The organism is Xanthomonas bonasiae (genome assembly GCF_017163705.1).
GTDB classification, from domain to species: Bacteria; Pseudomonadota; Gammaproteobacteria; order Xanthomonadales; family Xanthomonadaceae; genus Xanthomonas_A; species Xanthomonas_A bonasiae.
The window spans coordinates 1-56442 of record NZ_JAFIWB010000025.1 but is presented as its reverse complement, the minus strand read 5'-3'; the positions used below and the strand labels follow the sequence as shown (position 1 = coordinate 56442).

The following is a 56442-nucleotide window of genomic DNA, read 5'->3' as shown; positions in this document are numbered from 1 at the left end:
TGCGCTCCAGCGCCGTGCTGGCGAGCACCATCTTCAGCGCCGGCGCCACGTCGGTTTCCTGTTGCGCCTTGTCCACGCGCTCGGCGAGCGCCGCCGCCTGCGGCGCGGCCTGGGCCGGCTGCAGTGCGGTCGCCAACGCGTAGGTGGGGCTGGGATCGTCGATCAGCTCGGCATCGCAGCCGGCGGCCTGCGGCGTCGGCAGCGCTGCGAACAGTGCGGCCGCCTGTGCGGGAGACGTCGCCAGGATGCGCGCAGCGCGCGTTTGCAGCGACAGCCGGTCCAGGCCGGCGGTGCGGGTATCGCGCAATTCGTCGCCGTGCTCTTCGCTGACATAGCCGGCGCTGGCCAGGCCGGGCATGCGCCGCATCGCGCGTTCCGCCAGGACCGACGCCTGTTGCGCCAGGCGCAGCGCGGCGTCGCGGCGATCGCTGCCGGCCGGCGACGGCAGGTCTTTGGCGTCGGCGATGCGCAGCAGCGCGTCGGCCTGGAAATCGGCCGGTAGCGCCTGCGCCGCGGCGATGACCTCGCGCGCCGATGGGCCGGGCACGGTGTCGGTGGAAGACGGTGATGCGGACGGCATGTCGGTCGCGGCGACAGCGCGATGCGCGGATGCCGGCGCGGCGACTGGCGCCGTGGCGGCGCGTGCGCCTTGCGCAGTCGCTGCGCGTTGCAACAGGAGCCAGCTCACGCCGGCGACGAGAAGCAGGACAAGCAGGTGACGGGGACGTGGACGGGGAACGGGACGCATAGCGGATGCTTCCTGGGTGGAGAGTGCAGCGGGAAGCCGGGGAGCGAACTCCCCGGCCGGATCATGCCGCGATCACTCGTAGCGCGAGGTATTCCGGAAAATGTGCGAACGGGTAATGCTGAGCGGGTCGTCGCTGATGATGCTGGTGAAGCCGGCCAACGCCTGCACGCCGAAGTCGGAGCGGTCGTCGGCGACTTCGTTGCCGAAGTACTTGGTGCGCGTCAGGTAGTCGCTCAGCGCCGCGCAGCAGGTCCCGTTGCTGCGCACGAAGTGCTGGCCGTCGTGGCTGCCGATGCGGTACTCGGGCACCGGCGAGAACGCGCCGAGCGCGCGGTGATTGGCCTGTTCGCCGGCCAGCAGTTCGCCGGTCGGATCGCTGCGGCGCGGTTGTTTGTTGCCGATTTCCAGCCAGGCGAAGCCTTTCTCGCCGCGGGCCTGTTCGATCCACGCATTGACGCGGCAGAACGGCGTGTTGGGGCTGATCGTCCCGCACAGGCCGGTATAGCCGCCGTCGGCGAGCCGGTCCATGTCGCCAGCGTAGACGGTCGGTGCGAACGCGACGCCCTTGGTGTAACGGGTGATGTCGCTTGGCGTGCGCGGCAGCAGCGAGGCGCTGAACTTCAGTACCACCTGGTTCTGCATGCCCAGGTAGAGGGCCAGGTCGGCGGCGCGCGACACCGCGTCCAGGGTCTTCAGGTCCAGCACCACGACCATGTGATTGGCGTTGCGGTGCACGGCATCCAACGCGTTGGCCAGCGGCACCGGGCGGTAGTTGGTCTTGGCGAAGTTCTTGTCGCGCAGGAACGAATTGACCAGCTCGTGGCTGGTCATGGTGCGGATGTCCGGATTCCAGCCGGACGGATTGTTGGCCGGCTGGAAGATGTTGAAGTCCGGCGAATGGGCGATCACGCGGCCGGCGTTCTGGTCGTGGAACAACCACGGCTGCCCGTCGGAGGACTGCTTGACGTCCAGTTCGATCGCTTCGATGTTGTTGTTGTAGGTGTTGAGGATGGAGCAGGTGGAATTTTCCGGGCAGCCGTTGCCGACCAGGCCGCGATGCGCGATCACCGCGACGCTGGCGCGGCTGCCCTGGTAGGGGCTTTTCATGGCGTTGAGGATGTGCTCTGGATTCCAGTTGTTGGCCGCCGAGGCGAGGCCGGACAACACGGTCAGCGAGGCGCAGGCCAGTACGAGCGATAAGGTCTTGAAGCGTTTCTTGGACGAGTTCATGTGCTCTCCTGTTGGGAGTGGATGGATGGACGTGACACAGGCGCAATGACGCCGATGGCGGCCGACCGTGTTGGCTCGACCGTCGCGGCGAATCGCTCGGAACGACGGCTGCGCCATCCATGGGCGCGATCTGGCTCCATGCCGACCGTCTGGGGCTTGGCTCCCCGCGACGCGTCGCGACTGTCGCCGCGTCGCGAGGATTGAGATCGACGACGGCTACCGGCGCATGTCCGATGCGCGCAAATAGCGTTGCAATGCCGCTGGTTCGTCGGTCTGGATCATGCTCACCCCATGCGCGCGCAGCGCGCCCCAGACGCTGGCCGGATCGCGCAGCGCGCGCTGGTCGGTGTAGTCCGCCGACAGCCGCATCGGCCGGCCGCTGGCGATGTCGTTGGTCATCGTGTTGACGAACAGGCGCGTGCGCGGCGCCAGTTCGCGTTGGGCGATGTCCAGCACCGCCGGGTCGTCGAACATCACCTGCACCACCGCCGGATGCAGCGCGGCGGCGCGGCGCAGCGCCTGTTGCGGCGAAAGCGCGGTGTCGCGTTGCAGGTACAGCACCTGCAGCGCGATGCCGGCCGCGTGCGCGCGCTGCAACGCCGCCTGCGGCACGTCCAGCGGGATGTTCAACAGCACGTCGCGTTGCGCGCCGGCCGCCTCGACCACGTCCATGATCTGGTCCAGCGCGGCGGCCTTGACGTCCAGGTTCACCAGTACCTTGCCGCGCGCCGTTGCCAGCGCCTGCGCCAGCGTCGGCGGGTGGCGCTCGGTCAGGGTGCTGGTGCGGCCGCCGCCGCGGCTGCGCACGCGCAACGCGGCGATCTGCGCCGCGTCCAGGTCGGCTACCGCGCCATGTCCGTCGGTGGTGCGGTCCACGGTGTCGTCGTGCATCAACACCAGCGTCCCGTCGCGCGTGGTGCGCACATCCACTTCGACCATGTCCACGCCGTGCGCGATGCACGCGGCGATGCCGTCGAGGGTGTTCTCCGAGGCGAACTTCCAGCATGCGCGGTGCGACACCACCAGCGCATCGCCATGCGGATCGCGCAGGCGCTCCGGCAAGTCCGTCGCCGTCGCCGTCATCAGCGGCAGCCAGATCGCCGCGCCCATCAGCAGTTTGCGGCAGCGCATGCTCACCACCGCCAGGTCAGCGATGCGTTGTAGTTGCGGCCGAAGATCGGACGCGCGTAGATCGCCTCGGCGGTGCCTTGCCCGGACAGCGTATCCACCCGCGCGTTGCCTTCGGTCAGGCCGATGCTGTTGTCGACGTTGGCCGCATGCAGCTGCAGTTCCAGGTTGTCGCTGAGGTGGGCGAACAGGCCCAGGTCGTAGGTGGTGTAGGCGGGCAGCGCGGTGGCGTTGGTGTAGTCGACGTAGCGCTGGCCCATGCGGTAGGCGGTGGCCGAGAGTTCGAGCGGACGCCCGGCGATGTCGAAGTACAGGGTCGGGCTGAGCGAGGCGATGAACTTGGGGATGCGCGAGATCTGCTTGCCGTCCAGATCGCCGTAGCTGGCGCCGGTGGTGGCATTGCTCAGGCTGCGGGTTTGCGGATCCTGCAGCGTGGCCGAGCCGGTCACGCCGAAGTACGCCGACGGGCGCCAGGTGAATTCCGATTCCAGGCCGAAGGTCTGGGTCTGGCCTACCAGGGCCAGTGTCTGCACCGCACCGGTCGCGTCGAGCACGATCGCGCTGATCGACAGATCGTTGAAGCGGCTCCAGAAACCGACGGTGGAGAACGAGAAGGTATCGCCGAAGGCGCCGCGCAGGCCTGCCTCGGCCTGGTCGATGTCGGTGACTGCCGCGTTCTGCGTCTGGTAGACGTTCTGCAGCCGCGGCAGGCGCTGCGAGGTGGTGTAGCGGGCGAAGGTCTGCAACTGCGGGGTCAGCGCGAACTCGGCGCCGAGCGTCCACTGCGTGGCATGGCGACGATCCTCGCGCGCGCTGAACGCGCCGCTGAGGCCGCCGGCGTTGTCGTCGGCCAGGGTGGTGGAATCGCCGAGGTTGCGCGTGGTGTTGGCGTACACGCCGCCGTCGGCGCTGTAGCGGGTGTAGCGCACGCCGGCATCCACGCCGAAGCGGCCGAAGCGCACCGAGTCCCACAGGTACGGCGACAGGTAGGTGCCGTTGGCGAAACCGCGGGTGACGCCGTTGCCGTAGCGCACGAAGCCGTTCTGGGTGACCGCGCCGACGACGTTGCCGGCCGCGTCGTAGGCCAGCACGTCCAGGCGCTGCGCATTGTTCTGCAGCGTGGTCAGCACGGTGTTCTGCAGGCGGTCCTGGGCATATTCGAAGTGCTGCACGTTCACGCCGGCGGTGAGCGTGTGCTGGCCGAGCGCCGATTCGCCGAATGCCTTGCTCAGGCGCAGATCGTCGGACAGCGTGCGCAGGTGGGTGCGTGCGTTCCACAGGCCGCTTTCCAGCACCAGGCCGTCGGCGCCAGCCGGGTCGTAGACGGCGCCGTCGCCGCTGCTGACGTAGCCGACGCGGGCCACGCGGTTGCCGAAGCCGGTGCGCGCGCGGCCGAGCTGGGTGGACAGATAGGCGGCAGCGTCGGACGGCGCGGCGCCGGAGAACAGCGCGGTGTAGTCCACCTCGGCATCGACGAAGCGCATGCGATTGTTCAGAGTCAGGCCGTCGTCCAGGTTCCACTCCAGGTGGGTGCCGAGTTGCTTGACCTTGTTGTGGATGCCGTCGGCCAGGTCCAGGTTGCGGGACACGAGGCGGTTGCCGTCGAAGGTCGGCACCGTGGTCCGGCGCAGGTCGTTGGACAGCAGGGTGCCGTCCAGCGGGTCGAGCAGCGCAGACAGCGACTGCGAGGGCGTGCGCGGATCGTCCAGCGGGATCGGGTTGTAGAACGCGGTGCGGTCGTCGAGGTACTTGGCGTCCACGTCGAGGATCGCATCGCCCATCAGGAAGGTCAGGTTGCCGCGCAACTGGCCGCCCTTGTCGGCGGTGTAGCCGGTCTCGCGCAGGCCGTCGTCGCTGCGGTGGTAGCCGCCGATGCTGTACAGCACGTTCTCGCTCAGCGGACCGGAGCTGTAGGCGTCCTCGCGGCGCAGGCCGTCGCTGCCGACGGTCATGCGCACCGCGCCCTCGGGCGTGGCGGTGCCGTGGCGGGTGATGGCGTTGACCGTGCCGCCCGGCGCGTTGGTCGCGAACAGCGGCGAGGTGCCGCCGCGCACCACTTCCAGGCGCTCGGTCATCATGTCCAGCGAAAACAGCGTATCGACGTTGAAGAAGCTTTCCTGCGGTTCGTCGAACAGGGTCATGCCGTCTTCCTGGTACTGCACGTAGTACCAGCCGCCGGCGGGCAGGCCGCGCACGTACAGGTTCTGGCCGCCGCCCTGGCCGCCGGAGGGCTCGGCCGAGAAACCGGGCACGGCGCGCAGCATGTCGACGCTGCTGCTCGGCGCCGCGCGATCCAGGCGTTGCTTCGACACCACGCTGATCGCGAACGGCGCGTCCTTCTGCGACTGGCCCTGCGGGGTGCCGGTGACGACGATCTGATCCAGGGTGGTGGTGGCGTCGGCGGCGGGCGCCTGCGGCGGCTCCTCGGCATGGGCGCCGGCGGCGAGAACGGAAGCCAGCGCCAGCGCGAGCAGGCTCAGGTGTGGATGGTTGGTGCGCATGTGGAACTCCCCCACTAAAAGTATGTGGGAGTAATAGTATTTGCAATGTATGAAACTTTCGTGTCCACATGCTAGCGTTGCCGCACATCCACTGCGGGGTCCGCGTCGTCCCATGCTCCATGCCGATTTCCCGCCGCGCGTCAGCGCCGGCGGCCGCCAGTTGCTCGACCGTGTGTTCAAGGCAGGGGTGCAGACCCAGGCGGCGCTGAGTCGCGACCTGGGCCTGTCGCAGCCCACGGTTGCACGCCTGCTGCAGGGCTTCGTCCAGGACAGGATGGTGCAGCTCGGCGCGCGCGCCGCCGAAGGCCGTGGCAACCCCAGCGTCGATGTGCGTCTGGCCCCGGACTACGCCTACGCGTTCGGCATCGGCCTGATGGGCGACGTAGTGGCGCTGGCCCTGGTCGATTTCGCCGGCGCGGTGCGCGGCCAGCGTCGCATCGGCCTGGCCGACATGCGGCGCGCCCCGGTGCTGGCGCAGCTGCTGCGGTTCCGCGAGGAACTGTTCGCCGAAACCGGTGTGGATCCGGCGCGGGTAGTCGGCACGGGCATGGCGGTCTCGGCCTTCTTCACCGGACAGGGCCAGCAGATGGCGGGGCCACCGGCGCTGGAGGACTGGACCCAGGTCGAGCTGGGGCCGATCCTGGAAGACGCGCTGGGCTGCGCGGTCACGGTGGAGAACGACGGCGCGGCGGCGGCGGTGGCCGAGAGCCTGTACGGGGTCGGCCGCGACTGTCGCGACTTCGCCTACCTGCACCTGACTAACGGCTTCGGCGGCGGCATCATCGCCGACGGCCGTCTGTTCCGCGGCCATCGCGGCAACGCCGGCGAGTTCGGCGGCATCTGGACCGTCGGCGGCATGGCCTACCCGAACCTGGATGCATTGCTGGCGCTGGCGCGCGCGGCCGGGCAGGACTACGCCGGCGTGGAGCAGATGCTGGGCGACATCGGCCCGCACAGCCCGGGCGTGGACGCCTGGCTGACGCTGGCCGAAGCGCCGTTCTCGCAGCTGTGCGCGTACCTGGCCTACACCCTGGATCCGCAGGCGATCGTCATCGGCGGGCGCCTGCCGGCGCCGATCGGCGAGCGCCTCATCGAACGCATCCGTATTCCTCGTGCGCCCAACCGGCATGGGCTGGCGCCGCCGCTGCCGGAACTGCGCATCGCGCGTACCGCTGGCGACGCGGTGACCCTGGGCGCGGCGCTCATGCCATTGCAGCGAGCCTTCTTCGCCTGAGCGGGCGGCGCCCCGACAGCAACGCCAACAGCAGGCACAGCGCGCCGCAGGCCAGCGGACCGGCAGCCATCGCCCAGCGCAACAGCAGGCAATGGCTCTCGCGGTAGTCCACCGCGCCCAGCAGCAGTCCGATCACGGCGATGCCGGCCGCCAGCGCAACCTGCGCGCTGGCGACCAATGCGGCGAAGCACAGCGCGTGCTGGGCAACCGCGCGCTTGGCGGTCAATTGCGCATGCCACGCCCAGACCAATTGGCCGCTGCTGCCGCCGATCGCGCCGATGCATGCGGCCGCCAGCAGACTCAGCTGCGGCTGCGCCGGCAGCGCCAGCGCGAACAGTGGCGCGCTCAGCAGCAGCGCCACGCCGAGCCAGGCCAGCCGTTGCCGCGGCGGATGGTGCCGGCCCAGCCGAGCGGCCAGCGGCTGCACCAGCACCGACCCCAGCGCATAGGCGATCAGCACCGCGCTGCCCCAGCCTGGCGAGAGCAGGCCGTAGGCGGCCACGTACGGCGCCAGTTTGGTGAAGGCGGGCAGGGTCAGCGAGATCGCGACGATCAGCAGCAGCGGCTGCCAGGGAATCGCGCGCCAGCACGGCGCCGGCTCGGTGCGCGTCGGTGCGTCGGCGATGGCGCCCGCGAGCGATGCGCCCTCACGCAGTAGCGCGCGCCGCAGATGCCAGGCGCACAGCGCCGCCACCGCGGCCAACAGGGCACTGGCCTGCAGTGCGAAGGCCGCGCCCTCGGCACCGCGCGCCAGCATCGCGCCAACGATCACGCTGATCAGCAGCGCCGCAACGCCGCTGCCGGCCAGGCGCAATGCGCTGGCGCCGTCGTGGCCGCGCCACGGCCAACGCACCAGGCTCAGCAAGGTGTTCTGCGCCACGTCGCAGACCGCGTAGGCGATGCGGAACAGCAGGCTGAGCACCAGCACGTAGCCCAGCCGCAGCGGCGCCGGCAGCAGCGGCGCGGCGAACACCAGCAGCAGCGCCAGCGCCGCCGCGCTCAGGCCCAGCCATTGCAGGCGCCCGATGCTTGCCACCCCGCGCAGCTGCCGGCGCAGGCTCCAGCCGGCGCCGAGGCCGATCGCCGCGCTGACCAGCAGGCCCAGCGCCAATACCAGCCCGGCGGCGGTTGCCTCCAGTCCGGCGTGTTCGGTCAGCGAATAGATCAGCAGCAGTTCGCCGGCGTACCACAGCAGGCTCTTGCCGAAATGCGCGCAGGCATACGCCGCCAGCGCCGCGTGCGGCAGCGAGGGCAGTGCGGGCGAGGTCCGATGCATCTGCGCGTTATAGCGGCGCGATGCGACAGCACCGAGTCCGGGCCAGCAGATCGGTGCCTGCTAGGATCGGCGGCATCGGCCCGAGCGATCCGAGGAGGTGTCCATGTCCCTGCGCATCCCGTTCCTGTTCGCGCTTTGCGTGTCGGCTGGCGGCGCGACGCCTGTGCTGGCAGCGCCTGCGCAGACATCGAACGCCGATGTCTATCAACTCTCCGGGACGCACTTGCTGCAACTGCTCAAGGGCGATCCGGATGCCGTTGCCGGGCTGGAACCGCACCTGGCCGAACGCCATCGCCAGCAGGCCAGCGAAGCGGCGAAGTTCTACATCGCCGGCGTCGCCGACGGCGCCGAAGGCGTGCAGTGGTGCGCCGGTGCCGGCGTGCTGCGGCACGAACTGGCCGATCGCGTGTACACCGCGCTGAGCGCGTTGCCGCCGGCCCAGTTGCAGCAGCGCGCCTCGATCGCGGTGATCCAGGCGTTGCGCGCGTCGTTTCCCTGCTCCCGGTAAGCGCCCCTACAGCTGCGCCGCCAGGCGGCTGCCCTGGGCGATGGCGCGCTTGGCATCCAGTTCCGCGGCGACGTCGGCGCCGCCGATCAGGTGCGGCTTGCGGCCGGCGGCCAGCAGCGCATCGTGCAGGTCGCGGCGCGGCTCCTGGCCGGCGCAGACCACCACGGTGCCCACCGGCAGCACCTGCTCGGTGCCGTCCACGCGGATGCGCAGGCCGGTGTCGTCCATGCCCAGGTACTCGACCCCGCCGAGCATGGTGACGCCCTTGGCCTTCAGCGTGGCGCGGTGGATCCAGCCGGTGGTCTTGCCCAGGCGCGCGCCGGGACGGCCGGCACTGCGCTGCAGCAGCCACACCTTGCGCGCCGGTGCTTCCGGCTGCGGCTTGCGCAACGCGCCGCGCGCCTCGAACTGCGGATCCACGCCCCATTCGGCCATCCAGCGCGCCGGGTCCAGCGCGGTCGAGACGCCGGCGTGCACCAGGAACTCGCCGACGTCGAACCCGATGCCGCCGGCGCCGATGATCGCGACCTTGTCCGCCGCTTGCACCCGGCCCTGCAGCACATCGAGATAGCTGACCACGTTGGGATGATCGGCGCCGGGGAAATCCACCGCGCGCGGCAGAATGCCGGTGGCCAGCACCACTTCGTCGAAACCCGCCAGCAGCGCCGCATCGGCGATGGTGTGCAGGCGCACGTCCACGCCGGTGGCCTCGAGCTGGTGGCGGAAATAGCGCAGCGTCTCGTGGAACTCTTCCTTGCCGGGAATGCGCTTGGCCACGTTGAACTGGCCGCCGATCTCCGCGGCGCTGTCGAACAGGGTGACGCGGTGGCCGCGTTCGGCCGCCACCGTGGCGCAGGCCAGTCCGGCCGGGCCGGCGCCGACCACGGCCACGCGCCGGGGCGCCGTCGTGGGCAGGTAGTTCAGTTCGGTTTCGGCCGCGGCGCGCGGATTGACCAGGCAACTGGCGGTCTTGTTCTCGAACACGTGGTCCAGGCATGCCTGGTTGCAGGCGATGCAGGTGTTGATCGCCTGCGCCTGGCCGCGCCGCGCCTTGTTCGGCCATTGCGGATCGGCCAGCAGCGGCCGCGCCAGCGACACCATGTCGGCGCCGCCGCCGGCGAGGATGCGCTCGGCCACGTCGGGCATGTTGATGCGGTTGGTGGCGATCAGCGGCACCCGCACGTGCGGCTTGAGCTTGGCGGTGACGCCGGCGAACGCGGCGCGCGGCACCGAGGTGGCGATGGTCGGCACGCGCGCCTCGTGCCAGCCGATGCCGGAGTTGATCAGCGTCGCGCCGGCCGCCTCGATCGCCTGCGCCTGCGCCACGATCTCCTGCCAGTCGCTGCCGTCCTCGACCAGGTCCACCAGCGACAGCCGGTAGATGATGATGAAGTCCGGCCCGCAGGCCTCGCGGATCTGGCGCACGATCTCCACCGCGAAGCGCATGCGCCTGGTCGCGTCGCCGCCCCAGGCGTCGTCGCGGCGATTGCTGCGCGGGGCCACGAACTCGTTGATCAGATAGCCTTCCGAGCCCATCACTTCGACGCCGTCGTAGCCGGCCTCGCGCGCCAGACGCGCGGCGCGCGCATAGGCGCCGATCTGGCGCTCGACCCCGCGGGCGGACAAGGCGCGCGGCGTGAACGGATTGATCGGCGCCTTCAGCTTCGACGGCGCCACCGACAGCGGGTGGTAGGCATAGCGTCCGGCATGCAGCAGCTGCAGGCAGATCTTGGCGCCGTGGTCGTGCACCGCGCGCGTCACCTGCCGGTGCGGGCGCACTTCCCACGGCCACGACAGCTTGCCGCCGAACGGCTTCAGCCAGCCGACCACGTTCGGCGCGAAGCCGCCGGTGACGATCAGCCCGGCGCCGCCGGCGGCGCGCTCGGCGAAATACGCGGCCAGCTTGGGGAAGTCGCGCGCGCGATCCTCCAGGCCGGTGTGCATCGAGCCCATCAGCACCCGGTTGCGCAGCTGGGTGAAGCCCAGGTCGAGCGGGGCGAACAGGTGCGGATAGGCGGAGGAGGACGGGTCGGGCTGGCCGGAGGCGGGCGACATGGCTTTGGATACGCTGGCGTACGGAAGCGCGCAGGTTGCCCCGAATCCCGCGCTACGGCAAGAGGCGCGCGCGGACCGGCCGCCGACCGAGCGGCGCACCCGCGCCCGGCGCGGACGCCGGGCAGCAAGACCGCAATCCCAGAAACGGGTTTTGTCCAGCTGCGTCGGAGGGGGGAATCCATCGCCGTTCGTCATCGTCGGTGGTCCGGATGCGGCAGGACCCCGGACCGTCGCCAACCTGTCCCCTAAAAGGAGTTTCCCATGCGCCATCCGATCCGAAACATGGGCTTTGCGCTGTGCATGGCCGCAGCCGCGGCCGCACCCTCCCAGGTCTTCGCACAGTCGTGCAGCACGTCCACCGCCTATTACGGGGAACTGATTCAGGCCGCCGACCTGGACGGCAACGGCAGTCTGGAAGCGGTCTGCAACGGCTACAGCGAAATCAATGTCGTCAGCGGCAGCGCCGCCACCCGCTATCCGCTGAGCAACACCCCCCTGGACGCTGGCCTCGGTCATCGACGTGGACGGATCGCCCGGCGCGGAGGTGGTGCTCAAGCAGGGCAACCAGCTCACCATCGTCAAGCACTACGCGCGCACCACGGCCGCCATCTATATCGGCACCACCAGTTGGGACATCGGCGCATTCGCCGACGTGGACGCCATCGCCGGCAACGAGATCGCGATCACCACGCCGACCTTGCTGCGCATCGTCTATCCCAGGAACGGCAGCATCACCGACCACTACATCGGCACCGCCTCGCGCGTCGTCGCCGGCGCCGTCGCCGACATGGACGGCCTGCCCGGCGCCGAAATTCCGCTGGAAGCCGGCAGCAACCTGGTGGTCTACGGCCGCAATACAGGGCTGCGCACGACCTGGGTCACCAACGGCACCAACTGGAAGATCTGCGCCGACATCGCCAACTGCGCCAGCGACATGAATGGCGTCGCCGGCGCCGAACTGCTGCTCGCGTTGCCCAGCGAAGTGAAGATCTACTCGCTGAAGTCGGGCGCATTGAACAGCTACTGGATCGGCAGCCAGTACGCGACCCTGGACAACGGCGTGCGCGACCTGGACGGTGTGGCCGGCAACGACGTCGCGATGGCGCAGGGCGGCAACGGCAACCTGCTGATCCTGCGCCCGGCCAGCGGCACCCTGCAGACCATCAACGGCGCCGGCAGCTTCGGCAGTTCGTGGACGCTGGTCGGTTACGCCAATCTCGACGGCGTGGCCGGGGACGAGATCCGGGTCCGCTCCAACAGCAACAACCGTATCTACCGCGTCTACCCGCGCTCGGGCACCGTGTCGGTCGAATGAGCGCGGACCCCGGCGGCGATGCGATCGCCGCCGGCGACCTGCGCAGGTAGATCCACCGTCGATCCTTTTACGGCTGGCGCGGACGCCGTTCCGACGCCAGCCATCGCCGCCGCGGCGCTCGCGGCGGCGCAGTTCAGCCCCAGCCGGCCAGTGCCAGCTTGCCGATGGTGCTGCCCGACTCCAGCCGCCGGTGCGCTTCGCGCAGATTGGCCGCATCGATCGGCGCCAGCGTCTCGGTCAGCGTGGTGCGCAACGCGCCGGCGTCGATCAGGCTGGCGGTGCGCGCCAGGATCCGGTGCTGCTCGATCATGTCGGCGGTCTTGAAGCGCGCCCGCGCGAACATCATTTCCCAGTGGATGCCGATGCACTTGGCCTTGTACGGATCGCCGATGCGCAGCGCGCCGGCCGGTTCCACTATCAGGCCGACATGGCCCTGCGGCGCGATCAGTTCGCCCAGCGCGTCCCAGTAACGATCGGTGTCGGCCAGGTTCAGCGCCGCATCCACCTGTTCGATGCCCAGCGCCTGCAGCTGCGGCGCCAACGGCTGGCGGTGGTCGATCACGTGCTGCGCGCCCAGTTGCAGGCACCAGTCGCGGGTCTGCTGACGCGAGGCGGTGGCGATGACCTCGAAGCCGGCGTGCCGCGCCAGCTGGATCGCGATCGAGCCGACGCCGCCGGCGCCGCCGATCACCAGCAGCCGGCGGCCGCGGTTGCGCTCGTCGTCGAAGTCGAACGGCATGCGCTGGAACAGCAGTTCCCAGGCGGTCAGCGTGGTCAGCGGCAACGCCGCGGCCTGCGCGAAGTCCAGCGTCGCCGGCTTGCGGGCGACGATGCGCGCGTCGACCAACTGGTATTGCGCATTGCTGCCGGAACGGGTGATGTCGCCGGCGTAGTAGACCTCGTCGCCGGGTTCGAAACCCTCGACATCGGCGCCGACCGCCTCGACCACGCCGGCAGCGTCGTAGCCCAGCACCTTGGGCTGCGCTTCCACCTGCGGCTTGGGGGCGCGCACCTTGGTGTCGACCGGGTTGACCGACACCGCTTCGACCCGCACCAGCAGGTCGAAGCCGGTGGGAGCGGGCGGGGTGGGCAGGTCTGTATCGAACAGCGACTGCGGATCGTCGATCGGCAGGTAACGGGTCAGGGCGACGGCTTTCATGGTGTCTCCAGGAGTGGGGAGGCGGTTGTTTCGGCGCGCGGCGTATTCGACTCAGACCGGGCGCGGATTGCGCTCGGCGAAGCCGCGCTGATGCCAGTACGGATACGGCGGCACCACCGCGCTGGCCGCGTCCAGCCGTTGCACCTGTGCGGCGTCGAGATTCCAGCCGACCGCGCCCAGGTTCTGCCGCAACTGCTCCTCGTTGCGCGCGCCGATGATGACGCTGCTCACCGTGGGCCGCTGCAGCAGCCAGTTCAGCGCGATCTGCGGCACGCTCTTGCCGGTCTCGGCGGCGATCGCCTCAAGCGCGTCGATCACCCGGTACAGGCGTTCGTCCTCGACCGGCGGGCCGGCTTCGGTGACCTTCTTGTCGTGCAGGCGGCTGCTTTCCGGCAGCGGCTGGCCGCGGCGGAGCTTGCCGGTCAGCCGGCCCCAGCCCAGCGGGCTCCACACCACCGCGCCGACGCCCTGGTCCAGCCCCAGCGGCATCAGTTCTTCCTCGTAGTCGCGGCCGATCAGCGAGTAGTAGGTCTGATTGGCGACGTAGCGCGACCAGCCATGGCGGTCGGCCACCGCCAGCGACTTCATCAGGTGCCAGCCGGAGAAATTGGACACGCCCAGATAGCGGATCTTGCCGGCACGGACCAGGTCGTCGAGCGTGGACAGGGTTTCTTCCACCGGCGTCTTCGCATCGAAGCCGTGCAACTGGAACAGGTCGATGTAGTCGGTGTCCAGGCGCTTGAGCGCGGCATCGACCGCGCGCAGCAGGTGGAAGCGCGAGGAGCCGACGCTGTTCGGATCGTCGGGGTCGAAGCGGAAGGTGGCCTTGGTCGAGATCAGCACCTGGTCGCGGCGGCCCTTGATCGCCGCGCCCAGCACCGATTCGGCGGCACCGCCGGAATAGATGTCGGCGCTGTCGAACAGGTTGACCCCGGCCTCCAGGCAGATGTCGATCAGGCGTCGCGCCTGGTCCACGTCCGAATTGCCCCAGGCGGCGAAGAAATCGTTCGAGCCGGCGAAGGTACCGGTGCCGAAGCTGAGGACGGGGACCTTGAAGCCGGAGGCGCCGAGATGACGGTATTCCATGGTGAGGATTCCTTTGCGGGGGAACGGAAGGGAGGTGCGATCAGCGTGGCGAGGCCGCGGCGGGATAGGCGTTGGCGTTGGCGTTGGCGCCGAGCACGCGCGCGGCGGCCTCGGCCATGGCGGCATAGCCGGCATCGCCGGGGTGCAGGTGGTCGCCGGAATCGAACGCGGGCAGCATGCGGGTGGGGTGCGCGGGGTCGCGGAGCAGGGCGTCGAAATCGATGATCGCATCGAAACCGTTGCCATCGCGTATCCACGCATTGACCTGCTGGCGCACGCGCTCCTTGTCCGCGCTGTAGTAGCCGCGGATCGGGGTGTCCGGCAACGCGCCCTCGAACGGGGTCAGCGTGGCGCCGATCACGCGCAGGCCGCGCGCCTGCGCACGCTGCAGCAGTTGCCGGTAGCCGGCGATCAACTCCTGCGCGGCGACCGGCGCATCGTCCGGCGCGAACGGCGTGGCATACCAGCTGATGTCGTTGATGCCGATCAGCAAGACCAGCGTGCGCACCCCGGGTTGCGCCAGCACGTCGCGGTCCAGCCGCGCCAGCGCATTGCTGCCCATGCGGTCGCGCAGCACGCGGCCGCCGGAGATGCCGGCGTTGAGCACCGCCACGCGCTGCGCCGCCAGCCGCGTGGCCAACTGGTCCGGCCAGCGCCGGTCGCTGCCCGGGGTGGATGCGGCGCCGTCGGTGATCGAATCGCCCAGCGCCACCACCGCGCCGGCGGCGTCGGCGCGGCGCACCTGGATGCCGCTGACGAACAGTCGCACCGGCAGCGCCGTGGCGTCGTCCAGCGCCGCATCCGCGGTGCGCTCGCCGGCGGCCAGCCAGGCGCTCTGCAGGCCTTCCCAGTGGAAGGTGGACGGCGCGGTCGGCTGCGGCAGGTACAGGCTGACGCTGAGCCGGGCCAGGTCCGGCACGTTCAGTGCGACCGGATCGCTGAGCACCGGTGCGCCGGGCGGGATGGTCACCGCGCGCTGTCCGCCGAAGCGCAGCTCGCGGTCCGAGCCGGGCACGATCGCCGCGCCGTCGCCGGCCAGCGCCAGGTGCGTGGCGCCGATCTGCAACGGCGCGCGGCCGTAGGCGTTGGACAGTTCCACCCGCACCGTCTCGCCGCCCAGGCTGACCCGCGCCACCTGGCGCACGGTCTGCCGCCACAGGTTGAACGGGGTCTGGGTCGGGAACGGGAAGTCGGCGGCCCACAGCGGCTGCGGACTCGCCTGCCAGGTCGCGACCCAGTCGCGCTCGGCGGCGCCGGCCGGTAACGCAACAGCGCCGAGCAAGGCCGTGGCCAGCGCGGCCTGGTGCAGGCGCCGGCTCATGCCGCACCGCCCGCGGCGCAGGCCGCCGCCGGCGCAGGTTCGGATGCGGGCGACAGCCGCAGCGCCAGCAGCGCCACCGCCAGGCCGGCCGCAGTGACCAGCGCCGCCGCCCAGGGCAAGTGCGCCAGGCTGCCGCCGTGGCCGATCACCAGTCCGCCGAGCCAGGCGCCCAGCGCATTGCCCAGGTTGAACGCGCCGATGTTCAGGCTCGACGCCAGATGCCGTCCGGCGTCGCCGGCCTTGCCCAGCACCCACAGCTGCAGCGGCGCCACCGTGGCGAACGCCGCCACCCCGAGCAGGCCGACCAACAGCACCATCGCCGGCGCCGAGCGCAGCGCGAATGCCAGCGCCGCCAGCACCAGCGCCAGCAGGCCCAGGGTCAGCGGCAAGGCCTGCCGCGGATGGCGGTCGGCCAGGCGCCCGCCGAGCACGTTGCCGACGATCATGCCCACCCCGAACACCAGCAGCAGCGGCGACACCGCGCCGTCGGCCAGGCCGGTGACCCGGGTCAGGATCGGCTGGATGTAGGTGTAGACGGTGAACACGCCGGCATAGCCGAGCACCGTCGTCGCCAACCCGAGCAGTACCGGCGCGCGACCGACTGCGTGCAGTTCGGCGCGCAGCGGCGGCGCGGGCGTGGCGTCGTCGCTGGCCGGGACCAGCGCGGCGATCACCACGGTGGCCAGCAGGCCGATCGCGGCCACCGCCCAGAACGTCGCGCGCCAGCCGAACTGCAGGCCCAGCCAGGCGCCGGCCGGCACCCCCAGCAGGGTGGCGACGGTGAGTCCGGTGAACATGGTGGCGATCGCCGAGGCCTTGCGCTGCGGCGCCACCAGGCCGGTGGCGACCACCGCGCCGACGCCGAAGAAGGTGCCGTGCGCCAGCGAGGTGACCACCCGCGCCGCCATCAGTGTGGCGTAGTCCGGCGCCAGCGCGCAGGCCAGGTTGCCGGCGGTGAACACCAGCATCAGCGCCACCAGCACGCGCTTGCGCGGCCAGCGCCGGCTGGCCACGGTCAGCAGCGGCGCGCCGACGAACACACCCAGCGCATAGCCGGAAATCAGCAGCCCGGCCGCGGGCACGCTGACCTGCAGGTCGGCCGCGACCTGCAGCAGCAGGCCCATGATCACGAACTCGGTGGTGCCGATGCCGAACGCGCCGGCGGTCAGCGCGAACAAGGCGAGCGGCAGCCGCGGCGTGGCGGCAGGCGAAGGGGAGGGGGGCATGGTGGTTCCGGAAGGCGGGAGGACCACAGCCTATGACCGCGCTTTATCAGCACAAACTGGCAATATGTTGAGTGACTTTCAACGGAATCGAGAGAATGGACCGGATCGGCGATATCGCGCTGTTCCTGCGCGTGCTCGACCTGGGGTCGATCAGCGCCGCCGCACGCAGCCTGGACCTGTCGGTGGCGGTCGCCAGCCAGCGGCTGAAGCGGCTCGAGCGCGATCTCGGCGTGCGCCTGCTGCACCGGACCACACGGCGCCTGCATCCCACGCCCGAAGGCCTGCAGCTGGCCGAACAGGGCCGTGCGCTGGTCGAGGACCTGGAGTCCTTGGCCGGCGGCCTGCGCGAAGCCGGCCGCAGCGCCGCCGGCACCTTGCGGGTGACCATGTCGGCCTCGTTCGGGCGCCAGTACGTGTCGCCGCTGCTGCCGCAGTTCATGGCCCTGTATCCGCACATCCGGCTGAGCGTGCACCTGAGCGACAACGTGGTGGATCTGGTCAGCGAGGGCTTCGACCTGGCGATCCGGATCGGCGCGCTGCGCGATTCCAGCCTGGTGGCGCGGCGCCTGGCCGGCAACCGCCGGGTGTTGTGCGCCGCTCCCGACTACCTGCGCCGCCGCGGCGAACCGGCCACCCCGGCGGACCTAGCCGCGCACGCCTGCCTGCTGCTGACCGGCGCCGAAGGCCGCCAGGACACCTGGCACCTGCACGGCGCCGAGGGCGAGGTGGCGGTCAAGGTCGGTGGGCCGCTGGAATCCAACTTCGGCGAAGTGCTGCGCGATGCGGTGCTGAATGGCCAGGGGATCGCCCTGCATTCGGTCTGGCATGTGGCGGAGGATCTGCGGCACGGGCGCCTGCGCCAGGTCCTGCCGCAGTACACGATCGCCGAGACCGGCATCTACGCGGTGATGCCGCAGCGCCGGCTGGTGCCGCCGCGGGTGCGCGCCTTCGTCGAGTTCATGCAGGTTCAGCTGGCCGATCCGCCGCCCTGGGAACGCCTGGAGTGAGACGGACGTGCAAGACCGGCGCACTGTCTACAAGCGCCGGCAGGGCCCCGAGCACCGCATTGCATCATTTCATGAAGCTGTATACGGTGTATCCACGAGCGCCGAGGGTCTGGCCGTGGGTTTCACATGTTACGTGCCTGTTAACGCGGTCTTCACCATGCCGAGCATAATGTGCGCGGCGATGGCGTGCGGAACGGCCGTCTGGATGTGACGAGACATCTGTACTGAACCATGCCCTATCGGTTTCTATATCCCCGAAACAAGGAGCTGTATTAATGAACAAGAAAATTCTCACCGCCGCATTGCTGGGCGGTCTGGCCGTCGCCCAGGCAGCGTCCGCACAGGAATTCGACGACCGCTGGTACCTGACCGGTTCGGCCGGTTTCAACTTCCAGGACAACGACCGTCTGACCAACGACGCCCCGTTCGTCACCCTGGGTCTGGGCAAGTTCGTCAGCCCGAACTGGTCGATCGACGGTGAACTGAACTATCAGAACCCGAACTTCGACGCCAACCAGGACCTGAACTGGAGCCAGTACGGCATCTCGTTCGACCTGCGTCGCCACTTCATCCAGGAAGGCCGTGGCTGGAACCCGTACCTGCTGTTCGGTCTGGGCTACCAGCGTTCGGAAGAAGAGTTCGACACCGGCGGCGCCGTGTCCCCGGGCCAGCGCAAGGACGGCAACTTTGCCGCCAAGGCCGGCGTCGGTCTGCAGACCACCTTCGACAAGCGCGTTGCCGTACGTGCCGAAGTGGCCTACCGCGCTGACTTCGACGACCAGAGCGTTGCCGCTCCGTCCGAGAACTGGTTCGGCGACGTGCTGGCTTCGGTCGGCGTCGTGATCCCGCTCGGCCCGCCGCCGTCGGCTCCGGTTGCCGCTCCGGCTCCGACCGCTGCCCCGAGCTGCGCGGACCTGGACGACGACGGTGACGGCGTCAACAACTGCGACGACAAGTGCCCGACCTCCCAGCCTGGCCAGACCATCGGTCCGGACGGTTGCCCGGTGCCGGTCTCGATCGACCTGAAGGGCGTCAACTTCGACTTCAACAAGTCGACCCTGCGTCCGGACGCGATCGCGATCCTGAGCGAAGCCACCGAGATCCTGAAGCGTTACCCCGACCTGAAGGTCGAGGTCGCCGGTCACACCGACTCGAAGGGTACCGACGCTTACAACCAGAAGCTGTCCGAGCGTCGTGCGACCACCGTGTATGACTACCTGACCAAGAACGGCGTGGACGCTTCGCGTCTGGTCGGTCCGATCGGCTACGGCGAGAGCCGCCCGATTGCGCCGAACACCAACCCGGATGGTTCGGACAACCCGGAAGGCCGTGCGAAGAACCGTCGTACCGAGCTGAACGTCCAGAACTAATCGGACGCTTCATGCTTCAAGCAAAGCCCGGCCTCGCGCCGGGCTTTGTTTTTGTGCGCCCGGAAACCATCGCGCGCTTCTGTAGGAGCGGCTTCAGCCGCGACATTTGCCTTGCCGGAGAGGACATGTCGCGGCTGAAGCCGCTCCTACAAAGGCGGCAAAAAGCTCTCTGCCAAGCTGAACTTTTTCAGCCTTCCCAATTATTTAGCGCATGCAGTGCCGGTATCGGTTGAAACTGCGCCTGGCCCTGCCTACACTCGCGGCGTCGTCTCGCCTGAATGGAAAAAAACCGATGCTGCGTATCGTTACGGCCGGCCTGCTTGGTCTTGCCTTGATTCCTGCCGCTCACGCCGCACCGGATTGTTCCGGCGACGTGCTGCCCAAGCCGCTGCCGCTGCCGGCCACGGTCGGTGCGCCGATCGCCTCGGAGCTGTACACGCGCAACCTGCAGCTGGGCATGCCCAGCGGCGTGCTGGCGCAGTCCTACAGCAGCGACCAGTCGCTGGACCGGGTGCTGCTGCGGCTGCGCGCCGAGGGCTGCCAGAGCCTGGCCAACGCGATGCCGGCCGGCGGTGCGGTGAAGCCGAACGATCCGGCCGCCTACAAGCCGACCACCGCGTTCGACAACACCCCGTGGCGCTTCGACATGAGCCAGAACGGCAAGCGCATGACCGCCGAAGAGTTCGACGCCTGGATGAAGGCGCGCGGCGTGCGCGTGGTCAAGGCGCGTCCGGCGCCAGCCGCAGTGCCCGCCGCTGCACCCGCGCCCGACGCGGCCGCGCCGGTCGACAAGCAGTAAGCGCGGCGCGCGGTCGCCGACCGCGCCTGCGTACGAAGCGCGCGCGGTGAAGCCTCCTTCGCGTTCCCGCCGCCCCGCGCCGCGCCCCGCGGTGCCGGCGGCCGGCGCCCCGCGGTCGCCGCGCGCGGCTGCGGCCGGCGAAGCCCGCCACGGCCTGGCGCGCACGCTGTCCAAGCTCGGCCTGTGCTCGCGCACCGAAGCCGCGCGCTGGATCGCCGCCGGCCGCGTCGCGGTCGACGGCCGCACCGTCACCGATCCCGAATTCCCGATCCTGCGCGGCCGCCACCGCCTGGCGCTCGATGGCCTTCCGCTGGCCGCCACGCAGCGCCTGTACCTGATGCTCAACAAGCCGCGCGGCCTGGTCACCACCGCGCAGGACGAGCGCGGCCGCGATACCGTCTACCGCTGTTTCGACGGTGCCGGATTGCCCTGGCTGGCGCCGGTCGGGCGCCTGGACAAGGCCAGCGAGGGCCTGTTGCTGTTCTGCAACGATCCGCAGTGGGCGGCGCGGGTCGCCGATCCGGCCAGCGGCCCGGACAAGACCTATCACGTGCAGGTCGATGCGCTGCCCGATGCGGCATTGCTGGCGCGCATGTGCGCCGGCGTGGTCGCCGACGGCGAGCCGCTGCGCGCCAAGCAGGTGCGGCTGCTGCGGCAAGGCGACAAGCACGCCTGGCTCGAAGTGGTACTGGACGAGGGCCGCAACCGGCAGATCCGGCGCCTGCTGGCCGAACTCGATCTGGGCGTGCTGCGTCTGGTGCGGGTGGCGATCGGCGGGCTGGCGCTGGGCGAACTGGGCAAGGGCGCCTGGCGCGAACTCAGTGCCGCCGAGGTCAGGGCGCTGGCGCCGGCAGCGGACGCCAGCGCGCCAGCCGTGCGCTGAGCAGGGCGGCGACCACCGCGTAGGCGCGCGCATCCTGCGGGCCGCGCGCATCGTGATGGCGGCCCTTGGTGTGGTTGCAGCTGGCGCAGGCCAGCGCCAGATTGCGCGCATCGTTCGGGTCGCCGCCGACCAGGGCGCATAGCGGCGCTGCCGCGCGGCGGCCGAACCAGGCCTGCGGCACCACGTGCTCCAACGTGCTGTGCCCGAGCGGTTCGCCGTCGGCGCGCAGGCGCAGGCGCCGGCGGCAATGCAGGCAGCGCGTCTCCCAGCCGTCCTCCAGCGCTTGCGCGTGTGCATCGGTCCGCGCCGCCAGCAACAGCCGTTGGCGCAGGACCGTGCGCATGCTCAGGCGGGGATGACGTTCAACTCGCGGCCGATGCGGACGAAGGCGTCGATCGCCCGGTCCAGCTGCGCGCGCGTGTGCGCAGCGCTGATCTGGGTGCGGATCCGCGCCTGCCCCTTGGGCACCACCGGGAAGAAGAAGCCGATCGCATAGATGCCTTCCTCCAGCAGCCGCTCGGCGAAGCGCTGCGCCAGCGGCGCGTCGTACAGCATCACCGGGCAGATCGGGTGGGTGCCGGGCTTGATGTCGAAGCCGGCCGCGGCCATGCGCTCGCGGAAGTGGCGGGTGTTCTCGACCAGTTGCGCGCGCAGGTCGGCGGCCGCGTCCAGCATCGCGAAGGCCTTGATCCCGGCGGCGACCACGTGCGGCGGCAGCGAATTGGAGAACAGGTAGGGGCGCGAGCGCTGGCGCAGCAGTTCGATCACCTCGCGCCGGCCGGTGGTGAAGCCGCCCAGCGCGCCGCCCATGGCCTTGCCCAGGGTGCCGGTGAAGATGTCGATCCGGTCCAGCACGCCCTTGACCTCGGCCGAGCCGCGGCCGGTCGCGCCGAGGAAGCCGGTGGCGTGGCACTCGTCGATATGCACCAGCGCGCCGTACTGCTTCGCCAGCGCGGTGATCTCGTCCAGCGGGGCGATGAAGCCGTCCATCGAGAACACGCCGTCGCTGGTGATCAGCTTGGTCTTGCAGCCGGCCGCGTCGGCGGCCTGCAGCTGCGCTTCCAGGTCGGCCATGTCGCAGTTGGCGTAGCGGAAGCGCTTGGCCTTGCACAGGCGCACGCCGTCGATGATCGAGGCATGGTTGAGCGCGTCGGAAATGATCGCATCGGCCTCGCCGAGCAGCGGCTCGAACAGGCCGCCGTTGGCGTCGAAGCAGGCGGCGTAGAGGATGGTGTCCTCGGTGCCGAAGAACTCGGCGATGCGCGCTTCCAGTTGCTTGTGCAGGTCCTGGGTGCCGCAGATGAAGCGCACCGAGGCCATGCCGAAGCCGTGGGTGTCCAGCGCGTCCTTGGCCGCGGCTATCAGCGCCGGGTGGTCGGCCAGGCCCAGGTAGTTGTTGGCGCAGAAGTTCAGCACGCGGCGGCCGTCGGCCAGCACGATCTCGGCCGACTGCGGGCCGACGATGATGCGTTCGGACTTGAACAGGCCCTGCGCGCGGATCGCGTCCAGTTCGTCGGCGTAGTGCTGGGTGAGGCGGGAATCGGTCATGACGGGCACGCGCAGGCGGGAGAGGTGGAGATTTTAACGCGGCGTGTGCGAAGGTCGGCGGGCGTCATGCAAAAATGGCATAAGCATCGACGGCGAAGTCATTTCACCGGACCAATGCGGCTGCGCAGCATGGCGCACTGGCCGTGGTCGCATGGCCGGACCGCCCGTGCCCCCTGACCCTCTTCCGGAGATCCGTCCATGCCCAGCCTCCTGCCGCGCCGATTCAGCCCGCTGCTCGCGCTCGCGCTGTGCGCGTTCGCCGGCACCGCCGCCGCGCGCGACGTGCAGCTGCTCAACGTGTCCTACGATCCCACGCGCGAGCTGTACCGCGACTACAACGCCGCCTTCGCCAAGCACTGGGAGCAGACCCACAGCGGCGACAAGGTGACGGTGGAAACCTCGCATGGCGGTTCCGGCAAGCAGGCGCGCTCGGTGATCGACGGGGTCGAGGCCGATGTGGTGACGCTGGCGCTGGCCTACGACGTGGACGCGATCGCCGACAAGGGCAAGCTGATCGATCCGGGCTGGGCCAAGCGCCTGCCCGACAACAGCGCGCCGTACACCTCCACCATTGTGTTCCTGGTGCGCAAGGGCAACCCGAAGAAGATCAAGGACTGGCCGGACCTGCTGCGCACCGGCGTGTCGGTGATCACCCCGAATCCGAAGACCTCCGGCGGCGCGCGCTGGAACTACCTGGCGGCCTGGGCCTACGCCGACCACATCTTCAAGGGCGACCGCGAGCGCATCCTCGGCTACATGCGCGCGCTGTTCCGCAACGTGCCGGTGCTGGACACCGGCGCGCGCGGCGCCACCACCACCTTCGTCCAGCGCGGCATCGGCGACGTGCTGCTGGCCTGGGAGAACGAGGCGTTCCTGGCGCAGGAGGAACTGGGCAAGGACAAGTTCGAGATCGTGGTGCCGAAGCTGTCGATCCTGGCCGAGCCGTCGGTGGCGGTGGTCGACAAGAACGTGGACAAGCACGGTACCCGCGACGTCGCCGAGGAATACCTGAAATATCTGTATTCGCCGGAAGGGCAGAAGATCGCGGCCAAGCACTACTACCGCCCGCGCCATCCCGAATACGCCGACCGCGCCGACATCGCGCGCCTGCCGAAGGTGCAGCTGGTGACCATCGACCAGGCGTTCGGCTCCTGGGCCAAGGCCCAGGCCGAGCACTTCAACGATGGCGGCCTGTTCGACCAGATCCAGGCGAGCAAGTGACGCGATGGGAGTGAATGCCGCCGCGGCCACGCGCGCTCCGTCGCGGCGCAGGGTGATTCCCGGGCTCGGCCTGAGCCTGGGCATCACCCTGACCTGGCTGGGACTGGTGGTGCTGATCCCGTTGCTGGGCGTGGTGCTCAAGACCAGCGGCCTGGGTTGGCACGGCGTGTGGCAGGTGTGGAGCGAACCGCGGGTGCTGTCGGCGCTGCGGGTCAGCTTCGGCACCGCCTTCGTCGCCGCCGCGTTCAATGCGGTGATGGGCACCTGGGTGGCCTGGGTGTTCGTGCGCTACCGCTTCCCCGGCAAGCGCCTGTTCGACGCGATGATCGACCTGCCGTTCGCGCTGCCGACCGCGGTGGCCGGCATCGCGCTGACCGCGCTGTATGGCGGCAACGGCTGGGTCGGCCGTTGGCTGGAACCGTTGGGGCTGAAGATCGCCTACACCCAGCTCGGCATCGTGGTGGCGCTGGTGTTCGTGGGGCTGCCGTTCGTGGTGCGGATCGTGCAGCCGGTGCTGGCCGAGGCCGAGCGCGACGTGGAAGAGGCCGCGGCCACGCTCGGCGCCGGCCGCTGGCAGACCATCCGCCGCGTGGTGCTGCCGGCGCTGTGGCCGGCGGTGCTGACCGGATTCGCGCTGGCCTTCGCGCGCGGCATCGGCGAGTACGGCTCGGTGATCTTCATCGCCGGCAACCTGCCCAACGCGACCGAGATCGCGCCGCTGCTGATCACCATCCGCCTGGAGGAATTCGACTACGCCGGCGCGACCGCGATCGCCGCGGCGATGCTGCTGCTGTCGTTGCTGATGCTGCTGGTGGTCAACGGCGTGCAGGCGCGCTTCGCGCGGCGCGGTCTGGCGGCGCATTGAGATGAACGATACCGTGTCCAGCTTGACCATCCCGTTCTCGGAGACTGCGTTGAGCGCATCGCCGCCTGCTGCCCGCCGTCGCGTCGCTTCGGTCACCACCGAGCCATGGTGGGTGCAGGTGCTGCTGATCCTCGGCGCGCTGGGCTTCCTGCTGTCGTTCCTGTTCCTGCCGCTGCTGCTGGTGTTCGTCGAGGCGCTGCGCGGCGGTATCGGCGTGTTCTGGCGGGCGATCTCCGATCCCGATGCGCTCGCGGCGATCCGCCTGACCCTGCTGGTGACCGCGATCGTGGTGCCGTTGAACCTGGTGTTCGGCGTGGCCGCGGCGTGGGCGGTGAGCAAGCACTCCTTCCCCGGCAAGCGCCTGCTGGTGAGCCTGATCGACCTGCCGTTCTCGGTGTCGCCGGTGGTCGCCGGCCTGGTCTTCATCCTGATCTTCGGCCGCAGCGGCTGGGCCTGGCCGCTGATCGACGAAGGCTGGCGGCTGCACCTGCCGGTGTTCGGCGAGGTGCTGCTGCAGCTGCCGCGGATCGTGTTCGCGCTGCCCGGCATCGTGCTGGCGACGACCTTCGTCACCTTCCCGTTCATCGCCCGCGAGCTGATGCCGCTGATGGAGCAGCAGGGCAGCGACGAGGAACTGGCGGCGTTGAGCCTGGGCGCCAACGGTTGGCAGATGTTCTGGCGGGTGACCATGCCCAACATCCGCTGGGGCCTGCTGTACGGCGTGCTGCTGTGCAGTGCGCGGGCGATGGGCGAGTTCGGCGCGGTGTCGGTGGTGTCCGGGCACATCCGCGGGCGCACCAACACGTTGCCGCTGCACGTGGAGATCCTCTACAACGAGTACGCCTACAGCGCCGCGTTCGCCTGCGCCAGCCTGCTGGCGCTGACCGCGCTGCTGACCCTGGCGCTGAAGTCCTACCTGGAATGGCGCCACGGCGAATCGCTGGCCGCCAATCACCGACACTGAGGTTGCGATGACCATCCGCGTACAGCACCTGGGCAAGCGTTTCGACGAGTTCGTCGCGCTCGACGACGTCAGCCTGGACATCCGCCAGGGCGAGTTGCTGGCATTGCTGGGGCCGTCCGGCTCGGGCAAGACCACCTTGCTGCGAGTGATCGCCGGGCTGGAGCATGCCGACGCCGGGCGCGTGCTGATCGACGGCGAGGACGCGACCGGTCTGCCGGTGCAGTCGCGCCGGGTCGGCTTCGTGTTCCAGCACTACGCGCTGTTCCGGCACATGACCGTGCGCGACAATATCGCCTTCGGCCTGCGCGTGCGCCGCGGCGCCGAGCGCCTGGCCGAATCGGCGATCCGCGCGCGGGTGACCGAGTTGCTCGCGCTGGTGCAACTGGACGGCCTGGAATCGCGCTATCCGACCCAACTGTCCGGCGGCCAGCGCCAGCGCGTGGCGCTGGCGCGCGCGCTGGCGATCGAGCCGCGCGTGCTGCTGCTGGACGAACCGTTCGGCGCGCTCGACGCGCAGGTGCGGCGCGACCTGCGGCGCTGGCTGCGCGAGCTGCACGACCGCACCGGGCTGACCACGGTGTTCGTCACCCACGACCAGGAAGAGGCGCTGGAACTGGCCGACCGCGTGGCGATCCTCAACCGCGGGCGCATCGAACAGCTCGGCAGCCCGGCCGACGTCTACGACCGCCCGGTGTCGCCGTTCGTGTACGGCTTCGTCGGCGCGGTCAACCGGCTGCCGGCACAGCTGCACGACGGCCAGCTGCAGGTCGCCGGCCTGGCGCTGCCGGCGCCGGATACGCCGCTGTCCAGCGGCCCGGTCGACCTGTACGTGCGCCCGGAAGATCTGGCGCCCAGCGACAGCGGCTGGGCGGCGACGGTGCTGTCCTCGCAGCGCAGCGGCTCGCGCCTGCGCCTGCGCGCGCAGCTGGCGCATGGCCAGGACGAAGTGGAAGTGGAGTTGCCGGCGGGCGAGGGCGCGACGCGCTATGCGCCCGGCCAGGTGCTGCAGCTGAGCGCACGCCGCTTCGGCCTGTTCGCGCAGCAGCGCGGCTAACGGATTCGGGATACGGCGCGCAACCGCGCTCGCGCGTTTCGCTCGTCGTCTTTGCACTCGACGGCATGTGCGCAAGCGACTTCTGTGGGAGCGACTTCAGTCGCGACGCGCGTTACCGGGGAGGCCCGTCGCGACTGAAGTCGCTCCCACGGTGTTCCCGGCCGGCAATCAGAACGAGAAGCGGGCCGGTCCGCTGGCGCGGCGCAGAACGCGGGCGCATGGCGTAGACAAGGTTTGACCCGAAGGACGCAGCCGCAAGGCCTGCGATGACTTGGTTTGTCTTGAAAGTGTTGCACTGCAAGAAAAAACCGGTTAAAAAAGTGTGAAGCCAGCATTGCAGTGCGCGCTGGAACCACCCCCCTCGTCAACCCGCAGGAGAATTACCGGTGAACAAGATCAAGCTTGGTGTCGCCCTGGCCGTGGCGCTGGCCGCCTCCCCGCTGAGTGCGTTGGCCCAGGACGAGGCTGCTGCCTCGCCGATTACCGGCTCCTATGGCGTGGTCAGCGACTACGTGTTCCGCGGCGTCTCGCAGACCAACGAAGGCCCTGCGTTCCAGGCCGGCCTCACCTACACCTCGCCGTTCGGCCTGTACGTCGGCACCTGGGGTTCCAACGTCGATTTCGGCGCCGGCGACCCTGATTGGGAAGTGGACGGCTTCATCGGCTACAACGTCGATTTCTCCGAGAACTGGAACTTCGACGTGATGGTCAACCGCTACGGTTATCCGGGCGCCGGCAAGTTGAACTACAACGAACTGATCACCAAGACCAAGTTCCTCAAGACCTACTCCTTGACCGTGGCGTATACCGACGACGTCTACAACCTAGACGAGGACAGCTTCTACTACGCGCTGGACGGGAACTGGAGCCTGCCGAACGACTTCAGCATCGGCGCGCACGTCGGCCGCACCACCTATGCCAGCGCGTTGTCGCAGTACCAGGACTACACCGACTACAGCGTCAGCGTCGGCAAGATGGTCGGTCCGCTGGCGTTGAGCGTGGGCTACTACGACACCGACGACAAGGGCAACCAGAACTTCACCGAGAAGCTGGCCGACCACCGCTTCGCGGTCTCGGGAACGATCGCGTTCTGATCCGCGCAACACCGTCGCGAACGAAGAAGGGCGCCTTGCGGCGCCCTTCTTCTTTGTGCGATCGCCAGGCCGACGACGCACGTCCTGGCGGCGCAGCGCGGCATCGCCGCCGCCGCGCCGGACCTTACCAGCTCAACACCACCTTGCCGGCCTTGCCTTCTTCCATCAGGTCGAAGCCCTTCTGGAACTCGTCGATGGTCAACTGGTGGGTCAGCACCTTGCCGAGCGGGAAACCGGACAGCACCAGTTGGGTCATCTTGTACCAGGTCTCGTACATCTTGCGGCCGTAGATGCCCTGCACGGTCAGGCCCTTGAAGATGATCTTGTCCCAGTCGCAGCCGGCGCCGCGCGGCATGATGCCGAGCATGGCGATCTTGCCGCCGTGGTACATGCAGTCGAGCATGTCGTTGAACGCGCGCGGATTGCCGCTCATCTCCAGGCCGACGTCGAAGCCTTCCATGTGCAGGTCGGCCATCACCTCCTTCAGCGAGGTGTTGGCGACGTTGACCACACGTGTGGCGCCCATGTCGGCGGCGAGCTTGAGGCGGAAATCGTTGACGTCGGTGACCACCACGTTGCGCGCGCCGATGTGCTTGCAGATGCCGGCGGCGATGATGCCGATCGGGCCGGCGCCGGTGATCAGCACGTCCTCGCCGATCACGTCGAACTCCAGCGCGCAGTGCGCGGCGTTGCCGTACGGATCGAAGAACGCGGCCAGTTCGGACGGGATCTGGTCCGGGATCGGCCACAGGTTGGAGGCCGGCATCACCATGTATTCGGCGAAGGCGCCGTTGACGTTGACGCCGATGCCGACCGTGTTCGGGCACAGGTGCGGGCGCCCGCCACGGCAGTTGCGGCAATGGCCGCAGACGATGTGGCCTTCGGCCGAGACGCGCTGGCCGACCTGGTAGCCGCTGACCGCCGAGCCGAGTTCGGCGATGCGGCCGACGAACTCGTGGCCGATGGTCAGGCCGGGCTTGATCGTGCGCTGGCTCCATTCGTCCCACAGATAGATGTGCAGATCGGTACCGCAGATCGCGGTCTTCTCCAGCTTGATCAGCACTTCGTTGGGGCCGGGCACCGGCACCGGCACCTGTTCCAGCCAGATGCCCTTGGCTGCGTCGCGCTTGACCAGCGCCTTCATTGTTTGCGCCATGGCGGTGCAAGACTCGGGTTGAGAGGGCGCGAAGTATAAGCCGCCCGCCGATCCGGCCATGTTGCGGCGCGTGCGGGGTGCCGTTGGTCATGCTCGTGGCGGCGGTTGCATTCGTTACAATCTAACGTCTATTTCATGCCTGTCGCGAAGGAATCCATTCGATGCGCTCGAATCTATTGGCTGTCGCCGTCGTCGCCACCCTGGCCTGTGCCCCGGCCGCCCGTGCCGGCGAAGGCATGTGGGTGCCGCAGCAATTGCCGGATATCGCCGGCCAACTGCAGCAGGCCGGGTTGAAGCTGTCGCCGCAGCAACTGGCTGACCTGACCGGCGATCCGATGGGCGCGGTGGTGTCGCTGGTCGGCTGCACCGCCAGCTTCGTGTCGCCGCAGGGCCTGGTGGTGACCAACCATCATTGCGCCTACGGCGCGATCCAGCTCAATTCCACGCCGCAGAAGAACCTGATCCGCGACGGTTTCAGCGCGGCCAGCAACGGTGCCGAGCTCAGCGCCGGGCCGAACGCGCGCATCTACGTGCTCGACCGCATCAGCGACGTCACCGAGCAGGCCAAGGCCGCGATGGCCGCCGCCGGCAGCGACGCGCTCAAGCGCACCCAGGCGCTGGAGGCGTTCGACAAGGCGCAGGTCGCGGCCTGCGAAGCCGAGGCCGGCTACCGCTGCGAGCTGTACAGCTTCGCCGGCGGCAATACCTACCGGCTGTTCCGCACCCTGGAGATCCGCGACGTGCGCCTGGCGTACGCGCCGCCGTCGGGCATCGGCAAGTTCGGCGGCGACGTCGACAACTGGATGTGGCCGCGCCACACCGGCGATTTCTCGTTCTACCGCGCCTATGTCGGCAAGGACGGCAAGCCCGCGGCCTATGCCAAGGACAACGTGCCGTACCAGCCCAGGCATTTCCTGAAGTTCGCCGACCAGCCGCTGGGCGCCGGCGATTTCGTGATGGTGGCCGGCTATCCGGGCCGCACCAACCGCTACGCGCTGGCCTCCGAATTCGACGCCACCGCCAACTGGGCCTATCCCACCGCCGGCCGCCAGTACCGCGACCTGATCGCGCTGGTCGAGCAGGCCGGCAAGCAGGACCCGGACATCCAGGTGAAGTACGCGGCGACGATGGCCAGCTGGAACAACGTTGCCAAGAACTACGAAGGGCAGCTGGAAGGCTTCAAGCGCATCGACGCGGCCGCGCAGAAGCAGGCCGAGGAACGCGCGGTGCTGGCCTGGCTCAAGCGCCAGGGCCGCGACGGCCGCGCCGCGCTGCAGGCGCATGCGCAGCTGCTGGCGCTGGACGAACAGGCCAAGGCCACCCGCGACCGCGACCTGATCCTGCGCCAGATGCGCCGCACCGGCGTGCTCGGCAGCGCGCTGTCGCTGTACCGCCTGTCGATCGAGCGGGCCAAGCCCGATGCCGAGCGCGAACCCGGCTACCAGGAACGCGACCTGCCGGAGATCGAGGGCGCGCAGAAGCAGATGGAACGCCGTTACGTCGCGTCGATGGACGGCCAACTGCAGCGCTACTGGTTCGACCAGTACCTGAAGCTGCCGAAGGCGCAGCGGTTGCCGGCGCTGGACCAGTGGCTGGCCGGCGCCGATGCGCAGGCCGCCGCCGCGCGGCTGGCCGGCACCAAGCTGGGCAGCACCGAGGAGCGCCTGAAGTGGTTGCGCGCCGACCGTGCCGCGTTCGAATCCAGCGACGACCCGGCGCTGCGCTATGCGGTGGCGCTGATGCCGGCGCTGCTGCAGATAGAGCACGAGGAGAAGCGCCGCGAAGGCGAGGAACTGCTGGCGCGTCCGCGTTACCTTCAGGCCTTGGCCGACTACAAGAAGAGCCAGGGCGAGTCGGTCTATCCCGATGCCAACTCCTCGCTGCGCATCACCTTCGGCAACGTCAAGGGATACACGCCCAAGGATGGCGTGGCCTACACCCCGTTCACCACGCTGGAAGGCGTGCTGGCCAAGGACACCGGCGCCGATCCGTTCGATTCGCCCAAGGCCCTGCTCGACGCGGCCAAGGCCAAGCGCTACGGCGGGCTGGAGGACAAGCGGCTGGGTTCGGTGCCGGTCGATTTCCTGTCCGATCTGGACATCACCGGCGGCAACTCCGGCTCGCCGGTGCTCGATGCGCAGGGCAAGTTGGTCGGGCTGGCGTTCGACGGCAACTGGGAGTCGGTGAGTTCCAACTGGGTGTTCGACCCGGCCATGACCCGGATGATCGCGGTGGATTCGCGCTACCTGCACTGGATCATGCAGGAAGTGGCGCCGGCGCCGCGGCTGCTGAAGGAACTGAACCTGGCGCAGTAACCGCGCCTGGCGTGGCGGCGGCCTGTGCCGCCATTGCGCGGCCTGCCGGGCGTTAAACGCCCGGCGTGGCGGCCGCGGAGCGGGATGCGTTTCGGGGGTTTCCGGCGGCGGAGCAGGTATCATGCCGCTCCGTTTTCGCTCGCGAGACGGCAACCTCTCCCCCAACGGAATTCCAGCGCATGCGCATCCTGCTCGCTCGTCACGGCGAAACCCCGTGGAACGCCGAAGGCCGCTACCAGGGCCAGATCGACATCGCGTTGTCGCCGGTCGGCGAGGCGCAGGCACAGGCGCTCGGCGCGCGCCTGCGCGACGTGCCGCTGACCCGCGCGGTGGCCTCGCCGCTGTCGCGCGCGCAGAGCACCGCCCGCTACGCGCTGGGCGCGCAGCGCGAGGCGATGCTGCTGACCGATCCGGACCTGCAGGAGATCGCGCACGGCGAATGGGAAGGCCTGCTCGCCAGCGAGATCAACGACAAGGATCCGGCACGCCTGCGCGCCTGGCGCGAGGAGCCGGACACGGTGCTGATGCCGGGCGGCGAATCGCTGCGCCAGGTGCTGGACCGTTCCTGGCGCGGCCTGACCCGCGCCGCCGAGGGTCTGGGCGAGTACGACACCTTGCTGGTGGTGGCGCACGATGCGGTCAACCGGGTGATCCTGTGCCGGGTGCTGGGCCTGCCGATCGCCAAGCTGTGGAGCTTCCGCCAGGCGCCGACCACGCTGAACCTGCTGGAAGGCCCGGACGTCGAGCACCTGGAAGTGGTGCGGCTAAACGATTGCGCGCATCACACGCCGTTCTTCGGCGAGGCCAAGCATCGGGCGCTGTAGGCGGCGAAATCCGCAAATTTGGAGTGGCGGCTCCGATTCCTGACCGAGTGCACGCTTTTGCTTTTGCTTCGCTTTTCGGGTCCCGTGAGACGCGGCACGTGGCATGGGCGAATACCCCGAAGGGGCGGCGCGCACGATGCGCGCCGTTTTTCGTAGGCACATGGATGTGCCTTCGAAAAATGCCCATGCCACGTGCGCACCCGGAGCGCGAAGCGCGGAGGGCGCGTCGCCCGGGTGTGCTTTCTTTTGGTTACTTTTCTTTGCACAAGCAAAGAAAAGTGACTCGCGCGTCAGCGCGAAAGCTGTTGCTTCCAAGAGGTGGGCGGGTGATCGAACGCGCCTCGTCGAAAGGCTGAAAATACACAGATGAAAACCCTCCCCGAATGGCTCGCCTACATCGAGCAGCAACACCCGCAGGACATCGCGATGGGCCTGGAGCGCGTGCGCGCGGTGGCCGCGCGCATGGGCCTGGACCGGCCGGCGAAGAAGGTCGTCACCGTCGGCGGCACCAACGGCAAGGGCTCGACCGTGGCCTTCGTCGAGGCGATCGCGCGTGCCGGCGGCTGGACCGTCGGCAGCTACACCTCGCCGCACCTGCTGCGCTACAACGAGCGCGTCCGCATCGGCGGGCAAGAGGCCAGCGACGCGCAGCTGGTGGCCGGCTTCGAGGCGGTGGACGCCGCGCGCGGCGACACCCCGCTGACCTATTTCGAATACGGCACCTTGGCCGCGCTGTGGCTGTTCCAGCAGGCCGAGCTGGACCTGGCGGTGCTGGAAGTGGGCCTGGGCGGACGCCTGGATGCGGTCAACCTGGTCGATGCCGACGTGGCGGTGATCACCACCGTCGATATCGACCACACCGACTGGCTGGGGGCGGACCGCGAGGCGATCGGCGCGGAGAAGGCCGGCATCGCGCGGCCGTGGAAACCGCTGGTGCTGGGCGAGATCGATCCGCCGTCGAGCGTGCTGCGCCGCGCCTATGCGATCGGCGCCAACGCGATCCGCGCCGGCAGCGATTTCTTCCATGAGCCGATCGATGCCGACCAGTGGCGCTGGCGCGACGTCGGCACCGAGCTGGAGTTGCCGTCGCCGCAGCTGCGCGCGCCGGTGCAGCGCGCCAACGCCGCCACCGCCATCGCCGCCTTGCGCGCGCTGCGCAGGGCCTTGCCGCGCACCGCCTACGCCGAGGGCATCGCCGCGGCGCAGTTGCGCGGACGGCTGCAGCCGTTCGTGCGCGACGGCGTCGAGGTGCTGGTCGATGTCGGCCACAACCCGCAGGCGGCGCGCGAACTGGCCGCGGCGCTGCAGGCGCAGCCCTGCGCCGGCGCCACCCGCGCGGTGTTCGCTGCCCTGGCCGACAAGGACGCGGCCGGTTTGGTGCAGGCGCTGGCCGGGCAGGTCGCTGCCTGGCATCTGGCCGGGCTGTCCGGCGCGCGCGGCCAGAGCGGCGCGCAGTTGCGGGCGCGCCTGGCCGGTACCGACGCGGCCGCAGGCGTGGTCGCCGATAACGTGGAGCAGGCGCTGCAGCAGGCCCTGGCGCAGGCGCGGCCGGGCGACCGGGTGCTGGTGTTCGGCTCGTTCCATACGGCGGCCGACGCCTTGCACTGGCTGCATTCAGCCGGCTGACCGCGCCGGCAGCCGGCCGACCTTATAATCGCTGCGGCACTCCGCCATGCCGCCCCCTCAAGCTTTCCGTGGATACCGTCCTGAAACAGCGACTGATTGGCGCCCTTGTCCTGGTGGCGCTCGCCGTGATCTTCCTGCCGATGCTGGTCAAGGGCCCCGCGCCCGACAGCGGCGTCGCCAATGTTCCGCTGAAGGCCCCGGACGCTCCGGCCGACGGCCAGTTCCAGACCCGCGAGTTGCCGCTGGTGACGCCGGGCGACGCGCCCAGCGGCGGTGCCGTGGGCATGGCCAGCGCGCCGGCCGCGGCGCCGGCGCCGGTGCAGGACAACCCCGACGCCGCCGACCTGGCCACGCCGGCCGCGGCCGGCAGCGCCGCGCAGCCGTTGCCGCCGACCGTGGCCGCCGGCAACTACGCGGTCAATTTCGGCGCCTATTCCACCCAGGCCGACGCCGATGCGGTGATCGCGCGGCTCAAGCAGGCGCAGCTGCCGGGCTTCCGCGAAGCGGCCACGATCGGCGGGCGCCAGGCCTGGCGCGTGCGGATCGGCCCGTATGCCGACCGCGCCCAGGCCGAGTCGGTACGCCTGCAGGCGGTGAAGGTGCGCAACGACGTCAATGCGCAGGTGGTGACCCTGGACGCGCCGAGCGCATCTTCGGTGGCCGCCGCGGCGACGCCGGCAGCGACCGCGGCGCCGGCCAAGACCGAAACCCTGCCGCCGGAGCCGGCCAAGCCGGTGGCCGCGGCCAAGCCGCCGGTCGCCGCGGCGCCCAAGCCTGAGCAGCCCAAGCCCGAGCCGGCCAAGCCGGCCGCGACGCCGGCGCCGGCGCCGGTCGCGGCGGCCAAGCCCGCTCCGAGCGTGCCGAGCGTGCCGGCCGCGTCCGGCACCGGCTTCGCCGTGCAACTGGGCGCCTTCGCCAAGGCCGAGGATGCCAACGCGTTGCGCGACAAGGTTCGCGCCGCCGGATTCAGCGCCTTCGTCGAGCAGGTGCGTACCGACAAGGGCGCCTTGAACCGGGTGCGGGTCGGCCCGGTCGCCAATCGCGCCGATGCCGAACAGCTGCGCGCGCAGGTCGCCTCCAAGGTCGGCATCAGCGGTATGGTACGTCCACACCCTTGAACCGGGCTTCGGCCCGCGGAGTCGCAAGCATGTACCAGGGAAGGGAACCGCGGCGCGCTGCCGCCGCCATGGTGCGGCCTGGCCGCAGGAGGCGCGCATGATCGATATGGTGTTGCTGGCGGTGATCCTGGTCTCGGCGCTGCTCGGCGCGCTGCGCGGCTTCGTCGGCATCGTGGTCGGCACGCTGTCGTGGCTGCTGTCCGGCTGGGCCACCTTCCAGTTCGGCGGCGACGCCGGCCGCTGGCTGGCCGACGGCGCGCATCCGAGCATGACCTACTATCTGGGCGGCTACGCGCTGACCTTCGTGGTGACGATGGCGGTGGTGGGCATCACCGGCATGGTGATCCGCAGCGCGGTCCGCGCCACCGCGCTGTCCGGCACGGACCGCGCGCTCGGCTTCGGCCTGGGCACGCTGCGCGGCGGGTTCTTCGCCGCGGTGCTGGTGCTGCTGATGAGCTTCACCCCGCTGACCCGCGAGCAGGCCTGGCGCCAGTCGGTGGTGTTGCCGGTGCTCAGCCCCGGCGTGCACTGGATGCGCGCGCAGCTGCCGGACTGGCGCATGCCGCAGATGCCGCAACTGGACATGTCGCAGATGAACCTGCAACAGATGAACATGCAGCAGATGGATTTGGGCAAGTTGCCCCTGGCAGGCGATAATGCCGCCCTGGGCAACGCCCTGTCGGCCAGTGGCCTGCAGGAGGTGATGTCCAAGGCCCTGGGGCGTCCGGGTGCCCAATCCGCGCAGCCCGGCGGCGACCCGACCCAGGTCCTGCCTGCGAATATCGATCCGGCGCAGGCGCGTCCGGCAGCAAACGACCCGGCACGGGTCGAATCCAACGGCCAGGCACGGCCACCTTCCCAATAGCGGCGCAGTCGCCGCGGAGAGCGTTCAAATGTGTGGCATCGTCGGAATCGTCGGCAATCAGAATGTCGCAGCGCAACTGTATGACGGCCTGGCCGTGCTGCAGCACCGCGGGCAGGATGCCGCAGGCATCGCCACCGCCGATGGCACCCGCCTGCGCGTGCAGAAGGCCAATGGCCTGGTCCGCGACGTCTTCGACGAGAAGCGCATGGCGGTGCTGGAAGGCCGGGTGGGCATCGCCCATTGCCGCTATCCCACCGCCGGCTCGGAAGGCATGGACGAGGCGCAGCCGTTCTACGTCAATTCGCCCTACGGCATCGCGCTGGCGCACAACGGCAACCTGATCAACACCGAGGCGCTGCGCCAGCAGGTGTTCGAGGCCGACCGGCGCAACATCAACACCGATTCGGACAGCGAAGTGCTGCTGAACGTGTTCGCCTACGAGCTGGACGCGCAGCGCATGCTGACTCCGGAAGCGGCGATCCGCGCGGTGGCCGGCGTGCACCGCCGCTGCAAGGGCGGCTATGCGGTGGTCAGCGTGGTGCTGGGCCTGGGCCTGGTGGCGTTCCGCGACCCGCACGGCATCCGTCCGCTGGTGCTGGGCAAGCGCGAGGGCGTGGAAGGCGACGAATACATCGTCGCTTCCGAATCCTCGGCGCTGGACATCCTCGGCTTCACCCGCCTGCGCGACGTGCGCCCGGGCGAGGCGCTGGTGATCACCGGCCGCGGCGAGCTGTTCTCCGAGGTCTGCGCCTCGCCGACCGACCACACCCCGTGCATCTTCGAGTACGTGTACTTCGCGCGCCCGGACTCGATGATCGACAACGTCTCGGTGCACAAGGCGCGCATGCGCATGGGCATGAAGCTGGGCGAGAAGATCCTGCGGCTGCGCCCGGACCACGACATCGACACCATCATTCCGATCCCGGACACCTCGCGCGACGCCGCGCTGGAGATGTCCAACGTGCTCGGGGTGAAGTACCGCGAGGGCTTCGTCAAGAACCGCTACGTCGGCCGCACCTTCATCATGCCGGGGCAGGTCGAGCGGGTGAAGTCGGTGCGCCGCAAGCTCAATCCGATCCACCTGGAATTCCGCAACCGCGTGGTGCTGCTGGTCGACGATTCGATCGTGCGCGGCACTACCAGCCGGCAGATCGTGCAGATGGCGCGCGAGGCCGGCGCGCGCAAGGTGTACCTGGCCAGCGCCGCGCCGCCGGTGCGCTACCCGAACATCTACGGCATCGACATGCCGGCCGCCGACGAGCTGATCGCGCATGGCCGCAGCGAGCAGGAGATCCAGGAATTCCTCGGCTGCGACTGGCTGATCTACCAGGACCTGGAAGACCTGGAGACCGCGGTGCGCGAGGGCAACCCGGAACTGAAGACCTTCGATTCCTCGTGCTTCAACGGCGAATACACCACCGGCATCGAGCCGGGCTACTTCGAGCGCATCATGCAGCTGCGTTCGGACGAAGCGAAGAAGAAGCGCCGCGCCTGACGCGGTGTTGCGTGGCGCACCGATGCACGACGCGCACGCCGGCGGGGATCTGCTGCAAGCGGCGCGGCTGTGCCTGGCCGCCAGCGCGCCCGAGGACAAGGTCGCACTGACCCAGCGCTACGCTGCCGCGTTCGCCGCCGGCGCGCTGCGCGTGCCGGCGGATGCCGCCGAGCCCGAACCGATCCGCATGCCGGGGCGTCCGCCGCGGCCGTTGCTGGTGCATCCGCGCGACCTGCCGCGGCGCGGATTGGGCAGCGCCGAGGGCCGCGCCGCCTTCATCCATGCGATCGCGCACATCGAGCTCAACGCGATCGACCTGGCCTGGGACGCGGTGTACCGCTTCCGCGGGGTGCCCGACGCGTTCTACGCCGACTGGGTGGCGGTGGCCGCCGACGAATCGCGCCATTTCGCGCTGCTGCGCGACCGGCTGCGTGCGCTGGGCCACGACTACGGCGATTTCGCCGCGCACAACGGGCTGTGGGAGATGTGCGAGAAGACCGCGCACGACGGCCTGGCGCGCATGGCCCTGGTGCCGCGCGTGCTGGAGGCGCGCGGGCTGGACGTGACCCCGGGCATGATCGTGAAGCTGCGCGCGCTCGGCGACGCCGCCACGGTCGAGATCCTGGAACTGATCCTGCGCGAGGAAGTGGCGCATGTCGCCGCCGGCTCGCGCTGGTACCGCTGGTATTGCGCGCGCGCCGGCATCGAGCCGCGCGCGCGGTTCGCCGAGCTGCTGCGCGAATACGCCGGCGGCTACCTGCACGGCCCGTTCAACCTGCCGGCGCGGCTGCTGGCCGGTTTCGACGAGGACGAACTGCTCGCCTTGCTACGCCAAGCCGGCTGAGGCGGCGCGCTGCCGCGCGGCGAAGCGGCCGGCGTTACCCGGCAGGCCGGCGCGACGGTTCCCGAACGATCGCCGTTTGGCGTGCGCCTCTGTCCTGCCCATGGCGGTGGCCGCGTGCTGTGAGGGCAGCGCATGGATGCCGATCACGGCGCTAACTGGAATGGCCATCTCTGAGTGGACACGCGATCGATTTTGTTGCTTGCGCTGAACGTTGGCTGAGCGGCTAATCGGAATCCCCCGTGCGCTGTGCCCGACGCCTTCTGCGCGAGGGACGACGCTCCGTCTCTTCTCACCACCCCTGGGAGTACGACATGAAGTCGATGTGCTGCCTTACCGCGATGCTTGCCCTGTGTGTCGCCGGTTCCGCTTCCGCGGCCGGAAAACCCCTGTTCCAGAGCAGCCAGTACATTTCCAAGGCCATCCCCGGCGAGCCCGCATTGAGCCGGGTGCTGGCCAATCCGTCCACCGGCGCGGTGCAGAGCGTGCGCGTGGACGCCGCCGCGGTGGACGCCACGCAGGCGCAGCTGGAGCTGGACCTGCTGGGCCAGCGCGTCACCGCCACGCAGACCAGGACCGAACAGCTGGAAGGCGGCAACAGCATCTGGTACGGCAACCTCGGCAACGCCGCCGCGGCCAAGTCGCGCGCGCGCTCCGGTCTGGATCCGCTGAACTCGGCGATCCTGGTGCGCAGCGGCGACACCGTCACCGGCAGCATCCGCAGCAACGGCACGCTGTTCCACCTGCGCCCGATCGCCGGCGGCGGCCACGTGCTGGTCGAGGTCGACGAGAGCCGCATGCCGGCCGAGCATCCGGCCGAGTACGCGCTGCTGCCGACCATCCAGATGCCGCAGGCCGTGGTCGACGACCGCGCCACCGCCGCCGCCGCCTCGTCCGGCTCGCCGGCGACCATCCGCGTGCTGGTGGTGGCCACCAACCAGGCGGTGACCAGCTACGGCGGCAACATGCAGTCGCTGGTGCAGCTGGCGGTCGCCGAGTCCAACCAGGGCTACACCAACAGCAACGTCGGCATCACCATGCAACTGGCCGGCTACCAGACCACCAGCTACACCGAGTCCGGCGACTTCACCACCGACCTGAGCCGCTTCCGCGGCACCAGCGACGGCTACATGGACAGCATCCACACCACGCGCAACAGCGTGGCCGCCGACGTCGGCGTGCTGATCATCGACAACAGCAGCTACTGCGGCCTGGCCTCGGGGATCGGTTCGACCGCGGCTACCGCGTTCGCCGCGGTGTACTGGGATTGCGCCACCGGCTACTACAGTTTCGCGCACGAGATCGGCCACCTGCAGAGCGCGCGCCACGACGTCGCCACCGATTCGAGCACCTCGCCGTACGCCTACGGCCATGGCTATCGCTACGGCAACAGCTGGCGCACGATCATGGCCTACAACTGCCCGGTCAGCTGCCCGCGGCTGAACTACTGGTCCAATCCGAACATTTCCTACGGCGGCGTGCCGATGGGCAATGCCAGCACTGCGGACAACCAGCGCGTGCTGGTCAATACCAAGGCGGCGGTCGCCGCGTTCCGCTGATGTAGCGCGTTCAAGGGGCGCTCCGGTGCAGGCCGCGCCAGGCCTGCGCCGGGGCGTTCCGCTTGCCGATCCAGCAGGCCAGCCGGACGCCGTGGCATCCGGCTTCGGCTATGCTGAGCGACGACGTGTCCGGCAGCGCCGGGCGCGTACCGCTCATTACTCCTGGAATCGGCGATGGTGTTGAAGAGCATTGGCCTGCCGGCGGCCTTGGCGCTGGCGATGTTGAGCATGGGCTGCGGCCCGGCGGCGGATCCACCAGCCGCACCGCCGCAGGCGCCGGCGACCACTGCGGCCCCCGCGACCGCACCCGCCACGGGCGATGCGCCTGCGGCGGCGTTCGACGAAACCCGCGCGTTGGACATGCTGGAGACGCGTCTGGCGGCCGACCACGTCTACGCCGATGCGCAGTGCCTGCAATACGCCGCCGAGACCGACGCCGAACCCGCAGCCGCCGACGCCGCTGCCTCGCCGTCGGCGACCACCGAACCCGCCGCCAGCGCCTCCGCCGCGATCGATTTCGCGGTGCGCGAGAAGCACGGCGACGGCTGTCCGGGCGATCCGCAGACCGCACCGGTCCGGGACCGCTACCGGGTCGAACGCTCCGGCGCGATCCTGTGGTACGACGTGGCCGAGGGCGATTTCGTCGGCTATGCGCAACGTGTGCGCGACAACGCCGGCGGCATGCTGTAACCGTCGCGGGCTCTGCGCGTGCGTTTCCCGCCGCTGCCGATTACAGCTGCTGCAGCCGGCAGCCCTGCGCATCCACGCGCAGCACCGAGCCCTGTTCGTACCAGTCGCCGAGCACGATGCGGGTGCAGCTGCGGCCGTTGGCGTCCAGCGCGTGCACGGCGGGGCGGTGGGTATGGCCATGGATCATCCGCGCCACGCCGTAGCGCGCGAAGCTGGCCACGACCTCGTCCGGCGCCACGTCGGTGACGGTTTCGAACTGGGCGCGGTCGCCTTGCTTCATTTCCGCCTGCCGCGCCTGGCTGGCGGCGCGCGCCTGCTGCGCATAGGCGATGCGCGCGGCCAGCGGCTGCGCCAGGAACTGCTGCTGGAACGCCGGGTCGCGGGTCTGCGCGCGGAACGCCTGGTAGGCGGTGTCGTCGGTGCACAGCAGGTCGCCGTGCAGCAACAGCGTCGGCTCGGCGTACAGATCGATCACGCACGGATCCGGCAGCAGGCGCATGCCGGCGCGGCGCGCATAGTCGGCGCCGAGCAGGAAATCGCGGTTGCCGTGCATGAAGAACACCGGCACCCCGGCGTCGCTCAGCGCGCGCAGCTCCAGCGCCACCGCGTCGGCCGTTTCCGACGGCGTGTCGTCGCCGATCCAGGCCTCGAACAGGTCGCCGAGGATGTACAGCGCCTCGGCACCGCGCGCTTCGCCGCGCAGGAAGTCCAGAAACAGCGCGGTGATCGCCGGCCGGGCCGGATCCAGATGCAGGTCGGAAATGAACAACGTGGTCATTGCCGCATTGTAATGGAGCCGGGATTGGAGATTGGGGATTCGGGATTGGCGACGTCCGTCGTGCCGGCGTCAGCTCCCGCTGCTGCGAATCCCCAATCCCGAATTCCCAATCCCGGCTACAGAACCACCCACAGCGACACCCCGGCCAGCAGCGCGCCGATCGCGGTGGCGGCGAGCACGTCGCTGGGATAGTGCAGGCCCAGCACCACCCGCGACAGCGCCACGCAGGCGATGAAGGGGATCAGCAGCGGCGCCAGCCACGGGTAGTAGGCCAGGGCGACGATGCCGAACGACACCGCATGCAGGGTGTGCCCGGACGGGAAGCTGAACTCGTCCAGCGGCGCCACCCAGGCGCGGATGCGCAGGTCGGCCGCGTACGGGCGCGGGCGCCGGGTCCAGCGCTTCAGGCCCTTGTACAGGCTCAGCGCGACCACGCCGGTGGCGGCCATGTGCGCGGAGGCGAACACGCCGCCCATGCCGTCGCAGACCACCAGCAAGGTCATCAGCGCGTACCAGAACACGCCGTCGCCGAGGCGGCTGATCAGCGCGAAGAAGCGCCGCACCGAGCGCCGCCGGCACCAGTGGTTGGCTTGCCGGCACCAGCGGGTTTCGTGTCCGCGCAGAATCTCAAGCCGCGTCGACATGGGTCCTCCTGATGTAAGCCAGTTCGCCGAGAAGCGCCTCGAAATCGGCCACGACCTGTTCCGGGCGCAGCTGCTGCATCGCCGCGCAGGCGGCCTCGCCCAGTTGCCGGCGCAGGGCGTCGTCGCCGGCCAGGCGTACCGCCGCGGCCACGAAGCCGTCGTCGTCGGCCACCGCCGCGCCGTTGATGCCGTCGCGCAGGTATTCGCGCGCCGCGCCGTAGTCGAAGGCGACCGTGGCCACGCCGCTGGCCATCGCTTCCAGGGTCACGTTGCCGAAGGTCTCGCTGCGGCTGGGGAACAGGAACAGGTCGCCGCTGGCGAAGTGCCGCGCCAGCGCGTCGCCGCGCTGCACGCCGCAGAAGATGAAGTCGGGGTTTTCCTGCGCCAGGCGCTCGCGCATCGGGCCGTCGCCCACCCAGACGAAGCGCGCCTCCGGCCGCACCCGCTGCAGTTGGCGGAACGCGCGCACCGCCAGCGGCAGGTTCTTTTCCGAAGCGATGCGGCCGACGTACAGGGCCGCGCAACCGTCCGCCTCCAGGCCCCACTCGCGGCGCAGTTCCGCGTCGCGGCGCTGCGGTTCGAACTGGCGATTGTCCACCGCGCGCGCCAGCAGGCGTGCGCGCTCGAAGCCTTGCCCGGCGAGGAAGCCGAGCAACTCGCGGGTCGGCACCAGGGTGGCGTCGGCCTGGTTGTGGAAGCGCCGCATCCAGCGCAGCGCGGTCGACTGCAGCCAGGCGGCGCCGTACTGGGGCAGGTATTCGTCGAAGCGGGTGTGCAGGCCGGTGGCGATCGGGATGCCCAGGCGCCGCGCGGTGCGCAGCGCCGACCAGCCGAGCGGGCCTTCGGTGGCGATGTAGACCGCGTCCGGCGGCGCGGCCTGCCACAGCCGGGACAGGCGCCGCGGCGCGGGCAGGCCGAACTTCAGGCCGGGGTAGCGCGGCAGCGCCGCGCCGCGCACCAGCAGCGCATCGTCGTCGTGGTCGCCCACCTGGCGCGGGCGCACCACGTCGACCTGATGGCCGAGCGCACGCAATCCCAGTTCCAGCCCCTGCACGGTCAGCGCGACGCCGTTGACCTCAGGGGGGTACGTCTCGGTGACGATCGCGTAGCGCATGCTTCAGGCTCCGGTTTGCCAAAGCTTCGCGCGAGGCGGTGAAGCGAACATGTCCGCCGCATGTAGGAATGATGACGCCGGCCCAGGGCGTTTAGCCGCGCTTTCACCAGCGGCCCCCGATAAGGGCGATGCGGCTCGCAAAAAGCGCTCCAGCAGCCCAGCTTTGACGAATCCCGATTCCCGATTCCCCAATCCCGGCTTTCAGGCCACAAACGGCCGGAAATTGATCCCCAACCCCGCCATGCCCTCGACTTCGCCGATCAGGTCGGCGCGCTGCAGCGGCCGCGATTCGATCCACGGTTGCGACAGGATCAGGTGCAGGTCGTCGCCGCTGGCCTTCAGGTCCAGCGACGGGATCGGCTCGGATTCGTGCGCGCGATGCAGCAGCACCGCCAGCCGCAGCAGCGCGGCCTTGCGCTTGGCGCTGAGCAGCAGGCGGTCGGGCAGGGCGTCGAATGCGGTCTTGGGCACGTTGCGGCGATGGGTGCGCACCAGCGTCGCCAGCACCTGCTGCTCCTGCCGCGAGAAGCCGGCGATGTCGGAGTGCTCGAGCACGTAGGCGCCGTGCACGTGGTACTGGCTGTGCGCGATGGCCTGGCCCAACTCGTGCAGGCGTGCGGCCCAGCCGAGCATGCGTTCGTCGTCGGCATCCAGCGCCCAATCGGTGGCGACCTGCGCGAACAGCGCCATCGCGGTGGCCTCCACGCGCGCGGCCTGCGCCTCGTCGATGCCGTAGCGCTGGGTGAGCGCGGCGATCGCGGTCTCGCGCGGATCGTTCTCGCCGCCGCGGCCGAGCATGTCGTACAGGATGCCTTCGCGCATGGCCGCCTTGCTCACCATCAGGCGCTGCAGGCCCAGGGCCTGGAACGCGGCTTCCAGCACCAGAACGCCGCCGGCGATGATCGGCCGGCGGTCGGCGGACAGGCCGGGTAGGTCGATGTCCTCGATGCGCTTGGCCAGCAGCAGGCGTTCGCGCAGCAGCGGCAGCGCCTCGGCGGTGATCGCGCCCTTGGTCAGCTTCATCGCCGCGCAGATCTCGCCGATCGCCTTGTGCGTGCCCGACGAACCCAGCGCCTCGTCCCAGCCCAGCGTGCGGTACAGCCCGGCGAACTGCTGGAACTCGGCGCCGATCTCGGTCAGCGCGTCCTTCCATTTCTTCTTCGACAGCTTGCCGCCGGGGAAGAAGCGCCGCGTGCTGGCGATGCAGCCGGCCTGCAGGCTTTCGCGCTCCAGGGTCTGGAAACCGCGGCCGATGATGAATTCGGTGGAGCCGCCGCCGATGTCGATCACCAGCCGGCGCTGGTCCGGCTTGGGCGGCTGCGCATGCGCCACGCCCAGGTAGATCAGGCGCGCTTCCTCGCGGCCGCTGACCACTTCGATCGGATGGCCGAGCGCGGTTTCGCCGGGGATCAGGAACGCCTGTGGCGAGCGCAGCTGGCGCACGGTGTTGGTGGCCAGCGCGCGCACGTGCAGCGACGGCACGTCGCGGATGCGCTGGCCGAAGCGCGCCAGGCATTCCAGCGCGCGCTGCCGCGCTTCGGCCGACAGCCCGCCCTTGTTGTCCAGTCCATCGGCCATGCGCACGGTCTCGCGCAGGCGGTCCACCACCCGCAGCTGCCCGAGCTGATACCGCGCCACGACCATGTGGAAACTGTTGGAACCCAGGTCGATGGCGGCCAGCAGGTCGCCATCGCGCAACGGCGTGTACGGGGAGATGGAAGGCATGGGCGGAATGGTAGCCGATGCACGGCGGCTGCCGTCCATCGGCGCGCAGGTGGCGTGGCTCAGAGCCCGTCGAGCAGCGTCAGCTGCGCCGAATGCGGCGGCTGGTCCTGGCCCGGCGCCAGCTTGCGATAGGCGCCGCTGGCGTCCAGTTCCCACGCATTGAGATTGTCGGCCAGATAGTTCTGCAACACCTCGCGATGGATGCGCTTGACCAGATCCGGATCCAGGATCGGGAAGCAGGTCTCCACGCGCCGCAGCAGGTTGCGCTCCAGCCAGTCGGCGCTCGCGCAGAACAGTTCCGGCGCGCCGTCGTTGCCGAACCAGTAGATGCGGCTGTGCTCGAGGAAGCGGCCGACGATCGAACGCACCCGGATGTTGTCCGACACGCCCGGCACGCCGGGACGCAGCGTGCACGCGCCGCGGATGATCAGGTCGATCTTCACCCCGGCCTGCGAGGCCGCGTACAGCGCGCGGATCACCTGCGGCTCGTTGAGCGCGTTCATCTTGGCGATGATGCGGCCCGGGCGCCCGGCCAGGGCCAGCTTGGTTTCGCGCTCGATCCGGTGCAGCACGCCCGGGTGCAGGGTGAACGGCGACTGCAGCAGGCGCTTGAGGCGGATCTTCGGCGCCAGCCCGGACAGCTGCTGGAACAGCAGATGCACGTCGTTGCAGATGTCCGCGTCGGCGGTGATCAGGCTCAGGTCGGTGTAGGCGCGCGCGGTGCCGCTGTGGTAGTTGCCGGTGCCCAGATGCACGTAGCGGCGCAGCTTGCGGCCCTCGCGGCGCACGATCAGCAGCATCTTGGCGTGGGTCTTGTAGCCGACCACGCCGTATACCACCTGCACGCCGGCTTCCTGCAGGCGATCGGCCAGGCCCAGGTTGGCTTCCTCGTCGAAGCGCGCGCGCAGCTCGACCACCACGGTCACGTCCTTGCCGTTGCGCGCGGCCAGCACCAGCGCATCGACGATGCCCGAGTCCTTGCCGGTGCGGTACAGGGTCTGCTTGATCGCCAGCACCTGCGGGTCCACCGCGGCCTGCTTGATCAGGTCCAGCACCGCGGTGAACGCGTCGAACGGGTGGTGCAGCAGCACGTCGTCGGCGGCGACGATGGCGAAGATGCCGTCGCTGTCGCGCAGCGTGCGCGGATTCATCGGCGGGTACTTCAGCTCCGGGCGCTGCACCAGGTCGTAGACCTGGTTGACCCGGCTCAGATTGACCGGGCCGTTGATGCGGTAGACCGCGTTTTCCGGCAACTCGAAGTTCTGCAGCAGGGTGCGCACGATCGACTTCGGGCAGTCTTCGGCGATCTCCAGGCGCACCGCCGGCCGGTAGCCGCGGTTGACCAGTTCGTCGCGCAGCGCCAGCGCCAGGTTCTCCACTTCCTCCTCGTCCACCACCAGCTCGGAATTGCGGGTCACGCGGAACTGGTAGGAGCCCATCACCTCCATGCCCGGGAACAGTTCGTCGACGAAGGTGGACAGCACCGAGGACAGGAACACGAAGCTCTGTCCGCCTTCGGACAGGCTTTCCGGCAGCTGGATGATGCGCGGCAGCGAGCGCGGCGCGCGCACGATCGCCAGGTGGCCGACGCGGCCGAACGCGTCGGTGCCCTTCAGCACCACCACGATGTTCAGCGACTTGTTGAGGATCTTGGGGAACGGATGCGCCGGGTCCAGGCCCAGCGGCGACAGCACCGGCATGATCTCGTTGCGGAAATAGGCGCGCAGCCAGCGCTTCTGCCGCGCATTCCAGCTGTTGCGGCCGAGCACGCCGATGCCGGCGTCCTTCAGCGCCGGCCGCAGCACTTCGTTCCAGCAGCGGTACTGATGGTCGACCAGCTGCGCGGCACGGTCGTGGATGGTGTTGAGGACCGCGCTCGAACTCAGCCCGTCCGGCGCCGGCGGCAAGCCGAATTCCAGCGCGTGGCGCACGGTGGCGGCGCGGATCTCGAAGAACTCGTCGAGGTTGGTGCAGGAGATGCACAGGAAACGCAGCCGCTCCAGCAGCGGCACGCTCGGATCCTGCGCCTGCGCCAGCACGCGGAAATTGAAATCCAGTTGCGACAGTTCGCGGTTGAGATACAGCGACGGGTCGCGCAGCGGGTCGCTGGGAACGTCCGGTGGTGGCGTGGGCGGCAAAGCGGCGGCGCGTGGCATGGCGGTACTCGTTAGGCGGAGGTCAGGGTGGCATGGTCGTGCCGCGGATGCACGCGCCCGGCGCCGAAGTGGCAGGAAAACGTGCTGCCCTTGCCGACTTCGCTTTCGATGTCCAGCCGCGCCTGGTGCAGGCCCAGCACATGCTTGACGATCGACAGCCCCAGCCCGGTGCCGCCGCTTTCGCGCGAACGGCTGCTGGACACGCGGTAGAAGCGCTCGGTGATGCGCGGCAGGTGGTGCGACGGGATGCCGTAGCCGCTGTCGCGCACCGACAGCACCGCGCCGTCGCCTTCGCGGGCGAAGGTGATGCTGACCGAGCCGCCGGCAGGGGTGTAGCGCACTGCGTTGGTGACCAGGTTGGAGAACGCGCTGTGCAATTCCTTGTTGGATCCGACCAGGTCCAGGTCGGCCTCGTCGTGCACCTCGATGCGGTGCCGGCCCTGGCTATGCGCTTCGGCCTCGCGGCGCAGCGTGGCCAGCATCGGCGCCATCGCGATGCTCTCTTCGTTGGCGTGTTCCTGCGATTCCAGCCGCGACAGGGTCAGCAGGTCTTCGACCAGTTGGGTCATGCGCTGCGACTGCTTGCGCATCTCGGCGATCATCGGCCCGGAATCGGGGAAATCCTCCGGGTCGAGCATGTCCAGGTAACCGTGCACCACGGTCAGCGGCGTGCGCAGTTCGTGCGAGACGTTGGCGACGAAGTCGCGGCGCACCTGCTCCAGCTGCAGCAGCTTGCTGACGTCGCGCGCGACCAGCAGCCAGTAGTCGTCGGAGTAGGGGATCAGGCGCAGGTTCAGGCGCAGCCGGTCGTCGATCGGCGAGGGCGTGTCGAGCATCGGCTCGGCGTTGCGGCCGCCGGCCAGCCAGTGCGCCAGCGGCATCGGCTGCAGGCGTTCCACCACCGGCACGTTGAGGTCGCCGGGATGGCGCAGGCCGAGCAGGGTGCCGGCGGCTTCGTTGAACCACTGGATGCGCTGGCTGTTGCGGTCCACCACCACCACCGCGTCGGGCAGCGCGGCGGCGGCGGCGCGGTAGGCGCGCAGCATGTCCAGCAGGCGCCGCTTGCGCGTGCGCATTTCCGCCTGGCTGCGGTACAGCAGCCGGTCCAGTTCGTTCCACACGCCGGTGCCGGCCGGCGGTTCCCAGCGCTGGCGCGCGGTCAGCCGGCGCAACACGCGGCGCAGGCGCCAGTAGTGCCAGCCCATCACCGTCAGCGAGGTCAGGGTCAGGGCCATCCACACATGGCCGCCGACCCAGCCGACCAGCACCGCCAGCAACAGCAGTGCGGCGAGGGTGCCGAGGGTCTTGAGCCAGGCGTAACGCATGTGGCGGGGCATCGGGAGCGCGCTCTGTCGCGATGGATCGTATTCGTCGTCCGCCGTTTATAGCAGGCGACGGCGACAGTCAGATGGACGAGGAGAAGCGGTAGCCGGAGCCGCGCACCGTCTGCACCATGTTCTCCACCGCGAACGGCTCCAGGGTCTTGCGCAGCCGGCGGATGTGCACGTCGATGGTGCGCTCCTCGACGTAGACGCTGCCGCCCCACACGTGGTCGAGCAGTTGCGCGCGGCTGTAGACGCGCTCGGGGTGGGTCATGAAGAAGTGCAGCAGGCGGTATTCGGTGGGGCCGATCGGCACCGGCGCGTCGCCGGCGAACACCCGGTGCGCGGCGCCATCGATGCGCAGGCTGCCGACCGAGACGCTGCCGTCCTCGTCGTCGTCGCGGGTCCGCCGCATCACCGCACGGATCCGCGCCAGCAGCTCGCGGGCGGAGAACGGCTTGACCACGTAGTCGTCGACGCCGGCTTCCAGGCCGCCGACGCGGTCGTTTTCCTCGCCGCGCGCGGTGAGCATGATGATCGGCACCTCGCGGGTCATCGCATCCTTGCGCCAGCGCCGGGCCAGTTCCAGGCCGCTGGTGCCGGGCAGCATCCAGTCCAGCAGGATCAGGTCGGGGACGCGGTCGGCGATGGAGGTCTGCGCTTCCCGCGCGTCGCCGGCGTGGACCGGTTCGAAGTCGCCCTTGCGCAGGGCGAACGCCACCATGTCGCGGATGGCGGGTTCGTCGTCGACGATCAGGATGCGTTTCTGCACGACGGCACCGTGGGACTGGGAGGAGAGGTCGCCAGTAGACTACGGTTTTATTACTATTCGATGACCGCCGCCACACTGCGTTTCAGCGCTGTTTCACATCCGGATCCTGCACGCCCTGGCGGCGCAGTTCCAGCACCGTGGGCGTGATCGCGGCAATCCGCGCATCGATGCGCGCGCGCGCCACGTAATCGAGGTCGTCGCGCTTCTTCAGGTTGTTCAACTGGATCAGCGCCTGCTCGGGGCGACCGTTCAGGTAGGCGGCCTCGGCATAGGCTTCGCCGGCGCGGTTGCCGTCGCCGGCCAGCTCGCAGGCGCGGGCGAAGGTGCGCTGGAACACTGGATCGTCGGCGGCCGCGCTCAGCAGCGGGCGCAACACCGCCTGCGCGCGCTGTCCGGCGGCACGGCCGCCTTGCTCGTTCAGCGCCGTGGCATAGGTCAGCGCCACCGCGCGGTTGCTCGGCAGGCGCTTGAGCAGGGCGTCGAAGCGCGGGTTGGCCTGCTGACTGTGACCGTTGCGCGACTCGGCCTCGGCCACCGCCAGGCTCAGCCACCAACTGTCCGGATGTGCCTTCAGCAGGTCTTCCAGGGTCTGCATGCCGTCCTGCGGGCTGCCGCCGCCGCGCAGCCGGGCCAGTGCCAGGCCGTAGCGCTGGGCGTCGCTGAGGCCCTGCTTGCTGCCCTGGCGCAGGCCCTCGTACTCGCGGACCGCATCGGCCGGGGTATTGGCGCTGAGCACGCGCAGGCGCTCGCGGGCCCACTCGAACTGGCCGCTGGCGCCGCGCGAATAGGTCTCGAACGGCAATTGCAGGCGCCCGGGCAGCAGCGGATTGCTGGGCGCGCCCAGCGGCTGGCTCAGCGACACGTCGTTGGGGTCGACCCGCTCCCGCAAGGTGCCGCCGGGCACGCTGGTGGTCACGGTCACCGTGTTCTTCTTCATCTGTTCGGCGCGCTGCCGCGCCTCGCTGATGCGGGTGGTGGTGACCGGGTGGGTCATCAGGTAGTCGGGGGTGCTGTAGCCGCCCTGATTGCCGCGCATCGCCAGCGACATGCGCTCGAAGAAGCCGGCCATCGCGTCCACGTCGTAGCCGCTGCGCGCCAGGGTGCGGATGCCCAGGCGGTCGGCCTCCGACTCGTTGGAACGGGTGTAGTCGATCTGGCGCTGCTGCATCAGCCCCAGGCCGCTGGCGATCGCCGCCTGGGTGGCGTCGCCGCTGGAGCGGCCGCCGGCCTGCTGCGCGGCGACCACCGCGGCGAGCATGCCGAGCAGGATCGGCACCTGGTCGCGCTGCGCCCGCTCCACCCCGCGCAGCACGTGCTGCTGGGTGATGTGCGCGATCTCGTGCGACAGCACCGCAGCGACCTCGTCCTCGCGCTCGGCGGTTAGCACCAGCCCGGCGTTGACCGCGACATAGCCGCCCAGCGTGGCGAAGGCGTTGATCTGGCGGTCGCGCAGCATGAAGAACGTGTACTTCTGCTGCGGCTGGTCGCTGTTGGCGCCGAGCCGGGTGCCCATGGTCTGCAGCCAGTCGTCGATCAGCGGATCTTCGAGTACGTAGTCGTAGTTGCGCAGCTCGGCCAGCATCATCTTGCCGTACTCGGCCTGGCGCGCCGGGGTCAGCAGCTCGCCGGCCGAGGAGCCGATGTCCGGCAGCTTGTTCTCCTGCGCCGGCGCGATGGCGGCGGCGGTAGCCAGGGTGATCGCGAAGGCAAGCGGCAGCGGGCGCAAGTGAGGCTCCAGGGCAGGGCGGGGTGCCGCGGCGGCGGCGGGTGAATCCAGGGTGGTTGAACCTGTGTGATCTGCAGTGTTGCGGCAGCGGACTCGAAAATCCACCTGGCCGCTACCATAGTGGCTTGGACCCCATTTCTCGCCCGGAGTTTCCCGTGGACACCCAAGCTACCGATGACGGCCAGGCCGGCGGCCCGCCGATCACCCTGTATTCCACCGCGATCTGCCCGTATTGCGTGGCGGCCAAGAACTTCCTGAAAAGCAAGGGCCGCAGCTGGACCGAGGTGCGCATCGACCTGGACCCGGCCGAGCGCGAGAAGATGGTGGCCCTGGCGCGCCGTACCAGCGTGCCGCAGATCTTCGTCGGCGACACCCATGTCGGCGGCTACGACGACATGATGGCGCTGCACCGCGCCGGCAAGCTGCAGCCGCTGCTCGACGGCCAGGCGCCCGAGGCGCAGGCATGAGCGCAGCGCAGGCGGGCGGCGAGGGTGGCGACGGCCAGGACCGGCTGCGCGAGTTCACCGAATTCCGCCAGCGCATGAACCAGCGCATCCTGGCCGAGCCGAACCAGGTGGTGCGGCGCTTCTTCGCGCTCGATACCCAGACCTACCAGGCCGGCGCGCTGGACGTGAAGACCAAGGAACTGCTCGGCCTGGTCGCCTCGCTGGTGCTGCGCTGCGACGACTGCATCAGCTACCACGTGGCCCAGTGCAAGGAGGCCGGCGTGCAGCGCGACGAGTTCTTCGAGACCTTCTCGGTGGGGCTGGTGGTCGGCGGCTCGATCGTGATTCCGCACCTGCGCCGGGCGGTGGATTTCCTCGACAAGCTCGAGGAAGGCGCCGCCGCTGCGCCGGCGGAACACGCGCACGGCTGAGTAGCGCCGGATCGGCCTGGGACGCGCCGCCTGCGGGCGGCGCGCTGCGTTTTGCGCCTGCCTGGTTTTGGGGACCTTCACCGGCTTCGGGCATAATTACTGGTGAAACCTCCTTGCGCCTGCAGCCCGGGCTTCCGGTCGGCGCGTTCCCCCTCTGTACGGAAACCCCAATCCTATGACGCAGACAATCACGGTCATTCGTGGCGATGGCATCGGCCCCGAGATCATGGACGCCACGCTGTTCGTGCTCGACGCGCTGAACGCCGGCCTCACCTACGAATACGCCGACGCCGGCCTGGTCGCCCTGGAGAAGCACGGCGATCTGCTGCCGGCCGCCACCCTGGACTCGATCCGCAAGAACAAGATCGCGCTGAAGAGCCCGCTGACCACGCCGGTCGGCGAAGGCTTCAGCTCGATCAACGTGGCCATGCGCCGCCAGTTCGACCTGTACGCCAACGTGCGTCCGGCCAAGTCGTTCCCGAACACCAAGTCGCGCTTCGGCGCCGGCGTGGACCTGATCACCGTGCGCGAGAACACCGAAGGCGCCTACCTGAGCGAAGGCCAGGAAGTGTCGGCCGACGGCGAGACCGCGGTGTCGATGGCCAAGGTGACCCGCAAGGGCTCCGAGCGCATCGTCCGCTACGCCTTCGACCTGGCGCGTGCGACCGGCCGCAAGAAGGTCACCGCGGTGCACAAGGCCAACATCATCAAGTCCACCTCCGGCCTGTTCCTGAAGGTGGCGCGCGAAGTGGCCGCGAACTACCCGGAGATCGAGTTCCAGGAAATGATCGTCGACAACGCCTGCATGCAGCTGGTGATGCGTCCGGAGCAGTTCGACGTCATCGTCACCACCAACCTGTTCGGCGACATCCTGTCGGACCTGTGCGCCGGCCTGGTCGGCGGCCTGGGTCTGGCGCCGGGCGCCAATATCGGCGTCGACGCGGCGATCTTCGAGGCCGTGCACGGCTCGGCCCCGGACATCGCCGGGCAGGGCAAGGCCAACCCGTGCGCGTTGCTGCTGGGCGCGGCGCAGTTGCTGGACCATGTCGGCCAGCCGCAGAACGCCGAGCGCCTGCGCAGCGCCATCGTCGCCACGCTGGAAGCCAAGGACGGGCTGACCCCGGACCTGGGCGGCAGCGGCAACACCATGGGCTTCGCCAAGGCCATCGCCAGCCGCCTCTGAGCGCGCCGGAAGATCGCAAAAAAGAAAAGGGCGCCTCCAGGCGCCCTTTTCTTTTGTTCGGAAGTTCTGTTCGGAAGTTCGTCTGAAGCCACTTCCGCGCATCGATCACAGGGAGCCGCTCTTGCGATTCCCCAATCCCGATTCCCGACTCCCTGCTTAATTCCGCGACTGCAACTTCGACAGCAACCGCAGGAACTCGATGTACAGCCACACCAGGGTGACCATCAGCCCGAACGCGCCGTACCACTCCATGTACTTCGGTGCGCCCTGTTCCACGCCGGTTTCGATGAAGTCGAAATCCAGTACCAGGTTCAGCGCCGCCACCACCACCACGAACAGGCTGAACAGGATGCCGACCGTGCCGGAAGCGTGGATATAGGGAATCTGGATGTTGAACAGGCCGAGCACGATGGTCGCCAGGTACACCAGCGCAATGCCGCCGGTGGCCGCTACCACGCCCAGCTTGAAGTTCTCGGTGGCCTTGATCATCCCGCTGCGGTAGGCGAACAGCAGCGCGAACAGGGTGCCGAAGGTCAGCAGCACCGCCTGCAGCACGATGCCGTTGAAGCGGACTTCGTACATCGCCGAGATCGAACCCAGGAAGAAGCCTTCCACCAGCGCGTACAGCGGCGCGGTGATCGGCGCCCAGGTCTTCTTGAAGGTGGTGATCATGGCCAGGATGAAGCCGCCGATGGCGCCGCCCAGCACGTAGCCAATGATGCCCGGCGCGATCACTTCTTTGCCGGCGCCGTCGATCGAGATCGACTGGCTCCAGGCGAACGCCGCGGTCAGCACGGTCAACAGCAGCAAGGCGCCGGTCTTGTGGATGGTGCCGTTCAGCGTCATCGCCTCGCCGTCGCGCGAGACCACCGCGCCGCTGCCGAGGTCGAGGAAGGTGGATTCCTTCAAGGCGGGGTTGCCGCTGCGGATCATGCTGTTTCTCCCTGTAAAAAAGACGATTGGCCCGTATCGGCCGCAAGTGGCGAGGATAGCGCAGGCGGTGCGAATGCGATGTGCCGTTGACACCGGGCCGCGAGGTTCCCACAATAGCCGACCTTTCCGGCCTCGGCCGCGAGGGTGTTCCGCCGGGGTATAGCGCAGTCTGGTAGCGCGCCTGCTTTGGGAGCAGGATGTCGGGGGTTCGAATCCCTCTACCCCGACCAATCCGATGCCCAAACGGCGGAGAGGAATGCGACAATCCGGTCCGGGCGCCCGTAGCTCAACCGGATAGAGCACCGGCCTTCTAAGCCGGCGGTTACAGGTTCGATTCCTGTCGGGCGCGCCACACCGGTGCCGGACAGGGTGTTGCAAGAGTTCAATGGTGGCTGTAGCTCAGCTGGTTAGAGTACTGGATTGTGATTCCAGATGTCGGGGGTTCGAGTCCCCTCAGCCACCCCATTGATCGTGTGACCCGCTGCTTCGCGGGGTGTTGCAACGAAGCAAAAAAGCGCATAAGATGCGCGACTCAGTTTCAGGGCCGTTAGCTCAGTTGGTAGAGCAGTTGACTCTTAATCAATAGGTCCAAGGTTCGAATCCTTGACGGCCCACCAAATCAAGCAGCCACTTAGCGCAAGCCAAGTGGCTGTTTTTTTGTGCGTCGAACGTGCGCAAGTGCATGCCGGCCATGGCGTCGCTTCCGCGCGACGCGGTCAGCGTTTCGCCGCCGCGATCGCCAGCGCAGCGTCCACCATCGCGTCGGGATGCAACGGATCGTCGTCGATGCCGATGTCCGGCGTCAGCCACAGTGGCGTCGCTGCGTCCGAAGGCCGCACCAGCAGCAGCCGCGGCGCCCACAGCACCAGTCCCGTCTGCGGCAGCGCGATCTTCTGCACGCCGCCGGTCTGCGTGCTCCTGACGCTGGCGCCTTCGCCCAGCAGCGTTCCGAAGCCGAAGTCCTGCATCGTGTCGGCGAACAGCACCGCCGAGGAATAGGTGCCGCGGCCGATCAGCACGTAGACCTTGCCGCCGAAGTGCAGCGGATCGTCGGTGCGCGGAGCGCTCCATGTGTCCACGGTTCCGCTCAGCACCTGGCCCTGCAGTTCGTGTTTCGCCGGGTCGTCGCGGAGCACTTTCTTGGTGTAGCGCGACGCCCATCGATAGGGGCGGTCGGCGATGTAGGGCAGCAGCCCTTGCAGCCACATCGCATCGTTGCCGCCGCCGTTCTGCCGCACGTCGATGATCAGCGTGCGCGTGCCGCTTGCCTGCATCTGCTGGAACGCGCGGCGGGTGAACTCCTCGAATGCCGTCTGCTCGGGCCACGAAAAGGTCCGAATGGTCATGACCGCGGCGGTGCCCGGGCGCAGTTCGAAGGCGAATTGCCTGTCGAAATCGTCCTCGCCGACCAGGATCGAAGGGTGTGCGCGACTTGCGGGCCTGCGCAGCCGCGCCTGCGCAGGCCCGGCGAGCGTCAGTTCGAACGACGCGGGCGCGCCGTACACTTTCCAGTAGAAGAACCACCAGCGCCGCGACAGAAGGTCGGCGCGGAAACGCGCGCTGTCGCCGTGCACATGCGCGAGCAGTGCGCGCGCGACGTCGCCTGCGGGAACGCCATTGATGGTCTCGACCGATCTGCCGGAAAGTGCCGTCGCAGCGCCGCCCAGCTCGGAGAGGATTCGCACCCGCGCTTGCGCATCGACCGTAATTTCGAAGGGAAACAGGGCGCCTCCTTCGCGCAGATGCTGTTCCGTCTCTGCGCGCCAGTCGGCGTAGCCGACGAAGAAGTGGCCGTCCGCAAGCAGTGGATTGAGCGTGGAGAAGTCCCGCCAGGCCGCATCGCGGTCCAGCCCGGTCGAAGCCCGCTGCCGCAAGGCGTCAATGGCAAGCTGGAGCTGTGCCGGATCGACCGAATGCGACGGATCAGGGTGGGTCGCTGCGATCCCCGCCTGCAGCGCGTCGAGGTCGGCATGGATCTGCTGCGGGCTGTATCGTTCGGCCGCCTTGGCCGTTGGCGCCAGTGCCGACGCCACGGCAAGGAAGAAAAGGAATGCATGGAGCGGTTGCGGCCTTCGCATGAAGATCCCCCGGAAATGTTTTGAAAAAATACCATATAATTTCAACATGACGAAAAACGCCAAGCAGCCGTTCGACGCCACCGCGATCCGGGATCCGGCGCATATCCGTCTGTTGGCGTCCCCGGTGCGCCAGGAACTCGTGGACACGCTGGCGTCGTTGGGGGGAATGGCGACCGTCGCCGAGTTGTCCGAGCAATTGGGGCGGCCGGCGGACGGGCTCTACTACCATCTGCAGCTCCTCGCGGAGGGCGGCCTCGTGCAGGAAGGCGAGGGCGCCGCAGGGGAGCGTGTCTTCCGCTTGGCGGGCGCTGCAGGCGTGCCGCTGCGCCTGTCCTACGACCTGGCCAGCGACGAGGCGTCCGCGGCCCTGGCTGCCTACGCCAAGGGGCTGGCGCAGGTCGCCGAGCGCGATTTCCAGGCCGCCTTGAAACAGCGCAATGTCGAGGTCGACGGCCCCGGCCGGCAATTGTGGGCGGCGCGCAACAAGGGCTGGCTCAACCAGGCGGAACTGGCCGAGGCCAATGCGCTGCTGGAGCGGCTATGCGACCTGCTGAGCCGCCCGCGCGATCCGTCGCGCGATCGGCCGATGTCGCTGGCGTTCGTGCTGGCGCCAGCGGCGGTGCGGGGGCGGCGCAGAGCGCCCAAGGGCGGCCGGGGCTGAAACAGGCTGCGCTTTGCGTCGTCAGCAGGGGGATGGCCGAACCCGGGGTGGCGCTCTGCGCATGGCGGGTCATTGGCGGCGCCGACCCGCGTAAGTCATTGATCGCCCGCCCGGGCGGCGTCGGTTTTCGATCGCTGCGCGCAAGCGTCGGCTCCTCGGCGGTGGATCGAGCGGAGCGGCATCGGCTCCGACGGATGCCTTTTTCTTTGCCGGCAGGCCTGCAACAATGCGCGGGCGAGCGCTTCCGGCGCTGCAGCGCGAAAGTGGCGGAATTGGTAGACGCCCTGGTTTTAGGTACCAGTGCCGCAAGGCGTAGGGGTTCGAGTCCCCTCTTTCGCACCATCCCGGCGCCGCTTGCGCGGCCCGCCGCGCCCCTGCCCCCCGTCCGCACC

The 56442-nt window shown here is 69.3% G+C and carries 49 protein-coding genes and 5 tRNA genes (1 of these 54 only partly in view); 31 read left to right on the top strand and 23 right to left on the bottom strand.

Features of this window, described 5'->3' with window-relative positions; translation table 11 throughout:
- From JR064_RS18115 to JR064_RS18100, 4 genes are all read right to left on the bottom strand, one after another.
- Positions 1-580: the 5' portion of a hypothetical protein gene (locus tag JR064_RS18115; RefSeq protein ID WP_241093156.1), read on the bottom strand. It extends 755 nt beyond the left edge of the window; only the first 580 of its 1335 coding nucleotides appear in the window; the start codon lies at positions 578-580; its stop codon lies beyond the left edge, outside the window.
- A gap of 240 nt (positions 581-820) precedes the next feature.
- Entirely contained in the window at positions 821-1978 is a 1158-nt protein-coding gene (locus JR064_RS18110) for a glycerophosphodiester phosphodiesterase family protein (RefSeq protein ID WP_206230657.1), read from the bottom strand.
- A 216-nt stretch (positions 1979-2194) separates the two neighbouring features.
- Positions 2195-3109 carry a glycerophosphodiester phosphodiesterase family protein gene (locus JR064_RS18105; RefSeq protein WP_241093155.1) on the bottom strand — a complete coding sequence of 305 codons (915 nt, stop codon included), beginning with the start codon at positions 3107-3109 and terminating at the stop codon, positions 2195-2197.
- Between the two features lie 2 nt (positions 3110-3111).
- The gene (locus tag JR064_RS18100; protein ID WP_206230656.1) at positions 3112-5607 is read right to left on the bottom strand and encodes a TonB-dependent receptor; all 2496 of its coding nucleotides are present in this window, start codon (positions 5605-5607) and stop codon (positions 3112-3114) included.
- Between the two features lie 112 nt (positions 5608-5719).
- Between JR064_RS18100 and JR064_RS18095 the strand changes: the two genes are divergently transcribed.
- Positions 5720-6841, top strand: a complete 1122-nt coding sequence (locus JR064_RS18095) for an ROK family protein (protein ID WP_206230655.1) — start codon at positions 5720-5722, stop codon at positions 6839-6841.
- Here JR064_RS18095 and JR064_RS18090 read toward each other — a convergent pair.
- Positions 6810-8117 carry an MFS transporter gene (locus tag JR064_RS18090; protein WP_206230654.1) on the bottom strand — a complete coding sequence of 436 codons (1308 nt, stop codon included), beginning with the start codon at positions 8115-8117 and terminating at the stop codon, positions 6810-6812. The genes JR064_RS18095 and JR064_RS18090 overlap by 32 nt on opposite strands.
- 103 nt (positions 8118-8220) lie before the next feature.
- Between JR064_RS18090 and JR064_RS18085 the strand changes: the two genes are divergently transcribed.
- Positions 8221-8625, top strand: a complete 405-nt coding sequence (locus JR064_RS18085) for a Rap1a/Tai family immunity protein (protein WP_206230653.1) — start codon at positions 8221-8223, stop codon at positions 8623-8625.
- A 6-nt stretch (positions 8626-8631) separates the two neighbouring features.
- Here the strand turns inward: JR064_RS18085 and JR064_RS18080 are convergent, their stop codons facing one another.
- Positions 8632-10680: an NADPH-dependent 2,4-dienoyl-CoA reductase gene (locus JR064_RS18080; protein ID WP_206230652.1), complete on the bottom strand. Its 2049-nt coding sequence runs from the start codon at positions 10678-10680 to the stop codon at positions 8632-8634.
- 502 nt (positions 10681-11182) lie between these two features.
- Between JR064_RS18080 and JR064_RS18075 the strand changes: the two genes are divergently transcribed.
- Entirely contained in the window at positions 11183-11995 is an 813-nt protein-coding gene (locus JR064_RS18075) for a PA5033 family protein (RefSeq protein ID WP_484607064.1), read from the top strand.
- A 133-nt stretch (positions 11996-12128) separates the two neighbouring features.
- On the opposite strand, the gene JR064_RS18070 is transcribed toward JR064_RS18075, so the two are convergent.
- From JR064_RS18070 to JR064_RS18055, 4 genes are read right to left on the bottom strand one after another with little or no spacing between them, the layout of a single operon-like run.
- Positions 12129-13154, bottom strand: coding sequence for a zinc-binding alcohol dehydrogenase family protein (locus JR064_RS18070; RefSeq protein WP_206230650.1), 1026 nt, complete (start codon positions 13152-13154; stop codon positions 12129-12131).
- Positions 13155-13205: 51 nt separating this feature from the next.
- A complete protein-coding gene (locus tag JR064_RS18065; RefSeq protein WP_206230649.1) occupies positions 13206-14240 on the bottom strand; it encodes an aldo/keto reductase in 1035 nt (344 codons plus the stop codon).
- A gap of 40 nt (positions 14241-14280) precedes the next feature.
- Positions 14281-15561 carry an SGNH/GDSL hydrolase family protein gene (locus JR064_RS18060; protein ID WP_206230648.1) on the bottom strand — a complete coding sequence of 427 codons (1281 nt, stop codon included), beginning with the start codon at positions 15559-15561 and terminating at the stop codon, positions 14281-14283.
- A complete protein-coding gene (locus JR064_RS18055; RefSeq protein WP_206230647.1) occupies positions 15558-16787 on the bottom strand; it encodes an MFS transporter in 1230 nt (409 codons plus the stop codon). Before JR064_RS18055 ends, JR064_RS18060 begins: the two co-directional genes overlap by 4 nt.
- 95 nt (positions 16788-16882) lie before the next feature.
- Between JR064_RS18055 and JR064_RS18050 the strand changes: the two genes are divergently transcribed.
- From JR064_RS18050 to JR064_RS18030, 5 genes are all read left to right on the top strand, one after another.
- Positions 16883-17794, top strand: coding sequence for a LysR family transcriptional regulator (locus tag JR064_RS18050; RefSeq protein ID WP_206230646.1), 912 nt, complete (start codon positions 16883-16885; stop codon positions 17792-17794).
- A gap of 275 nt (positions 17795-18069) precedes the next feature.
- Positions 18070-19164 carry an OmpA family protein gene (locus JR064_RS18045; protein WP_145701647.1) on the top strand — a complete coding sequence of 365 codons (1095 nt, stop codon included), beginning with the start codon at positions 18070-18072 and terminating at the stop codon, positions 19162-19164.
- A gap of 11 nt (positions 19165-19175) precedes the next feature.
- Positions 19176-19397 (top strand): hypothetical protein, encoded by a 222-nt coding sequence (locus JR064_RS18040; protein WP_179570603.1) that lies wholly within the window; start codon positions 19176-19178, stop codon positions 19395-19397.
- A gap of 59 nt (positions 19398-19456) precedes the next feature.
- On the top strand, positions 19457-19963 hold the full coding sequence (locus JR064_RS18035) for a hypothetical protein (protein ID WP_179570604.1): 507 nt from the start codon (positions 19457-19459) through the stop codon (positions 19961-19963).
- A 46-nt stretch (positions 19964-20009) separates the two neighbouring features.
- The gene (locus tag JR064_RS18030) at positions 20010-20846 is read left to right on the top strand and encodes a pseudouridine synthase (RefSeq protein ID WP_425510313.1); all 837 of its coding nucleotides are present in this window, start codon (positions 20010-20012) and stop codon (positions 20844-20846) included.
- Here the strand turns inward: JR064_RS18030 and JR064_RS18025 are convergent.
- The gene (locus JR064_RS18025) at positions 20797-21189 is read right to left on the bottom strand and encodes an HNH endonuclease (protein ID WP_191825050.1); all 393 of its coding nucleotides are present in this window, start codon (positions 21187-21189) and stop codon (positions 20797-20799) included. The two genes, JR064_RS18030 and JR064_RS18025, sit on opposite strands and share 50 nt — an antisense overlap.
- Before the next feature lie 2 nt (positions 21190-21191).
- A complete protein-coding gene (gene kbl / locus JR064_RS18020) occupies positions 21192-22394 on the bottom strand; it encodes a glycine C-acetyltransferase (RefSeq protein ID WP_206230645.1) in 1203 nt (400 codons plus the stop codon).
- 198 nt (positions 22395-22592) lie between these two features.
- Between kbl and JR064_RS18015 the strand changes: the two genes are divergently transcribed.
- The 5 genes from JR064_RS18015 to JR064_RS17995 all read left to right on the top strand — a co-directional run bounded on the left by JR064_RS18015 (position 22593) and on the right by JR064_RS17995 (position 27592).
- Positions 22593-23615 carry a sulfate ABC transporter substrate-binding protein gene (locus JR064_RS18015; protein ID WP_225209831.1) on the top strand — a complete coding sequence of 341 codons (1023 nt, stop codon included), beginning with the start codon at positions 22593-22595 and terminating at the stop codon, positions 23613-23615.
- Between the two features lie 4 nt (positions 23616-23619).
- A complete protein-coding gene (gene cysT, locus JR064_RS18010) occupies positions 23620-24480 on the top strand; it encodes a sulfate ABC transporter permease subunit CysT (RefSeq protein ID WP_179570607.1) in 861 nt (286 codons plus the stop codon).
- Between the two features lies 1 nt (position 24481).
- Positions 24482-25444 (top strand): sulfate ABC transporter permease subunit CysW, encoded by a 963-nt coding sequence (cysW, locus tag JR064_RS18005; RefSeq protein ID WP_225209830.1) that lies wholly within the window; start codon positions 24482-24484, stop codon positions 25442-25444.
- 7 nt (positions 25445-25451) lie between these two features.
- Positions 25452-26498, top strand: a complete 1047-nt coding sequence (locus JR064_RS18000) for a sulfate/molybdate ABC transporter ATP-binding protein (RefSeq protein ID WP_179570608.1) — start codon at positions 25452-25454, stop codon at positions 26496-26498.
- Between the two features lie 440 nt (positions 26499-26938).
- Positions 26939-27592, top strand: coding sequence for a TorF family putative porin (locus tag JR064_RS17995; protein WP_425510314.1), 654 nt, complete (start codon positions 26939-26941; stop codon positions 27590-27592).
- A 124-nt stretch (positions 27593-27716) separates the two neighbouring features.
- Here the strand turns inward: JR064_RS17995 and tdh are convergent, their stop codons facing one another.
- Complete coding sequence (gene tdh, locus JR064_RS17990; RefSeq protein WP_179570610.1) at positions 27717-28748, bottom strand: L-threonine 3-dehydrogenase; 1032 nt, start codon at positions 28746-28748, stop codon at positions 27717-27719.
- 161 nt (positions 28749-28909) lie between these two features.
- On the opposite strand from tdh, the gene JR064_RS17985 reads away from it, so the two are divergent.
- The 9 genes from JR064_RS17985 (at position 28910) to JR064_RS17945 (ending at position 40081) form a co-directional block, all read left to right on the top strand.
- Complete coding sequence (locus tag JR064_RS17985) at positions 28910-31063, top strand: S46 family peptidase (RefSeq protein ID WP_206230643.1); 2154 nt, start codon at positions 28910-28912, stop codon at positions 31061-31063.
- 179 nt (positions 31064-31242) lie between these two features.
- Positions 31243-31887, top strand: coding sequence for a histidine phosphatase family protein (locus JR064_RS17980; protein WP_191825047.1), 645 nt, complete (start codon positions 31243-31245; stop codon positions 31885-31887).
- Between the two features lie 366 nt (positions 31888-32253).
- Complete coding sequence (gene folC / locus JR064_RS17975; protein ID WP_206230642.1) at positions 32254-33513, top strand: bifunctional tetrahydrofolate synthase/dihydrofolate synthase; 1260 nt, start codon at positions 32254-32256, stop codon at positions 33511-33513.
- Between the two features lie 68 nt (positions 33514-33581).
- Complete coding sequence (locus tag JR064_RS17970; protein WP_206230641.1) at positions 33582-34631, top strand: SPOR domain-containing protein; 1050 nt, start codon at positions 33582-33584, stop codon at positions 34629-34631.
- A 97-nt stretch (positions 34632-34728) separates the two neighbouring features.
- A complete protein-coding gene (locus tag JR064_RS17965) occupies positions 34729-35496 on the top strand; it encodes a CvpA family protein (RefSeq protein WP_206230640.1) in 768 nt (255 codons plus the stop codon).
- A gap of 28 nt (positions 35497-35524) precedes the next feature.
- Positions 35525-36991, top strand: a complete 1467-nt coding sequence (gene purF, locus JR064_RS17960; RefSeq protein ID WP_179570616.1) for an amidophosphoribosyltransferase — start codon at positions 35525-35527, stop codon at positions 36989-36991.
- Between the two features lie 22 nt (positions 36992-37013).
- The gene (locus tag JR064_RS17955; protein WP_206230639.1) at positions 37014-37835 is read left to right on the top strand and encodes a ferritin-like domain-containing protein; all 822 of its coding nucleotides are present in this window, start codon (positions 37014-37016) and stop codon (positions 37833-37835) included.
- A gap of 311 nt (positions 37836-38146) precedes the next feature.
- Complete coding sequence (locus tag JR064_RS17950) at positions 38147-39391, top strand: zinc-dependent metalloprotease (RefSeq protein ID WP_206230638.1); 1245 nt, start codon at positions 38147-38149, stop codon at positions 39389-39391.
- 174 nt (positions 39392-39565) lie between these two features.
- Positions 39566-40081: a hypothetical protein gene (locus JR064_RS17945; RefSeq protein WP_206230637.1), complete on the top strand. Its 516-nt coding sequence runs from the start codon at positions 39566-39568 to the stop codon at positions 40079-40081.
- Between the two features lie 40 nt (positions 40082-40121).
- On the opposite strand, the gene lpxH is transcribed toward JR064_RS17945, so the two are convergent.
- The 8 genes from lpxH to JR064_RS17905 all read right to left on the bottom strand — a co-directional run bounded on the left by lpxH (position 40122) and on the right by JR064_RS17905 (position 50318).
- Complete coding sequence (gene lpxH / locus JR064_RS17940) at positions 40122-40859, bottom strand: UDP-2,3-diacylglucosamine diphosphatase (RefSeq protein WP_179570620.1); 738 nt, start codon at positions 40857-40859, stop codon at positions 40122-40124.
- Positions 40860-40975: 116 nt separating this feature from the next.
- Positions 40976-41503 (bottom strand): phosphatase PAP2 family protein, encoded by a 528-nt coding sequence (locus JR064_RS17935; RefSeq protein WP_179570621.1) that lies wholly within the window; start codon positions 41501-41503, stop codon positions 40976-40978.
- Positions 41487-42617 carry a glycosyltransferase family 4 protein gene (locus tag JR064_RS17930; RefSeq protein WP_206230636.1) on the bottom strand — a complete coding sequence of 377 codons (1131 nt, stop codon included), beginning with the start codon at positions 42615-42617 and terminating at the stop codon, positions 41487-41489. The genes JR064_RS17935 and JR064_RS17930 overlap by 17 nt, the downstream gene beginning before the upstream one ends.
- A gap of 201 nt (positions 42618-42818) precedes the next feature.
- Positions 42819-44342 (bottom strand): exopolyphosphatase, encoded by a 1524-nt coding sequence (ppx, locus tag JR064_RS17925; RefSeq protein ID WP_179570623.1) that lies wholly within the window; start codon positions 44340-44342, stop codon positions 42819-42821.
- 59 nt (positions 44343-44401) lie between these two features.
- Positions 44402-46498 (bottom strand): polyphosphate kinase 1, encoded by a 2097-nt coding sequence (ppk1, locus tag JR064_RS17920; RefSeq protein WP_191825040.1) that lies wholly within the window; start codon positions 46496-46498, stop codon positions 44402-44404.
- Between the two features lie 11 nt (positions 46499-46509).
- A complete protein-coding gene (phoR, locus tag JR064_RS17915) occupies positions 46510-47835 on the bottom strand; it encodes a phosphate regulon sensor histidine kinase PhoR (RefSeq protein ID WP_179570625.1) in 1326 nt (441 codons plus the stop codon).
- Positions 47836-47902: 67 nt separating this feature from the next.
- Positions 47903-48592 carry a phosphate regulon transcriptional regulator PhoB gene (gene phoB / locus JR064_RS17910; RefSeq protein WP_003468516.1) on the bottom strand — a complete coding sequence of 230 codons (690 nt, stop codon included), beginning with the start codon at positions 48590-48592 and terminating at the stop codon, positions 47903-47905.
- An 82-nt stretch (positions 48593-48674) separates the two neighbouring features.
- Positions 48675-50318 (bottom strand): M48 family metalloprotease, encoded by a 1644-nt coding sequence (locus JR064_RS17905; protein WP_185813687.1) that lies wholly within the window; start codon positions 50316-50318, stop codon positions 48675-48677.
- Positions 50319-50473: 155 nt separating this feature from the next.
- Here JR064_RS17905 and grxC point away from each other — a divergent pair, with 155 nt between their 5' ends.
- The 3 genes from grxC to JR064_RS17890 all read left to right on the top strand — a co-directional run bounded on the left by grxC (position 50474) and on the right by JR064_RS17890 (position 52378).
- Complete coding sequence (gene grxC / locus JR064_RS17900; protein WP_179570627.1) at positions 50474-50785, top strand: glutaredoxin 3; 312 nt, start codon at positions 50474-50476, stop codon at positions 50783-50785.
- Positions 50782-51195, top strand: a complete 414-nt coding sequence (locus JR064_RS17895; RefSeq protein ID WP_185820828.1) for a carboxymuconolactone decarboxylase family protein — start codon at positions 50782-50784, stop codon at positions 51193-51195. Before grxC ends, JR064_RS17895 begins: the two co-directional genes overlap by 4 nt.
- 175 nt (positions 51196-51370) lie before the next feature.
- Positions 51371-52378: an isocitrate dehydrogenase gene (locus JR064_RS17890; RefSeq protein ID WP_179570629.1), complete on the top strand. Its 1008-nt coding sequence runs from the start codon at positions 51371-51373 to the stop codon at positions 52376-52378.
- A 156-nt stretch (positions 52379-52534) separates the two neighbouring features.
- Here JR064_RS17890 and JR064_RS17885 read toward each other — a convergent pair whose 3' ends face one another.
- Complete coding sequence (locus JR064_RS17885; protein ID WP_206230635.1) at positions 52535-53311, bottom strand: Bax inhibitor-1/YccA family protein; 777 nt, start codon at positions 53309-53311, stop codon at positions 52535-52537.
- Positions 53312-53464: 153 nt separating this feature from the next.
- Between JR064_RS17885 and JR064_RS17880 the strand changes: the two genes are divergently transcribed.
- The 4 genes from JR064_RS17880 (at position 53465) to JR064_RS17865 (ending at position 53928) form a co-directional block, all read left to right on the top strand.
- Positions 53465-53541 (top strand) — tRNA-Pro (locus tag JR064_RS17880).
- 45 nt (positions 53542-53586) lie between these two features.
- Positions 53587-53663 (top strand) — tRNA-Arg (locus tag JR064_RS17875).
- Positions 53664-53699: 36 nt separating this feature from the next.
- Positions 53700-53776 (top strand) — tRNA-His (locus tag JR064_RS17870).
- A 76-nt stretch (positions 53777-53852) separates the two neighbouring features.
- A tRNA-Lys gene (locus JR064_RS17865) sits at positions 53853-53928 on the top strand.
- Between the two features lie 99 nt (positions 53929-54027).
- Here the strand turns inward: JR064_RS17865 and JR064_RS17860 are convergent.
- Complete coding sequence (locus JR064_RS17860) at positions 54028-55452, bottom strand: S41 family peptidase (RefSeq protein ID WP_206230634.1); 1425 nt, start codon at positions 55450-55452, stop codon at positions 54028-54030.
- Here JR064_RS17860 and JR064_RS17855 point away from each other — a divergent pair.
- Both JR064_RS17855 and JR064_RS17850 read left to right on the top strand, forming a co-directional pair.
- Positions 55436-56050 carry a winged helix-turn-helix domain-containing protein gene (locus tag JR064_RS17855; RefSeq protein WP_206230633.1) on the top strand — a complete coding sequence of 205 codons (615 nt, stop codon included), beginning with the start codon at positions 55436-55438 and terminating at the stop codon, positions 56048-56050. The genes JR064_RS17860 and JR064_RS17855 overlap by 17 nt on opposite strands.
- 257 nt (positions 56051-56307) lie before the next feature.
- Positions 56308-56392 (top strand) — tRNA-Leu (locus JR064_RS17850).
- Positions 56393-56442 lie beyond the last annotated feature (50 nt).

Coding starts and splice junctions, on each gene's coding strand:
- JR064_RS18110 (WP_206230657.1), bottom strand. CDS start 1,978: ATGAACTCGTCCAAGAAACGCTTCAAGACCTTATCGCTCGTACTGGCC.
- JR064_RS18105 (WP_241093155.1), bottom strand. CDS start 3,109: ATGCGCTGCCGCAAACTGCTGATGGGCGCGGCGATCTGGCTGCCGCTG.
- JR064_RS18100 (WP_206230656.1), bottom strand. CDS start 5,607: ATGCGCACCAACCATCCACACCTGAGCCTGCTCGCGCTGGCGCTGGCT.
- JR064_RS18095 (WP_206230655.1), top strand. CDS start 5,720: ATGCTCCATGCCGATTTCCCGCCGCGCGTCAGCGCCGGCGGCCGCCAG.
- JR064_RS18090 (WP_206230654.1), bottom strand. CDS start 8,117: ATGCATCGGACCTCGCCCGCACTGCCCTCGCTGCCGCACGCGGCGCTG.
- JR064_RS18085 (WP_206230653.1), top strand. CDS start 8,221: ATGTCCCTGCGCATCCCGTTCCTGTTCGCGCTTTGCGTGTCGGCTGGC.
- JR064_RS18080 (WP_206230652.1), bottom strand. CDS start 10,680: ATGTCGCCCGCCTCCGGCCAGCCCGACCCGTCCTCCTCCGCCTATCCG.
- JR064_RS18070 (WP_206230650.1), bottom strand. CDS start 13,154: ATGAAAGCCGTCGCCCTGACCCGTTACCTGCCGATCGACGATCCGCAG.
- JR064_RS18065 (WP_206230649.1), bottom strand. CDS start 14,240: ATGGAATACCGTCATCTCGGCGCCTCCGGCTTCAAGGTCCCCGTCCTC.
- JR064_RS18060 (WP_206230648.1), bottom strand. CDS start 15,561: ATGAGCCGGCGCCTGCACCAGGCCGCGCTGGCCACGGCCTTGCTCGGC.
- JR064_RS18055 (WP_206230647.1), bottom strand. CDS start 16,787: ATGCCCCCCTCCCCTTCGCCTGCCGCCACGCCGCGGCTGCCGCTCGCC.
- JR064_RS18050 (WP_206230646.1), top strand. CDS start 16,883: ATGGACCGGATCGGCGATATCGCGCTGTTCCTGCGCGTGCTCGACCTG.
- JR064_RS18045 (WP_145701647.1), top strand. CDS start 18,070: ATGAACAAGAAAATTCTCACCGCCGCATTGCTGGGCGGTCTGGCCGTC.
- JR064_RS18040 (WP_179570603.1), top strand. CDS start 19,176: ATGCTTCAAGCAAAGCCCGGCCTCGCGCCGGGCTTTGTTTTTGTGCGC.
- JR064_RS18035 (WP_179570604.1), top strand. CDS start 19,457: ATGCTGCGTATCGTTACGGCCGGCCTGCTTGGTCTTGCCTTGATTCCT.
- JR064_RS18025 (WP_191825050.1), bottom strand. CDS start 21,189: ATGCGCACGGTCCTGCGCCAACGGCTGTTGCTGGCGGCGCGGACCGAT.
- kbl (WP_206230645.1), bottom strand. CDS start 22,394: ATGACCGATTCCCGCCTCACCCAGCACTACGCCGACGAACTGGACGCG.
- JR064_RS18015 (WP_225209831.1), top strand. CDS start 22,593: ATGCCCAGCCTCCTGCCGCGCCGATTCAGCCCGCTGCTCGCGCTCGCG.
- cysT (WP_179570607.1), top strand. CDS start 23,620: ATGGGAGTGAATGCCGCCGCGGCCACGCGCGCTCCGTCGCGGCGCAGG.
- cysW (WP_225209830.1), top strand. CDS start 24,482: ATGAACGATACCGTGTCCAGCTTGACCATCCCGTTCTCGGAGACTGCG.
- JR064_RS18000 (WP_179570608.1), top strand. CDS start 25,452: ATGACCATCCGCGTACAGCACCTGGGCAAGCGTTTCGACGAGTTCGTC.
- tdh (WP_179570610.1), bottom strand. CDS start 28,748: ATGGCGCAAACAATGAAGGCGCTGGTCAAGCGCGACGCAGCCAAGGGC.
- JR064_RS17985 (WP_206230643.1), top strand. CDS start 28,910: ATGCGCTCGAATCTATTGGCTGTCGCCGTCGTCGCCACCCTGGCCTGT.
- JR064_RS17980 (WP_191825047.1), top strand. CDS start 31,243: ATGCGCATCCTGCTCGCTCGTCACGGCGAAACCCCGTGGAACGCCGAA.
- folC (WP_206230642.1), top strand. CDS start 32,254: ATGAAAACCCTCCCCGAATGGCTCGCCTACATCGAGCAGCAACACCCG.
- JR064_RS17965 (WP_206230640.1), top strand. CDS start 34,729: ATGATCGATATGGTGTTGCTGGCGGTGATCCTGGTCTCGGCGCTGCTC.
- purF (WP_179570616.1), top strand. CDS start 35,525: ATGTGTGGCATCGTCGGAATCGTCGGCAATCAGAATGTCGCAGCGCAA.
- JR064_RS17955 (WP_206230639.1), top strand. CDS start 37,014: ATGCACGACGCGCACGCCGGCGGGGATCTGCTGCAAGCGGCGCGGCTG.
- JR064_RS17950 (WP_206230638.1), top strand. CDS start 38,147: ATGAAGTCGATGTGCTGCCTTACCGCGATGCTTGCCCTGTGTGTCGCC.
- JR064_RS17945 (WP_206230637.1), top strand. CDS start 39,566: ATGGTGTTGAAGAGCATTGGCCTGCCGGCGGCCTTGGCGCTGGCGATG.
- lpxH (WP_179570620.1), bottom strand. CDS start 40,859: ATGACCACGTTGTTCATTTCCGACCTGCATCTGGATCCGGCCCGGCCG.
- JR064_RS17935 (WP_179570621.1), bottom strand. CDS start 41,503: ATGTCGACGCGGCTTGAGATTCTGCGCGGACACGAAACCCGCTGGTGC.
- JR064_RS17930 (WP_206230636.1), bottom strand. CDS start 42,617: ATGCGCTACGCGATCGTCACCGAGACGTACCCCCCTGAGGTCAACGGC.
- ppx (WP_179570623.1), bottom strand. CDS start 44,342: ATGCCTTCCATCTCCCCGTACACGCCGTTGCGCGATGGCGACCTGCTG.
- ppk1 (WP_191825040.1), bottom strand. CDS start 46,498: ATGCCACGCGCCGCCGCTTTGCCGCCCACGCCACCACCGGACGTTCCC.
- phoR (WP_179570625.1), bottom strand. CDS start 47,835: ATGCCCCGCCACATGCGTTACGCCTGGCTCAAGACCCTCGGCACCCTC.
- JR064_RS17895 (WP_185820828.1), top strand. CDS start 50,782: ATGAGCGCAGCGCAGGCGGGCGGCGAGGGTGGCGACGGCCAGGACCGG.
- JR064_RS17890 (WP_179570629.1), top strand. CDS start 51,371: ATGACGCAGACAATCACGGTCATTCGTGGCGATGGCATCGGCCCCGAG.
- JR064_RS17885 (WP_206230635.1), bottom strand. CDS start 53,311: ATGATCCGCAGCGGCAACCCCGCCTTGAAGGAATCCACCTTCCTCGAC.
- JR064_RS17855 (WP_206230633.1), top strand. CDS start 55,436: ATGACGAAAAACGCCAAGCAGCCGTTCGACGCCACCGCGATCCGGGAT.